At 57.8% G+C, this 56,936-nt stretch carries 53 protein-coding genes and 1 pseudogene (1 of these 54 running past the window's edge); 31 read left to right on the top strand and 23 right to left on the bottom strand.

Going from position 1 to position 56,936, the window contains the following annotated elements; genetic code table 11:
- On the top strand, positions 1–1,145 hold the 3' end of the coding sequence (gene gyrB / locus JFT66_RS27255) for a DNA topoisomerase (ATP-hydrolyzing) subunit B (protein WP_034116589.1). The gene continues 1,273 nt to the left of window position 1, outside the view; the window shows 1,145 of its 2,418 coding nt (coding positions 1,274–2,418); its start codon lies beyond the left edge, outside the window; its stop codon occupies positions 1,143–1,145.
- 102 nt (positions 1,146–1,247) lie between these two features.
- On the opposite strand, the gene JFT66_RS27250 is transcribed toward gyrB, so the two are convergent.
- Positions 1,248–1,970, bottom strand: a complete 723-nt coding sequence (locus JFT66_RS27250; protein WP_034116590.1) for a response regulator transcription factor — start codon at positions 1,968–1,970, stop codon at positions 1,248–1,250.
- 354 nt (positions 1,971–2,324) lie between these two features.
- Between JFT66_RS27250 and JFT66_RS27245 the strand changes: the two genes are divergently transcribed.
- Positions 2,325–4,604 (top strand): CHASE2 domain-containing protein, encoded by a 2,280-nt coding sequence (locus tag JFT66_RS27245; RefSeq protein WP_198860496.1) that lies wholly within the window; start codon positions 2,325–2,327, stop codon positions 4,602–4,604.
- A gap of 181 nt (positions 4,605–4,785) precedes the next feature.
- Here the strand turns inward: JFT66_RS27245 and JFT66_RS27240 are convergent, their stop codons facing one another.
- The 4 genes from JFT66_RS27240 to glyQ all read right to left on the bottom strand — a co-directional run bounded on the left by JFT66_RS27240 (position 4,786) and on the right by glyQ (position 9,182).
- Entirely contained in the window at positions 4,786–5,556 is a 771-nt protein-coding gene (locus JFT66_RS27240; RefSeq protein WP_198860495.1) for a lysophospholipid acyltransferase family protein, read from the bottom strand.
- Between the two features lie 82 nt (positions 5,557–5,638).
- Positions 5,639–6,178 carry a D-glycero-beta-D-manno-heptose 1,7-bisphosphate 7-phosphatase gene (gene gmhB, locus JFT66_RS27235; protein ID WP_198860502.1) on the bottom strand — a complete coding sequence of 180 codons (540 nt, stop codon included), beginning with the start codon at positions 6,176–6,178 and terminating at the stop codon, positions 5,639–5,641.
- A complete protein-coding gene (gene glyS, locus JFT66_RS27230) occupies positions 6,178–8,232 on the bottom strand; it encodes a glycine--tRNA ligase subunit beta (RefSeq protein ID WP_198860494.1) in 2,055 nt (684 codons plus the stop codon). Before glyS ends, gmhB begins: the two co-directional genes overlap by 1 nt.
- A complete protein-coding gene (gene glyQ / locus JFT66_RS27225; RefSeq protein ID WP_003213601.1) occupies positions 8,229–9,182 on the bottom strand; it encodes a glycine--tRNA ligase subunit alpha in 954 nt (317 codons plus the stop codon). Before glyQ ends, glyS begins: the two co-directional genes overlap by 4 nt.
- Positions 9,183–9,263: 81 nt before the next feature.
- Between glyQ and JFT66_RS27220 the strand changes: the two genes are divergently transcribed.
- On the top strand, positions 9,264–9,821 hold the full coding sequence (locus tag JFT66_RS27220) for a DNA-3-methyladenine glycosylase I (protein ID WP_153837287.1): 558 nt from the start codon (positions 9,264–9,266) through the stop codon (positions 9,819–9,821).
- A 40-nt stretch (positions 9,822–9,861) separates the two neighbouring features.
- Positions 9,862–10,749, top strand: a complete 888-nt coding sequence (locus JFT66_RS27215; RefSeq protein WP_014716285.1) for a lysophospholipid acyltransferase — start codon at positions 9,862–9,864, stop codon at positions 10,747–10,749.
- 134 nt (positions 10,750–10,883) lie between these two features.
- Here the strand turns inward: JFT66_RS27215 and JFT66_RS27210 are convergent, their stop codons facing one another.
- From JFT66_RS27210 to def, 5 genes are all read right to left on the bottom strand, one after another.
- Positions 10,884–11,195, bottom strand: coding sequence for a tetratricopeptide repeat protein (locus tag JFT66_RS27210; protein WP_034116595.1), 312 nt, complete (start codon positions 11,193–11,195; stop codon positions 10,884–10,886).
- Positions 11,196–11,214: 19 nt separating this feature from the next.
- The gene (trkA, locus tag JFT66_RS27205) at positions 11,215–12,588 is read right to left on the bottom strand and encodes a Trk system potassium transporter TrkA (RefSeq protein ID WP_034116596.1); all 1,374 of its coding nucleotides are present in this window, start codon (positions 12,586–12,588) and stop codon (positions 11,215–11,217) included.
- A gap of 22 nt (positions 12,589–12,610) precedes the next feature.
- Complete coding sequence (gene rsmB / locus JFT66_RS27200; protein ID WP_198860493.1) at positions 12,611–13,921, bottom strand: 16S rRNA (cytosine(967)-C(5))-methyltransferase RsmB; 1,311 nt, start codon at positions 13,919–13,921, stop codon at positions 12,611–12,613.
- Positions 13,918–14,871 (bottom strand): methionyl-tRNA formyltransferase, encoded by a 954-nt coding sequence (gene fmt, locus JFT66_RS27195; protein WP_034116598.1) that lies wholly within the window; start codon positions 14,869–14,871, stop codon positions 13,918–13,920. The genes rsmB and fmt overlap by 4 nt, the downstream gene beginning before the upstream one ends.
- A gap of 69 nt (positions 14,872–14,940) precedes the next feature.
- Positions 14,941–15,447, bottom strand: coding sequence for a peptide deformylase (gene def / locus JFT66_RS27190; RefSeq protein WP_034116599.1), 507 nt, complete (start codon positions 15,445–15,447; stop codon positions 14,941–14,943).
- Positions 15,448–15,582: 135 nt separating this feature from the next.
- On the opposite strand from def, the gene JFT66_RS27185 reads away from it, so the two are divergent.
- From JFT66_RS27185 to JFT66_RS27175, 3 genes are all read left to right on the top strand, one after another.
- The gene (locus JFT66_RS27185) at positions 15,583–16,359 is read left to right on the top strand and encodes a hypothetical protein (RefSeq protein WP_034116600.1); all 777 of its coding nucleotides are present in this window, start codon (positions 15,583–15,585) and stop codon (positions 16,357–16,359) included.
- A 63-nt stretch (positions 16,360–16,422) separates the two neighbouring features.
- Complete coding sequence (gene dprA, locus JFT66_RS27180; protein ID WP_034116601.1) at positions 16,423–17,526, top strand: DNA-processing protein DprA; 1,104 nt, start codon at positions 16,423–16,425, stop codon at positions 17,524–17,526.
- A 75-nt stretch (positions 17,527–17,601) separates the two neighbouring features.
- Entirely contained in the window at positions 17,602–18,159 is a 558-nt protein-coding gene (locus tag JFT66_RS27175) for an L-threonylcarbamoyladenylate synthase (protein WP_034116602.1), read from the top strand.
- Positions 18,160–18,278: 119 nt separating this feature from the next.
- Here JFT66_RS27175 and JFT66_RS27170 read toward each other — a convergent pair whose 3' ends face one another.
- Positions 18,279–19,256 (bottom strand): NADPH:quinone reductase, encoded by a 978-nt coding sequence (locus JFT66_RS27170; protein ID WP_034116603.1) that lies wholly within the window; start codon positions 19,254–19,256, stop codon positions 18,279–18,281.
- A 160-nt stretch (positions 19,257–19,416) separates the two neighbouring features.
- On the opposite strand from JFT66_RS27170, the gene hemF reads away from it, so the two are divergent.
- Together hemF and aroE are read left to right on the top strand one after the other, a co-directional pair.
- The gene (gene hemF, locus JFT66_RS27165) at positions 19,417–20,349 is read left to right on the top strand and encodes an oxygen-dependent coproporphyrinogen oxidase (protein ID WP_034116604.1); all 933 of its coding nucleotides are present in this window, start codon (positions 19,417–19,419) and stop codon (positions 20,347–20,349) included.
- Positions 20,349–21,167 carry a shikimate dehydrogenase gene (aroE, locus tag JFT66_RS27160; protein WP_034116605.1) on the top strand — a complete coding sequence of 273 codons (819 nt, stop codon included), beginning with the start codon at positions 20,349–20,351 and terminating at the stop codon, positions 21,165–21,167. The genes hemF and aroE overlap by 1 nt, the downstream gene beginning before the upstream one ends.
- Positions 21,168–21,214: 47 nt before the next feature.
- On the opposite strand, the gene JFT66_RS27155 is transcribed toward aroE, so the two are convergent.
- From JFT66_RS27155 to betC, 3 genes are all read right to left on the bottom strand, one after another.
- A complete protein-coding gene (locus JFT66_RS27155) occupies positions 21,215–22,783 on the bottom strand; it encodes a SulP family inorganic anion transporter (protein ID WP_198860492.1) in 1,569 nt (522 codons plus the stop codon).
- Between the two features lie 132 nt (positions 22,784–22,915).
- A complete protein-coding gene (choX, locus tag JFT66_RS27150; RefSeq protein ID WP_153871199.1) occupies positions 22,916–23,830 on the bottom strand; it encodes a choline ABC transporter substrate-binding protein in 915 nt (304 codons plus the stop codon).
- A 17-nt stretch (positions 23,831–23,847) separates the two neighbouring features.
- Complete coding sequence (gene betC / locus JFT66_RS27145) at positions 23,848–25,362, bottom strand: choline-sulfatase (RefSeq protein WP_034116608.1); 1,515 nt, start codon at positions 25,360–25,362, stop codon at positions 23,848–23,850.
- 103 nt (positions 25,363–25,465) lie between these two features.
- On the opposite strand from betC, the gene JFT66_RS27140 reads away from it, so the two are divergent.
- The 6 genes from JFT66_RS27140 to JFT66_RS27115 all read left to right on the top strand — a co-directional run bounded on the left by JFT66_RS27140 (position 25,466) and on the right by JFT66_RS27115 (position 31,147).
- The gene (locus tag JFT66_RS27140; RefSeq protein ID WP_034116609.1) at positions 25,466–26,416 is read left to right on the top strand and encodes a choline sulfate utilization transcriptional regulator; all 951 of its coding nucleotides are present in this window, start codon (positions 25,466–25,468) and stop codon (positions 26,414–26,416) included.
- Positions 26,417–26,446: 30 nt separating this feature from the next.
- Entirely contained in the window at positions 26,447–26,773 is a 327-nt protein-coding gene (locus JFT66_RS27135) for a DOPA 4,5-dioxygenase family protein (protein ID WP_034116610.1), read from the top strand.
- Between the two features lie 176 nt (positions 26,774–26,949).
- On the top strand, positions 26,950–27,909 hold the full coding sequence (locus tag JFT66_RS27130; RefSeq protein WP_034116611.1) for a 2-dehydro-3-deoxygalactonokinase: 960 nt from the start codon (positions 26,950–26,952) through the stop codon (positions 27,907–27,909).
- Position 27,910: 1 nt separating this feature from the next.
- Positions 27,911–28,531, top strand: a complete 621-nt coding sequence (locus tag JFT66_RS27125; RefSeq protein WP_153871194.1) for a 2-dehydro-3-deoxy-6-phosphogalactonate aldolase — start codon at positions 27,911–27,913, stop codon at positions 28,529–28,531.
- 48 nt (positions 28,532–28,579) lie between these two features.
- On the top strand, positions 28,580–29,728 hold the full coding sequence (dgoD, locus tag JFT66_RS27120) for a galactonate dehydratase (protein ID WP_034116613.1): 1,149 nt from the start codon (positions 28,580–28,582) through the stop codon (positions 29,726–29,728).
- A gap of 114 nt (positions 29,729–29,842) precedes the next feature.
- Complete coding sequence (locus JFT66_RS27115) at positions 29,843–31,147, top strand: MFS transporter (RefSeq protein WP_034116614.1); 1,305 nt, start codon at positions 29,843–29,845, stop codon at positions 31,145–31,147.
- A gap of 35 nt (positions 31,148–31,182) precedes the next feature.
- Here the strand turns inward: JFT66_RS27115 and JFT66_RS27110 are convergent, their stop codons facing one another.
- The 3 genes from JFT66_RS27110 to trpB all read right to left on the bottom strand — a co-directional run bounded on the left by JFT66_RS27110 (position 31,183) and on the right by trpB (position 35,073).
- The gene (locus JFT66_RS27110; protein WP_198860491.1) at positions 31,183–32,841 is read right to left on the bottom strand and encodes an FAD-dependent oxidoreductase; all 1,659 of its coding nucleotides are present in this window, start codon (positions 32,839–32,841) and stop codon (positions 31,183–31,185) included.
- 196 nt (positions 32,842–33,037) lie between these two features.
- Positions 33,038–33,847: a tryptophan synthase subunit alpha gene (gene trpA, locus JFT66_RS27105; RefSeq protein WP_034116616.1), complete on the bottom strand. Its 810-nt coding sequence runs from the start codon at positions 33,845–33,847 to the stop codon at positions 33,038–33,040.
- On the bottom strand, positions 33,847–35,073 hold the full coding sequence (gene trpB, locus JFT66_RS27100) for a tryptophan synthase subunit beta (RefSeq protein WP_034116617.1): 1,227 nt from the start codon (positions 35,071–35,073) through the stop codon (positions 33,847–33,849). The genes trpA and trpB overlap by 1 nt, the downstream gene beginning before the upstream one ends.
- 110 nt (positions 35,074–35,183) lie before the next feature.
- Here trpB and JFT66_RS27095 point away from each other — a divergent pair, with 110 nt between their 5' ends.
- Positions 35,184–36,080 carry a LysR family transcriptional regulator gene (locus JFT66_RS27095; RefSeq protein ID WP_198860490.1) on the top strand — a complete coding sequence of 299 codons (897 nt, stop codon included), beginning with the start codon at positions 35,184–35,186 and terminating at the stop codon, positions 36,078–36,080.
- Between the two features lie 8 nt (positions 36,081–36,088).
- Here the strand turns inward: JFT66_RS27095 and JFT66_RS27090 are convergent, their stop codons facing one another.
- A complete protein-coding gene (locus JFT66_RS27090; protein WP_016969656.1) occupies positions 36,089–36,415 on the bottom strand; it encodes a DUF883 family protein in 327 nt (108 codons plus the stop codon).
- A 158-nt stretch (positions 36,416–36,573) separates the two neighbouring features.
- Between JFT66_RS27090 and JFT66_RS27085 the strand changes: the two genes are divergently transcribed.
- Positions 36,574–36,789 (top strand): dodecin, encoded by a 216-nt coding sequence (locus tag JFT66_RS27085; RefSeq protein ID WP_005783406.1) that lies wholly within the window; start codon positions 36,574–36,576, stop codon positions 36,787–36,789.
- Between the two features lie 116 nt (positions 36,790–36,905).
- Positions 36,906–37,127, top strand: coding sequence for a DUF1161 domain-containing protein (locus tag JFT66_RS27080; protein WP_198860489.1), 222 nt, complete (start codon positions 36,906–36,908; stop codon positions 37,125–37,127).
- Positions 37,128–37,185: 58 nt separating this feature from the next.
- Here the strand turns inward: JFT66_RS27080 and JFT66_RS27075 are convergent, their stop codons facing one another.
- Complete coding sequence (locus JFT66_RS27075) at positions 37,186–38,187, bottom strand: LLM class flavin-dependent oxidoreductase (protein WP_198860488.1); 1,002 nt, start codon at positions 38,185–38,187, stop codon at positions 37,186–37,188.
- A gap of 220 nt (positions 38,188–38,407) precedes the next feature.
- Here JFT66_RS27075 and JFT66_RS27070 point away from each other — a divergent pair, with 220 nt between their 5' ends.
- Both JFT66_RS27070 and JFT66_RS27065 read left to right on the top strand, forming a co-directional pair.
- Positions 38,408–38,839: an OsmC family protein gene (locus JFT66_RS27070; RefSeq protein ID WP_003170750.1), complete on the top strand. Its 432-nt coding sequence runs from the start codon at positions 38,408–38,410 to the stop codon at positions 38,837–38,839.
- 146 nt (positions 38,840–38,985) lie between these two features.
- Positions 38,986–39,225: a DUF1161 domain-containing protein gene (locus tag JFT66_RS27065; RefSeq protein WP_003187312.1), complete on the top strand. Its 240-nt coding sequence runs from the start codon at positions 38,986–38,988 to the stop codon at positions 39,223–39,225.
- Between the two features lies 1 nt (position 39,226).
- Here the strand turns inward: JFT66_RS27065 and JFT66_RS27060 are convergent, their stop codons facing one another.
- Positions 39,227–39,649 (bottom strand): PA0061/PA0062 family lipoprotein, encoded by a 423-nt coding sequence (locus JFT66_RS27060; protein WP_153837272.1) that lies wholly within the window; start codon positions 39,647–39,649, stop codon positions 39,227–39,229.
- A gap of 110 nt (positions 39,650–39,759) precedes the next feature.
- On the opposite strand from JFT66_RS27060, the gene JFT66_RS27055 reads away from it, so the two are divergent.
- The gene (locus JFT66_RS27055) at positions 39,760–40,803 is read left to right on the top strand and encodes an aminopeptidase (RefSeq protein WP_198860487.1); all 1,044 of its coding nucleotides are present in this window, start codon (positions 39,760–39,762) and stop codon (positions 40,801–40,803) included.
- A gap of 85 nt (positions 40,804–40,888) precedes the next feature.
- Here the strand turns inward: JFT66_RS27055 and JFT66_RS27050 are convergent, their stop codons facing one another.
- Together JFT66_RS27050 and JFT66_RS27045 are read right to left on the bottom strand one after the other, a co-directional pair.
- Positions 40,889–41,548: an HAD family hydrolase gene (locus JFT66_RS27050; RefSeq protein WP_034116624.1), complete on the bottom strand. Its 660-nt coding sequence runs from the start codon at positions 41,546–41,548 to the stop codon at positions 40,889–40,891.
- Entirely contained in the window at positions 41,545–42,087 is a 543-nt protein-coding gene (locus tag JFT66_RS27045; RefSeq protein ID WP_162524788.1) for a gamma carbonic anhydrase family protein, read from the bottom strand. The genes JFT66_RS27050 and JFT66_RS27045 overlap by 4 nt, the downstream gene beginning before the upstream one ends.
- 102 nt (positions 42,088–42,189) lie before the next feature.
- On the opposite strand from JFT66_RS27045, the gene prlC reads away from it, so the two are divergent.
- Together prlC and JFT66_RS27035 are read left to right on the top strand one after the other, a co-directional pair.
- Positions 42,190–44,241, top strand: coding sequence for an oligopeptidase A (gene prlC / locus JFT66_RS27040; RefSeq protein WP_332875127.1), 2,052 nt, complete (start codon positions 42,190–42,192; stop codon positions 44,239–44,241).
- Positions 44,238–44,513, top strand: a complete 276-nt coding sequence (locus JFT66_RS27035) for a YheV family putative zinc ribbon protein (RefSeq protein ID WP_017528719.1) — start codon at positions 44,238–44,240, stop codon at positions 44,511–44,513. The genes prlC and JFT66_RS27035 overlap by 4 nt, the downstream gene beginning before the upstream one ends.
- 31 nt (positions 44,514–44,544) lie before the next feature.
- Here the strand turns inward: JFT66_RS27035 and JFT66_RS27030 are convergent, their stop codons facing one another.
- The gene (locus JFT66_RS27030) at positions 44,545–45,201 is read right to left on the bottom strand and encodes a dual specificity protein phosphatase family protein (RefSeq protein ID WP_034116627.1); all 657 of its coding nucleotides are present in this window, start codon (positions 45,199–45,201) and stop codon (positions 44,545–44,547) included.
- 276 nt (positions 45,202–45,477) lie between these two features.
- Between JFT66_RS27030 and JFT66_RS27025 the strand changes: the two genes are divergently transcribed.
- The 8 genes and pseudogenes from JFT66_RS27025 (at position 45,478) to JFT66_RS26990 (ending at position 56,804) form a co-directional block, all read left to right on the top strand.
- Positions 45,478–46,230 (top strand): gluconate 2-dehydrogenase subunit 3 family protein, encoded by a 753-nt coding sequence (locus JFT66_RS27025; protein ID WP_034116628.1) that lies wholly within the window; start codon positions 45,478–45,480, stop codon positions 46,228–46,230.
- A 2-nt stretch (positions 46,231–46,232) separates the two neighbouring features.
- Positions 46,233–48,017, top strand: coding sequence for a GMC family oxidoreductase (locus JFT66_RS27020; RefSeq protein ID WP_034116629.1), 1,785 nt, complete (start codon positions 46,233–46,235; stop codon positions 48,015–48,017).
- 12 nt (positions 48,018–48,029) lie between these two features.
- The gene (locus tag JFT66_RS27015) at positions 48,030–49,328 is read left to right on the top strand and encodes a cytochrome c (RefSeq protein WP_198860485.1); all 1,299 of its coding nucleotides are present in this window, start codon (positions 48,030–48,032) and stop codon (positions 49,326–49,328) included.
- Positions 49,329–49,409: 81 nt separating this feature from the next.
- Positions 49,410–49,634 (top strand): annotated as a pseudogene (locus JFT66_RS27010) (PA0069 family radical SAM protein); the annotation flags it as partial.
- A gap of 86 nt (positions 49,635–49,720) precedes the next feature.
- Entirely contained in the window at positions 49,721–52,075 is a 2,355-nt protein-coding gene (locus tag JFT66_RS27005; protein ID WP_198860483.1) for a site-specific integrase, read from the top strand.
- Entirely contained in the window at positions 52,072–54,174 is a 2,103-nt protein-coding gene (locus tag JFT66_RS27000) for a tyrosine-type recombinase/integrase (protein WP_033988177.1), read from the top strand. The genes JFT66_RS27005 and JFT66_RS27000 overlap by 4 nt, the downstream gene beginning before the upstream one ends.
- Positions 54,167–55,111, top strand: a complete 945-nt coding sequence (locus tag JFT66_RS26995) for a hypothetical protein (protein WP_058410472.1) — start codon at positions 54,167–54,169, stop codon at positions 55,109–55,111. The genes JFT66_RS27000 and JFT66_RS26995 overlap by 8 nt, the downstream gene beginning before the upstream one ends.
- Before the next feature lie 412 nt (positions 55,112–55,523).
- A complete protein-coding gene (locus tag JFT66_RS26990) occupies positions 55,524–56,804 on the top strand; it encodes a tyrosine-type recombinase/integrase (RefSeq protein ID WP_169882235.1) in 1,281 nt (426 codons plus the stop codon).
- Positions 56,805–56,936 lie beyond the last annotated feature (132 nt).

The raw sequence follows: 56,936 nt of genomic DNA, 5'->3' as shown, positions 1-56,936 counted from the left end.
AAGGTGACTCTGCTGGCGGTTCCGCCAAGCAGGGTCGTAACCGTCGCACCCAGGCCATCCTGCCGTTGAAGGGTAAGATCCTTAACGTCGAGAAGGCTCGCTTCGACAAGATGATTTCGTCCCAGGAAGTCGGCACCTTGATCACGGCATTGGGCTGCGGTATTGGCCGTGATGAGTACAACATCGACAAGCTGCGCTACCACAACATCATCATCATGACCGATGCTGACGTCGACGGTTCGCACATCCGTACCCTGCTGCTGACCTTCTTCTTCCGTCAGTTGCCTGAGCTGATCGAGCGTGGCTACATTTACATCGCCCAGCCGCCGTTGTACAAAGTGAAAAAAGGCAAGCAAGAGCAATACATCAAAGACGACGACGCCATGGAAGAGTACATGACGCAGTCGGCCCTGGAAGATGCGAGCCTGCACTTGAACGACGAAGCCCCGGGTATCTCCGGTGAGGCGCTGGAGCGCCTGGTTAACGACTTCCGTATGGTGATGAAGACGCTCAAGCGTTTGTCACGCCTGTACCCTCAGGAGCTGACCGAGCACTTCATCTACTTGCCATCGGTGAGCCTGGAGCAGTTGGGTGACCACGCACACATGCAGGATTGGCTGGCCCAATACGAAGTGCGTCTGCGTACCGTCGAGAAGTCCGGCCTGGTATACAAAGCCAGCCTGCGTGAAGACCGTGAACGTAACGTATGGCTGCCAGAGGTCGAACTGATCTCCCACGGCCTGTCGAACTATGTCACCTTCAACCGCGACTTCTTCGGCAGCAACGACTACAAGACTGTAGTCACCCTCGGCGCGCAACTGAGCACCCTGCTGGACGACGGTGCATACATTCAGCGTGGCGAGCGTAAGAAAGCAGTCAAGGAGTTCAAGGAAGCTTTGGACTGGTTGATGGCCGAAAGCACCAAGCGCCATACCATCCAGCGATACAAAGGTCTGGGCGAGATGAACCCGGATCAGTTGTGGGAAACCACCATGGACCCGGCACAGCGTCGCATGCTGCGCGTGACCATCGAAGACGCCATTGGCGCAGACCAGATCTTCAACACCCTGATGGGTGATGCGGTCGAGCCTCGTCGTGACTTCATCGAGAGCAATGCCTTGGCCGTGTCTAACCTGGACTTCTGAACAGGCTCACTGCTAAAACAAAAAGGCCAACGCTAGCGTTGGCCTTTTTTATTGGCTGCTGATTGAGCCTTTTAAAATGCTCCACGTGGAACATCAATGGTTTTAACTCTCTGTGGCAGTCGCCACGCTCTCTAACCGATACCCGTACCCATAGATCGTCAACAGTTGCCAACCACGGTCCGCCGTCAGCCCAAGTTTGTTGCGCAGACGGTAGATGTGCGTATCCAAAGGTCGTGACGAAACCATTTCCTCGTGGCTCCAGAACCGCTCATACAGATACTCGCGAGACAGCGGTCGGGCCAAGTTGGCGAACAGGCAACTGGCCAGACGGTATTCCCGCTCCGTCAGGTTGATGGGTTTGCCTGCGCGGGTGACGGTCAGTTCAGCGTCGTCGAAGGTCAGATCATTGAAGCTCTGCACTTCCTGGGTAGCCGACTTCTGCAGGCCGTGGCGACGCAAAACAGCGCTGACTCGGGCTTTGAGTTCGTTGGGTCGAAAGGGCTTGCTGACGTAATCATCCGCCCCGCTGTTCAACGCTGTGACGATATCGCTCTCGGCATCGCGACTGGTGAGCATGATCACGGCAGGGGGCGATTCCATGTGCTCGCGGGTCCAGCGCAATAATGCAATGCCCGAGATATCCGGCAGTTGCCAGTCAAGTATCAGTAGGTCAAAGGTTTCCCGACGCAATTGGCGCAGCAGGTCTTCACCGCGTTCGAAGAAATGCAGGGACCATGGCTGCTCCGCAGGGCTGGGAATTTGTCGCAGTGTCTGTTCCACCCGTCGCAATTCGGCGGGTTCGTCATCCAGTATTGCGACTCGCATGGGTGGGTCCTTCCTACAAAAAATACGACAGCTTCAATGGGAGGCACATGCTGCGCAAAGGCCGGTCTCTGAATCTGAATAATTATGGACGGATTCTAAGATCCCTGGTTCTCTCGATACGCTGATATCAACTTCAAGAGCCTTTCTTCCTCAGGGAAAGATACCGACTCCCGTCTATAAGGAAAAGGTTCGCTGCCAATAGCCTCGCCGGTACGTGATGCCCATACTCTTATGTGCGGTATGGATTATTACGCTGTCCTGCACAAAGTCCTCCAATGAGACCGAAATAAGCTTCACTGGTTTCAGAACATCGCATGCGCTTCATCGTAACCATCTGGAGAGGGAACTAGTCCTGTGAAACTATGGAGCAAGGCCGAGAAACGCCAACCTACCCAGGCACAGCTTCTGTTTCATGGTTTGGTGCGCGAATGGCTGCTGATCGGCTTGGTATTGCTGCCCTTTACTGTTTACTTATCCTTGAGCTCAGGACTGGCCCTCAATAACCCGCTCTACGATAGCTTGCGCCGGCTGACACCTTTGCCGGTAGATCCACGAATTTTGCTGGTGACCATTGATGCCCCCAGCCTGGAATTACTCGGCCCATGGCCCTGGCCGCGCAGCGTGCATGCCGACCTGATTGAACGCCTGAGCAGCGCCCAGCCAGCAGGCATTTTGTTTGATGTAATCTTCAGTGAGCCCGGCAGTGGTGCCGATGACCAGCGATTGGCCGATGCCGTATGCAAGGCCGGCAATGTGTTGCTGCCTGTCATCGGTGACAGCAGTGTGAGCCCTAGCTCCCCAGAAGAGCCGTTGTCACCACTGCTCAAGTGCGCCAAAGGCGTCGGGCATATCAACGTCGAAGCAGACAAAGACGGTGTCGTACGCAGCATGTATCTGCGTGAAGGCCCTCCCGGCAGGACGCTCCCGCAATTGGCATGGCTGGCATTCACATTGAATGGGCAGGCGCCGATCATGCCTGGGCTGACGCAAGCGCCCAGCAGCGAACGGTGGCACCAGGAACATGAGATTCGTGTACCTTTCACCTCCACAGCTGACCACTTTCCCAGCGTGTCCTACGTCAGCCTACTACGCGGTGAGGTGCCTCCCGAGTTGCTGCGTGGCCGGCTGATTCTAATAGGCGCTATCGCCTATGGAATGGCTGATCGTTTCGTTACACCACTCTCCTCCACCGTTGGCACGACAGCGGGTGTGGAGATCCAGGCGGATGTGCTTAACGGCTTACTGCAGGATCGCAGCATTGTCGACCTGCCCGGTTGGCTGGCAGCGCTGTTGGCAACGTCATTGGTAACGTTGCTGCTGGGCCTTCTGTTATATCGCCCACGCTACGCCCTGTGGATGACATTGGCGGGCATGGTCACGGCGTTGGTGGGGTCATGGGCGCTGTTGCGCCTGGGCCACTGGTGGTCTCCCGCGGCGTGCATGATTGGTCTGTTGCTAAGCTATCTGATCTGGAACTGGCGACGCTTGAGCGTGATCCTTGCCTACTTCGGCTGGGAACTGGCCCGCCTGGATAACGAGCCCAAGGTGCTGCCTGAGCGTCGTCGTGCACCCGCCAGTAAAGGTGACGTACTGCAAGGGCGGATCTTTGCCCTTGAGCAAGCAGTGAGCCGCACGCGGGATACACGGCGCTTTATGGCCGATGGATTGGAGTGTCTGCCCGTCGCGACGCTGATTACCGACCCCCAGGGCAGTATTCTGTTGGCCAATCGCGTGGCCCGTGAAGTATTCGGCAATGATCTGGTCAGCGAAAACCTCGTCGAACAACTCGCCGATTTGGGTTATCCCCCGCTGCACAACGGCGTACGCCCTGCCCTGTCGGCACTGGAGCTGGTCGAGTTCCGCGACATCCACCAACGCAGTTTGCGCATGGAGCTTGCACCTTTGCTTCCGGCCGAAGGTGATTTTGCCCTCGGCTGGCTGTTGAGCCTGACTGACCTGAGCAAGGAGCGCGAAGCCCAGCAGCACCGTGAGACCATGTTGCGTTTCCTTTCCCACGACCTGCGTGCACCGCACTCGGCGATCCTTGCTTTGCTGGATGTGCATAACAGTGAGTCGCCAGTCTTTGCTCAAATCGAACAGCAGGTTCGACGGGCCTTAAGCCTTACCGAATCTTTTGTGCAGTTGGCCAAGGCCGAGGCAGACGGCTACCAGTTCCAACCGACCCTGTTCGCCATGTTGGTGATGGACGCCTTTGATCAAGTGGCAGTGATTGCGCAACTCAAGGGCATCCACCTGGTCCACGATCTGGATGAGGCCGACGAGGCCATGGTTTACGCCGATCAGTCATTGCTCACCCGGGCATTGTTCAATGTGCTGGAAAACGCGATCAAATACTCTTCTTCCGGTACCACCGTCAGGCTGAGGCATGCCAGCGCGCAAGGTTGGTTGGAATGCCGTATCAGCGACCAGGGGCCGGGCATTGCAGCCAAGGATTTGCCGGAGTTGTTCAGCCAATACCGGCGCTTCGATTCCGCCCAGGGCAGTGACGGTCTTGGGCTTGGGCTGACTATGGTTAAAGCCGTGGTTGAACGGCATGGCGGGCGCATCGTTTGTGAAAGTGAGCTGGGTAAAGGTTCGACGTTCATCCTGTTAATACCGCAGTTGGACGACTAAAAAACCTACTTTTCTGCTGTGCATAAAAAACCGGTCACAAGGACCGGTTTTTTAATGAAGAAAAAACTTATGCACGTTTTTCGAGATTTTATGAGCTCTAGAAATATGTAATTAAATCAGCTTCTTATGAAGCAAAAAAGCTGATTCGCCAACAAAGCGTACACAGGTTATCCACAGATGCTCAAACCGCTGGCGTCTCCACCACAGCAGGTTCTGGAGGCAGGGAGCCCATGGCCCGCTGCTGCGCTTCATTCCACGCTGCGGCGCGGTCATTCAGCGCGGCAATGGCACGCGGCCCTTCACCTTCTGCGTACATTGGTTCGCCGATCACTACGGTGATGGTGCCTGGGCGTTTGGCCCAGCCGGTCTTGGGCCAGAACTTGCCGGCATTATGCGCAATCGGCAGCACCGGCAAGTTGGCGTTGACCGCCAGCGCGGTACCGCCCCGTGAGAACTTGCCCACCGTGCCGTAGGGCACCCGCGTACCTTCCGGGAAGATCAGTACCCACACGCCATCCTTGAGCAGCTCGTCACCCTTCTTGGCGACATGCTTGAGCGCCGCCTTGGGGTTATCGCGGTCGATGGCGATCGGCCGGAGCATGGCCATGGCCCAGCCGAAAAATGGCACATACAGCAGCTCGCGCTTGAGCACCTGGCTCAGCGGCGAGAAGTAGGCCGAAAGGAAGAACGTCTCCCAGGTGCTCTGGTGGTTCGAGAGAATCACACAGGGCTGTTCCGGAACGTTTTCAGCGCCCTTGATCTCGAAGCGGATGTTCAGGAATACCTTGCTCAGCCACAACGCGCAGCGGCACCAATAAACGTTGATGAAGCGATAGCGCGCCTTGAAGGGCAGGAACGGTGCAATAAAAAAGCTCAGGGTGCACCAGAGAAACGAACTGGTGCCCAGCAGCAGGTAAAAGAAAAAGGTTCTGATGGCCTGCAAGATCGACATGGCGGCATTTACCGTTGCGGGACACGGCCCGCCTGTTAAAAGCGCACTCCCGAACAATCCTTGGTCAGGAAGTCGAGGGCGGCTAGTTGTTGATAAGTTCTGCGGCAACGGCCGCCAGATCGTCAAAAATCAAGGTGCCTACCGGCAGGTTTTTCGCCTGGGTCTTTTCGCCTTTTCCGGACTTAACCAAAACTGGCTGAGAGTCGACGGCCTTGGCCGCCTCCAGGTCACCGAGGCTGTCCCCGACGAACCATATCCCAGCCAGCGGCACCTTGTAATGTTCTGCAATGATTTTCAACATGCCAGGCTTGGGCTTACGGCAATCGCAGCCCTCATCCGGCCCGTGGGGGCAGTAGACCACTAGCCCCACCTCGCCTCCCTGCTCGGCCACTAACGTGCGCAAACGCGCGTGCATGGCGTCCAGGGTAGCGATGTCGTAATAGCCACGGGCGATGCCGGACTGGTTGGTAGCGATGGCCACCGTCCAGCCGGCTTTGCTCAACTGCGCGATGGCCTCGATCGAGCCGGGCAGCGGGATCCATTCATCCACCGACTTGATGTAAGCGTCGGAGTCGTAATTGATCACCCCGTCCCGATCGAGAATCAGCAGCTTCAACATGATCAGCCCAGTACGGAAATGTCAGCGATATTGATGAACAGGCCACGCAGGCGCGCGAGCATGGCGTAGCGGTTTTTCCGCACGCCGGCATCGTCGGCATTGATCATCACCGCCTCAAAGAACGCGTCCACCGGTTCGCGCAACGACGCCAGGCGCGCCAACGCTTCAGCGTAGTTACGCTCGGCGATCAGCGGCTTGACGGCGTTTTCAGCCTTGGCGATGGCGGAGTTCAGCGAGAACTCCTTGGCATCGGCAAACAGGCTCGGGTCAACTTCGGCATTGCCGAGGTTGTCGGCCTTGCTCAGCAGGTTCGACACGCGCTTGTTCACGGCGGCCAGCGCATCGGCTTCCGGCAGCTTGCGGAACGCTTGTACGGCTTGTACACGCTGGTCGAAGTCCAGCGCCGAACCCGGTTGCAGGGCACGCACCGACAGGTAGACGGAAACGTCCACGCCTTCGTCTTCGTAACGCGCACGCAGGCGGTCGAACACGAACTCCAGCACTTGCTCGGCCAGGCCGGCTTGCTTGACCTTGGCACCGAACTGGCCGACGGCGAACACCACGGCCTGGGTCAGGTCGAGGTCCAGCTTCTTGTCGATCAGGATCCGCAGCACGCCCAAGGCCGCACGGCGCAGGGCATACGGGTCTTTGCTACCGGTTGGCAGCATGCCGATACCGAAGATGCCCACGAGGGTATCCAGCTTGTCGGCGATGGCCACGGCCGCACCGGTCAGGGTGGTCGGCAGTTCTGCACCGGCACCGCGCGGCATGTACTGCTCGTTCAGGGCCAGGGCGACTTCTTCCGGCTCGCCATCGTTGAGGGCGTAGTAGTAACCGGCAACGCCTTGCATCTCAGGGAACTCGCCGACCATCTCGGTAGCCAGGTCGCATTTGGACAGCAAGCCGGCACGTGCGGCCCAGGCCGGGTCGCCGCCAATACGCGGAGCAATGTAGGCCGCCAGTTTGGAAACCCGTACGGCCTTGTCGTAGACACTGCCGAGTTTTTCCTGGAACACCACGTTTTGCAGGCGCAGGTTGAAGTCTTCGAGCTTCTGCTTCTTGTCTTGCTTGAAGAAGAACTCAGCATCGGTCAGGCGCGGGCGAACGACTTTTTCGTTACCGGCGATGATCTGCTGTGGGTCCTTGCTTTCGATGTTGGCCACGGTGATAAAACGCGGCAGCAACTTACCGTCCGCGTCCAGCAGGCAGAAATACTTCTGGTTGTCCTGCATGGTAGTGATCAGCGCTTCTTGCGGCACATCGAGGAAACGCTCTTCGAACGAGCACACCAGCGGCACTGGCCATTCCACCAGGGCGGTCACTTCGTCCAACAGGCTTGGCGGCACGATGGCAGTGCCTTCCTGCAGACGCGCCAGCTCTTCGGTACGTTTGCTGATCAGCTCACGACGCTCATTGGCATCGGCCAGTACGTAAGTGGCGCGCAGGTCGTTGAGGTAGTTGGCCGGCGAGGTGATACGTACGCTTTCTGGATGATGGAAGCGATGACCACGGGAATCACGGCCCGCCTTCTGGGCAAGGATGGTGCAATCGATGACCTGGTCACCGAGCAGCATCACCAGCCATTGGGTCGGGCGCACGAACTCTTCCTTGCGCGCACCCCAGCGCATGCGCTTAGGGATAGGCAAGTCGTTCAGGGAGTCTTCAACGATGGTCGGCAGCAGGCTGGCGGTCGGCTTGCCGGTGATGACCTGGCTGAAACGCAGTTTCGGACCGCTCTGGTCGATCTCGCTCAGCTCGACGCCGCATTTCTTGGCAAAGCCAAGGGCGGCTTGGGTCGGGTTGCCTTCGGCATCGAAAGCCGCCTGGCGCGGTGGGCCGTCCAGGTTGATGCTGCGGTCAGGCTGCTGGGTTTCCAGGGCGGTCAGCAGTACAGCCAGGCGACGCGGCGCGGCGTAGACTTTCTTCGCTTCAAACTTCAGGCCGGCACTCTGCAGGCCTTTTTCGATACCGGCCAGGAACGCATCGGCCAGGGTATTGAGTGCCTTGGGTGGCAGCTCTTCGGTGCCCAGTTCAACCAGGAAATCTTGAGCACTCATTGTGCAGCCTCCAGCTTAGCCAACACTTCATCACGCAAATCCGGGGTTGCCATCGGGAAGCCCAGCTTGGCGCGAGCCAGCAAGTAGGCTTGGGCGACGGAACGCGCCAGGGTGCGTACACGCAGGATGTATTGCTGGCGCGCCGTCACCGAGATAGCACGGCGGGCGTCCAGCAGGTTGAAGGTATGGGACGCCTTCAACACCATTTCATAGCTTGGCAACGGCAGCGGCTGGTCGAGTTCGATCAGGCGCTTGGCTTCGCTTTCGTAGAAGTCGAACAGTTCGAACAGCTTCTCGACGTTGGCGTGTTCGAAGTTGTAGGTGGACTGCTCCACTTCGTTCTGGTGGAACACGTCGCCGTAGGTGACTTTGCCGAACGGGCCGTCAGCCCACACCAGGTCGTAGACCGAGTCCACGCCCTGCAGGTACATGGCCAGGCGTTCGAGACCGTAGGTGATCTCGCCGGTCACCGGGTAGCACTCGATGCCACCAGCTTGCTGGAAGTAGGTGAACTGCGTCACTTCCATGCCATTGAGCCAGACTTCCCAGCCCAGGCCCCAGGCGCCCAGGGTTGGTGACTCCCAGTTGTCTTCGACGAAACGGATGTCGTGCACCAGTGGGTCCAGGCCAACATGTTTCAGCGAGCCCAGGTACAGTTCCTGGAAGTTGTCCGGGTTGGGCTTCAATACCACCTGGAACTGGTAGTAGTGCTGCAGACGGTTCGGGTTTTCGCCGTAGCGGCCGTCAGTCGGGCGACGACTGGGCTGCACATAAGCGGCGTTCCAGGTTTCCGGGCCGATGGCCCGCAGGAATGTAGCGGTGTGGAAAGTGCCGGCGCCTACTTCCATATCGTAGGGCTGAAGTACCACACAACCTTGCTCGGCCCAGTATTGCTGGAGGGCGAGGATCAAGTCTTGGAAGGTACGCACGGCTGGCGTAGGCTGGCTCACGAAATTCACCTGTTACTTGGGCTGCGATTTAAAGAGCGGGAGTATACCCGATTCGGCCCTGCCACCACCCCCTGGAGCCTTATGCCACGCTGCTTTTGGTGTTCTGAAGATCCGCTATACATGGCTTATCACGATCAGGAGTGGGGAACGCCGCTGCGCGATGCGCAGGGTTTGTTCGAGTTGCTTTTGCTCGAAGGGTTCCAGGCGGGCCTGTCCTGGATCACCGTTTTACGTAAACGCGAGCATTATCGAAAGGTCTTGTTCGGCTTCGATGCGCAGCGTCTGGCGCAGTTGAGCGATGACGAAATCGAGGTGCTGATGCTGGATCCGGGCATCGTGCGCAATCGCTTGAAGCTCAACGCTACCCGGCGCAACGCTGCCGCCTGGCTGGCGTTGGAAGATCCGGTGGGGCTGCTCTGGTCGTTCGTCGACGGCGTGCCCAAGGTCAATCACTTCAAGGATCGCAGTGAAGTCCCGGCGATTACCCCCGAGGCCGAAGCCATGAGCAAAGCCTTGAAAAAAGCTGGCTTCACTTTTGTCGGCCCGACCATCTGCTACGCCTTCATGCAGGCTTCGGGCATGGTCATGGACCACACTCAGGACTGCGACCGTTACGCGGACTTGGCCAACGCCGGTTAGAATGCCGGCTTTGCGCACCACACACGATCAGGAGTGACCTGTGGAAAAGTTTAAAGGCGCCTTGCTGGTAGGCGCTCTCCGGTTGTTTGCCCTGCTGCCCTGGCGCGCCGTACAAGCCGTCGGCACGGGCATCGGCTGGATCATGTGGAAAACCCCGAACCGCTCCCGCGACACGGTGCGGATCAATCTGTCCAAATGCTTCCCGGACATGGACCCAGCCGAGCGCGAACGCCTGGTGGGCCGCAGCCTGATGGACATCGGCAAGTCCCTGACCGAAAGCGCCTGCGCGTGGATCTGGCCGGCCCAGCGTTCCATCGACCTGGTACGCGAAGTCGAGGGCCTGGAAGTGCTGCACGAAGCCCTGGCCTCCGGCAAAGGCGTGGTGGGTATCACCAGCCACCTGGGCAACTGGGAAGTGTTGAACCACTTCTATTGCAGCCAGTGCAAACCGATCATTTTCTATCGCCCGCCCAAGCTCAAGGCGGTGGACGAGTTGCTGCGCAAACAGCGCGTGCAACTGGGCAACCGCGTGGCGGCGTCGACCAAGGAAGGCATCCTCAGCGTGATCAAGGAAGTGCGCAAAGGCGGCCAGGTGGGCATTCCTGCCGACCCGGAGCCGGCCGAATCCGCCGGTATCTTCGTACCGTTTTTCGCCACCCAGGCACTCACCAGCAAATTCGTGCCGAACATGCTCGCGGGCCACAAGGCGGTCGGCGTATTCCTGCACGCCCTGCGTCTGCCGGATGGCTCGGGCTACAAGGTGATCCTGGAAGCGGCGCCGGAAGACATGTACAGCACCGACACTGCCACGTCCTGCGCGGCGATGAGCAAGGTGGTGGAGCGTTATGTCGGTGCCTACCCGAGCCAGTACATGTGGAGCATGAAGCGCTTCAAGAAGCGCCCGCCGGGTGAGGCGCGGTGGTACTGATTCACACCTGACTCAAGACCGATATAGAAACAATGTGGGAGGGGGCTTGCTCCCGATAGCGGTGGTTCAGTCAAATATGCATTGGCTGACACACTGCCATCGGGAGCAAGCCCCCTCCCACATTTAGTCCTGTATCAAGCCTGGCGATCGAGTTTCTTCAGGAACACGGTCATCTCTTTTTCGGCCTGCTTGTCGCCGTGGGCCTGGGCCGCTTCAATGCCTTTTTCCCACGCCTGTCGTGCTGAGGCACTGTCACCCTGCGCCTGGTGCGCCTTACCCAACAACTTCCACGCCGCCGAATACTTCGGATCAAACTCGACGCACTTTTGCAGATGCTCCGCCGCCTTGGCGTGGTCCTTCAGGTCCAGATAACCCTTGCCCAAGCCAAAGCGCAGCAGCGAATTATCCACACCCTTGGCGAGCATTTTTTCCAGGGATTCGAGCATGCCGATGTACTCCGTCGTATCAGAAAAAGCTCAATCCCACGTGGAACAGTTTCTCCACATCGCGGATATGTTTTTTATCCACAAGGAACAAAATCACATGGTCACCCGTGGCGATCACCGTGTCGTCATGGGCAATGATCACTTCTTCATCGCGGATGATTGCGCCAATAGTCGTGCCCGGCGGCAGGCCGATATCGCGGATGGCCCTGCCAATCACCTTGCTCGACTTCGAGTCACCGTGGGCAATCGCCTCGATGGCTTCCGCCGCGCCCCGGCGCAGGGAGTGCACGCTGACGATATCGCCACGGCGCACGTGGGCGAGCAAGGTGCCGATAGTCGCCAGCTGCGGGCTGATGGCGATGTCGATGTCGCCGCCCTGGATCAGGTCGACATAGGCCGGGTTGTTGATGATCGTCATCACCTTCTTAGCCCCTAGCCGTTTGGCCAGCAGCGACGACATGATGTTGGCTTCGTCATCGTTGGTCAGGGCCAGGAAGATATCGGCGTCGGCGATGTTCTCTTCCATCAGCAGGTCGCGGTCCGAGGCGCTGCCTTGCAGTACGACGGTGCTGTCGAGGGTGTCGGACAAGTGCCGGCAACGCGCAGGGCTCATCTCGATGATCTTCACTTGGTAGCGGCTTTCGATGGCCTCGGCCAAGCGCTCGCCGATCTGCCCGCCGCCCGCGATCACAATGCGTTTGTAGCTCTCGTCGAGCCTGCGCATTTCGCTCATGACTGCACGAATATTCGCCTTGGCGGCGATGAAAAACACTTCGTCGTCGGCCTCGATCACCGTATCGCCCTGGGGCAGGATCGGCCGATCACGACGGAAAATGGCGGCTACGCGGGTTTCCACATTCGGCATGTGTTCGCGCAGCTGGCGCAGTTGCTGGCCCACCAGCGGCCCGCCGTAGTAAGCCTTCACCGCCACCAACTGCGCCTTGCCTTCAGCGAAGTCGATCACCTGCAAGGCGCCTGGAATCTCGATCAGGCGCTTGATGTAGTGGGTCACCACCTGTTCCGGGCTGATCAACACGTCCACGGGGATGGCGTCGTTATCGAACAGGCCGGCACGGGTCAGGTAGGCCGCTTCGCGCACCCGGGCGATCTTGGTCGGGGTGTGGAACAAGGTGTGGGCCACCTGGCAGGCGACCATGTTGGTCTCGTCGCTGTTGGTTACTGCGACCAGCATGTCGGCATCGTCGGCACCCGCCTGGCGCAGCACCGTCGGAAACGACGCGCGGCCTTGCACCGTACGGATATCCAGGCGGTCGCCCAGGTTGCGCAGGCGCTCGGCATCGGTGTCGACCACGGTGATGTCGTTGGCTTCGCCGGCCAAATGTTCGGCCAGCGTGCCACCGACCTGCCCTGCCCCAAGGATGATGATTTTCATCCGGTCACTCCCTTAAAACCATTCAGCCGCGTGCGGCGGCGATCTTGATCAGTTTGGCGTAGTAGAAGCCATCATGCCCGCCTTCCTGCGCGAGCAGTTGGCGACCGTGGGGCTGCTTGATGCCGGCGGTGGTAGCGAGGTCCAGCTCACGCGCACCGCTGGTGCGGGCGAGGAAGGCTGCAATGACCTCGGTATTTTCAGTCGGCAAGGTGGAGCAGGTGGCGTAAAGCAGGATGCCGCCGACTTCCAGGGTCGGCCACAGCGCGTCGAGCAGTTCGCCCTGCAGCACGGCCAGGGCGGCGATGTCGTCGGGTTGGCGGGTCAGCTTGATGTCCGGGTGCCGACGGATTACGCCGGTGGCCGAGCAGGGGGCGTCCAGCAGGATGCGCTGGAACGGCTTACCGTCCCACCAAGCGGCAGTGTCGCGGCCATCGGCGGCGATCAGTTCGGCGCTCAAGCCCAGTCGTGCGAGGTTTTCCCGTACGCGCACCAGCCGTTTAGCTTCAAGATCCACCGCCACCACGCCGGCCAGGTCTTTTTCGACCTCCAGGATGTGGCACGTCTTACCGCCAGGCGCACAACAGGCGTCGAGTACACGCTGGCCGGGAGCCAGGTCGAGCAAGTCGGCGGCCAATTGCGCGGCCTCGTCCTGCACGCTGATCCAGCCTTCGGCAAAACCCGGCAGGCTACGCACGTCGGCGGCGGCTTCGAGCACGATGCCGTCTGTGCTGTACATGCATGGCGTGGCGTTGATGCCGGCATCGGCCAGTAACCGCAGGTACGCGTCACGGCTGTGGTGACGACGGTTGACCCGCAGGATCATCGGCGGGTGTGCGTTGTTGGCCGCGCAGATCGTTTCCCATTGCTCGGGCCAGAAGGCTTTCAGGGACTTTTGCAGCCAACGCGGGTGGGCGGTACGCACCACCGGATCATGTTCCAGCTCGGCCAGCAGCGCTTCACTCTCGCGCTGGGCACGGCGTAGCACGGCATTGAGCAAGGCCTTGGCCCAGGGCTTTTTCAGTTTGTCGGCGCAACCGACGGTTTCACCGATGGCAGCGTGGGCCGGCACGCGGGTGTAGAGCAACTGATAGAGGCCCACCAGCAACAGGGCCTCGACGTCAGCGTCCGCCGCCTTGAACGGCTTTTGCAGCAGCTTGGCCGCCAGCGCAGACAACCGCGGCTGCCAACGGGCGGTGCCAAAGGCCAGGTCCTGGGTGAAGCCGCGGTCGCGGTCTTCGACTTTATCCAGCTGTGTCGGCAGTGAGCTGTTCAGCGAAGCCTTGCCGTTGAGGACGGCGGCGAGAGCCTTGGCGGCGGCCAGACGTGGGTTCATTGAGCGGCCACCCCAAGGATCGTGCCGGTGGCAAATTTCTCACGACGGCTGTTGAACAAATCGCTGAAGTTAAGTGCTTTGCCGCCAGGCAATTGCAGACGAGTCAGGCACAGCGCCTGTTCACCACAAGCCACCAGCAGGCCGTCTTTACTGGCGCCGATGATTTCGCCGGGGGCGCCTTTGCCGTCGGCCAGAGTCGCGGCAAGTACCTTCAAAGCTTCGCCGTTGAGGCTGCTGTGGCAGATCGGCCACGGGTTGAATGCACGCACCAGGCGTTCCAGCTCGACGGCGGGGCGGCTCCAGTCGATGCGCGCTTCGTCTTTGTTCAGCTTATGAGCGTAGGTGGCCAGGCTGTCGTCCTGGACTTCGTCTTCCAGGGTGCCGGTCGCGAGGCCGGCGATGGCCTGGATCACTGCGGGCGGGCCCAGTTCAGCCAGACGGTCGTGCAGGCTGCCACCGGTATCTTCGGCAGTGATAGGCGTGGTGGCCTTGAGCAGCATCGGGCCGGTGTCCAGGCCCGCTTCCATACGCATCACGGTCACGCCGCTCTCTTTGTCGCCGGCTTCCACGGCGCGCTGGATCGGCGCTGCACCGCGCCAGCGTGGCAACAGCGAAGCATGGCTGTTGATGCAGCCCAGGCGCGGGATATCCAGCACCGCCTGGGGCAGGATCAAGCCGTAGGCCACCACTACCAGCAGGTCCGGTTTCAGCGCGGCCATTTCGGCCTGGGCCTCGGCATTACGCAGGGTCGGCGGTTGCAGCACGGGAATATTGTGCTCAAGCGCCAGTTGCTTGACCGGGCTCGGCATCAGTTTTTGCCCGCGACCGGCCGGGCGATCCGGCTGGGTGTACACCGCGACGATGTCATAAGGGCTGGCAAGCAGCGCCTTGAGGTGTTCAGCGGCGAATTCAGGGGTGCCGGCAAAAACAATGCGCAGTGGCTCGGTCATGGGCGTTCTCGGTTAAAAGCAGTCACAAAAGAAAAAGGCTTGCCGCAGCAAGCCTTTGGAAGAGGGGCATCAAGCTTGCTGGCGATGCTTTTTTTCCAGCTTCTTCTTGATCCGGTCACGCTTGAGCGTGGACAGGTAGTCGACAAACAGTTTGCCGTTGAGGTGGTCGCATTCGTGTTGGATGCACACCGCCAACAGGCCTTCGGCAACCAGTTCGAACGGTTTGCCATCACGGTCCAGGGCCTTGATCTTCACGCGCAGCGGGCGTTCGACGTTCTCGTAGAACTCCGGCACCGACAGGCAGCCTTCCTGGTATTCGCCCATCTCGTCGGTCAGCGGTTCGAACTCGGGGTTGATATACACCCGGGGTTCGCTGCGATCTTCCGACAGGTCCATGACCACGACGCGCAGATGCACGTTGACCTGGGTGGCGGCGAGGCCGATGCCCGGGGCTTCATACATTGTTTCAAACATGTCATCGACCAACTGACGAACCTTGTCGTCCACTACGGCCACCGGCTTGGCGATCGTGCGCAGGCGCGAGTCGGGAAATTCGAGGATGTTCAAAATAGCCATAAGCGTAATTGCTGCACATGTGAGGTAGAGACAAATCGGCGGTGGGATGGACCCACACGGCCGGTGTGAAACGCTCAAAAGCCGCGAAGGCCATGACATTTCACGCGAACGCACATAATAAAGGAGATTCACCCCATGAGGAAATCGCTACTCGTCTTGCTGCTGTGGGCCCCGTTCGCCATGGCGCTGATTCCGAAGCCCAGTGAACGCCTGGATCAGGCGGCGAAACAGGCCATCCAGCACTTTTTACTGCACAACCGTATTGTTGATTCGCCCCAGGATCTGGACCACGCGCCTTACATTGTCGCAGCACAAGGCGGTCGCGTACTGGGCACCAACGGCGACCGCATACATGCCCGCGGTAACCTGGACGCGATCCAGCCCAGCTACGGCATCTTTCGTCGGGGCAAGGTCTACATCGACCCCGACACCCAGGAACTTCTGGGCATCAATGCCGATGACATCGGCACCGCACGCTTTTTACTCGCAGACAATCTCACCACGTTGGCGGTGCAGAGGGTTACCCAGGAAATCCGCCCTGGTGACCGGTTGCTTCGCGCTGAACCGCCTGTCGCGCTGGGCAACCTGGATGCAGCCAAATCAGCATCCTTCATCGAAGGGCACATCATCGACATCCCCAAGGGCATCACTCAGATAGGCGTGCTGGATGCCGTGACCCTGAACAAGGGCCGTCGCAATGGCCTGGTAGAAGGCCAGTTGCTGACGGTGATCAAGGCCGGAGCCACCGTGCGAGACACCGTCACCGGTATGCCGACACAACTTCCCGATGAGCGGGCCGGCACCCTGCTGGTGTTTCGTACTTATGAAAAGCTCAGTTATGCCTTGGTGCTGAGTGCTTCACGCTCATTGGCGGTGCAGGATCGTTTTGAGACTGCTCAACAAGCGCAATAAATAGCCTGCTAAATAAGTTACCAACAGAGTTATCCACAGCTTGTTACGGTCAAGGATGATCAAATGAATCCGATAAACAGTAGTGAATTTTCCCCAGCAGAGCTGGAAGCACGGCTACGCTTGCACAGGCTGCCGGAACTGGGCCCCAAGCGTTTTCATGTGTTGATCGAAGCCTTCGGCTGCGCCTCCAAGGCCATCAGTGCCCCCGCCAGCGCCTGGCGTTCCCTCGGCTTGCCCGCCATCAGTGCCGATGCACGGCGTAGCCCGCAAATCCGTGACGGTGCCAGTGAGGCATTGGCCTGGTTGGCCCAGCCGGCCCAGCATTTGCTGATGTGGGACCAGCCTGAGTATCCCGCACTGCTTGCACAGATCGATGATGCTCCGCCGCTGCTATTCGTCGCGGGTGACCCAGGCATCCTGGAAAAACCTCAGCTGGCCATGGTCGGTAGTCGGCGTGCGTCGCGCCCCGGCATGGACACTGCCGCTGCCTTTTCCCGCAGCCTGGCAAGCGCCGGTTTTGTCATCACCAGCGGTCTCGCATTGGGCATTGACGGGGCGGCACATCAGGCGGCATTGGATGTGGGCGGTCATACAATCGGTGTGCTCGGCACTGGCCTGGAAAATTTTTATCCACAGCGTCATCGCAAGCTCGCGGCGGCGATGATTGCCCAAGGTAGCGCCGTGGTTTCCGAGTTTCCGCTGGATGCCGCGCCCCAGGCTGCCAATTTTCCACGGCGTAATCGGATTATCAGCGGGCTTTCATTAGGCGTTCTGGTGGTGGAAGCCAGTATGGCCAGCGGTTCGCTGATCACTGCACGGCTGGCCGCGGAGCAAGGGCGTGAGGTGTATGCGATCCCGGGGTCCATCCACCATCCCGGGGCGAAGGGCTGTCATCAATTGATCCGTGATGGCGCGGTGCTGGTGGAAACTATTGAGCACATCCTTGAAGGCCTGCGCGGTTGGCAAGCGTTGTCGCGTCCGGCACCGATGCCGGTCACCCATCCACTGGTCGCGCTGCTGCATGCGGCACCACATAGCAGCGAAGCCCTGGCGATTGCCAGCGGTCGACCGTTGTCCCACGTGCTCGCAACCCTTACAGAACTGGAGCTGGAAGGTCAGGTGATCTGCGAAAGCGGCCGCTGGGTTGCACGCAGCCAGCTTTTGTAGCGGCCAGTTTATTGGAGCTAGGTTTTGTAACGAAGATCGGTAAACTGCCCAGAGCTTTAGTCCGGAGAGTAAACAATGGTCAACAGGTGGCGTGTGCTTGAAGCCGCACGGGAAATTCGCGCAGGCGCGGTGATTGCTTATCCGACCGAAGCGGTCTGGGGCCTTGGCTGCGACCCGTGGAATGAAGAAGCGGTGGATCGGCTGCTGGCGATCAAGAACCGGTCGGTGGACAAGGGCCTGATCCTGGTGGCGGACAATATTCGTCAGTTCGACTTTCTGTTTGAAGACTTCCCGGACACCTGGATCGAACGCATGGCCAGTACCTGGCCTGGGCCTAACACCTGGTTGGTACCCCACCAGGACTTGCTGCCGGAATGGGTCACGGGTGTGCATGACACGGTGGCGTTGCGGGTCACCGATCACCCGCTGGTGAGGGATTTGTGCGCGCAGGTCGGGCCGTTGATTTCCACTTCGGCTAACCCTCAGGGGCGCCCGGCGGCACGCACGCGGATTCGCGTTGAGCAGTATTTTCGCGGTCAGCTGGACTTGGTGCTGGGTGGCGCGCTGGGTGGGCGCAAGAACCCGAGCCTGATTCGTGACCTGGCGACGGGAAATGTGGTGCGGCCTTCCTGACACCGCTGCGTGTCCTTCGCGAGCAAGCCCGCTCCCACATTTTGATCTGTGAATACATCCAAATGTGGGAGCGGGCTTGCTCGCGAAGAGGCCCTTCAAGCCTCCACCTGTTTCAAGGCTTATGGCAACAGAATGGTCGACCCCGTCGTCCTGCGCCCCGACAACTCCGTCTGCGCCTTCGCCGCATCCGCCAGTGAAAACCGTTGGTTGATATCAATGCGCACCTTGCCGCTCTTGATCATCGAAAACAGATCATCCGCCATCGCCTGCAAGGCCTGCGGGTTGCTGGCGTAGGTCGCGAGTGTCGGCCGGGTCACATACAGCGAACCCTTGGCTGACAGAATCCCCAAATTCACCCCATCCACCGCGCCCGACGCATTACCGAAACTCACCACCAGCCCGCGCGGTGCCACGCTGTCCAAAGACGTCAGCCAGGTATCCTTGCCGACGCCGTCGTACACTACCGGCACTTTTTTGCCGTCGGTCAATTCCAGTACGCGTTGGGCGACGTTTTCCTTGCTGTAATCGATGGTTTCCCAGGCACCGAGGGATTTGGCCAGGGCGGCCTTTTCCGGGGAGCTGACTGTGCCGATCAACTTCACGCCCAGGGCCTTGGCCCATTGGCAGGCCAGGGAACCCACGCCACCGGCAGCGGCGTGGAACAAGATGGTCTCGCCACCTTTCAATTCGTAGGTCTGGCGAAGTAAGTACTGCACAGTCAGGCCCTTGAGCATGGCACCGGCAGCCTGTTCAAAGCTGATGTCATCCGGCAGGTGCACCAGGTTGGCGGCGGGCAGTACATGCAACTCGCTGTAGGCACCCAGCGGGCCGCTGCCGTAAGCCACGCGGTCGCCGACCTTGAACTGGGTGACTTCACTGCCCACGGCGTCAACCACCCCGGCGCCTTCCGCGCCCAGGCCCGATGGCAAGGCTGGCGGCGCGTAGAGGCCACTGCGGAAATAGGTGTCGATGAAGTTCAGGCCGATGGCCTCGTTACGCACGCGAACCTGCTGTGGGCCAGGCTCCGCTGGCGTGTAGTCCACATACTCAAGCACTTCGGGGCCACCATGGGCACTGAACTGGATACGTTTGGCCATCTGCACTTCTCCTGAGGTTGCATTCGCGTAGCCCCCTATCCCACTCCTAAGCTTGATCCTCGTCAACTGCGGCGCAACGGATTGCAGTGGTATCCTGTGCGCCCATTTGCCGCCGACGCCCAATGGCCTCGCGTAGCTTTGCCCGATTCAAGGTGATGCCATGACTACCCGCACCGAGGCTGTTAAAGCCTACCTGCTTGATCTGCAAGACCGCATTTGCAGCGCCCTGGAAACCTTCGAGACGGACACTCGCTTTATCGAAGACGCCTGGACCCGGCCTGCCGGCGGCGGCGGTCGCACTCGTGTGATCGAAAACGGTTCGGTGATCGAGAAAGGCGGCGTCAACTTTTCCCACGTGTTCGGTAGCGGCCTGCCGCCGTCCGCCAGTGCCCATCGCCCTGAGCTGGCCGGTCGCGGCTTTGAAGCCCTGGGTGTGTCGTTGGTGATCCATCCGCACAACCCGCATATACCGACTTCCCACGCCAACGTACGCTTTTTCATCGCTGAAAAAGACGGCGAAGAACCAGTGTGGTGGTTTGGTGGTGGCTTTGACCTCACGCCGTACTACGGCAACGAAGAAGATTGCGTCCACTGGCACCGCGTGGCCGAGCAGGCCTGTGCGCCGTTTGGCCCGGACGTTTACGCGCGCTACAAGGCCTGGTGCGATAGCTACTTCCACATCAAGCATCGCAATGAACCCCGTGGCATCGGCGGCCTGTTCTTCGATGACTTGAACGAGTGGGGCTTCGACACCTGCTTTGCCTTTATCCGCGCCATCGGCGACGCCTATATCGACGCCTACCTGCCGATTGTGCAGCGTCGCAAGGCTATGGCGTATACCGAGCAACAGCGCGAGTTCCAGGAATTCCGCCGGGGCCGCTACGTCGAGTTCAACCTGGTCTATGACCGTGGCACCCTGTTCGGCCTGCAGTCGGGCGGGCGCACCGAGTCGATCCTGATGTCGCTGCCACCCCAGGTACGTTGGAGCTACGACTGGAAGGCCGAGGCCGGCAGCGAAGAAGCGCGTCTTACTGACTATTTCCTGCAAGACCGCGACTGGCTCGGCATTGTCGCGCCCAAGGCGGCGGTGTGATGGACCATTATGTCGTCTTCGGCAACCCCATCGGCCACAGCAAATCGCCGTTGATCCACCGTATGTTTGCCGAGCAGACCGGCGAACAACTGGACTACAACACGTTGCTCGCGCCGTTGGAGGGTTTCACCAACTGCGCCCGTGAGTTTTTTCAACAGGGCCGTGGCGCCAACGTCACCGTACCGTTCAAGGAAGAAGCCTACCGCCTAGCTAATGCCTTGACCGAACGGGCCAAACGCGCCGGGGCGGTGAACACCCTGAGCAAACACGCTGACGGCACGTTGTTGGGTGACAACACCGACGGCGCCGGCCTGGTGCGCGACCTGACGGTGAATGCCGGGTTGACCCTGCACGGCAAGCGCATCCTGTTGCTGGGTGCCGGTGGCGCGGTGCGCGGTGCACTGGAGCCGTTGCTGGCGCAGCAACCCTCTTCGTTGATCATCGCCAACCGCACGGTGGAAAAGGCCGAGTTGCTTGCTGAGCTGTTCAACGACCTGGGCCCGGTGTCTGCCAGTGGTTTCGACTGGCTGCGTGAGCCGGTGGACGTGATCATCAACGCCACTTCAGCCAGCCTGTCGGGCGATGTACCGCCGATTGCCGGCAGCCTGATCGAACCGGGCAAGACGTTCTGCTACGACATGATGTATGCCAAGGAACCCACTGCGTTCTGCCGCTGGGCTGCGCAACACGGTGCTGCGGTGGCAATGGATGGCCTGGGCATGCTGGTGGAGCAGGCGGCGGAAGCCTTCTTCCTGTGGCGCGGTGTGCGCCCGGATTCGGCGCCGGTGTTGGCTGAACTGCGCCGCCAGTTGGCCTAGCCTCCCACTTCAATGTGTGGGAGCTGCTCCCACAGTTTTGATCATATTCAGTCTTCGAAATGGATGGGGCAGTTGTCGGCCCCTTCCAGTTTTCTTAACTCCTCGACTACCTGCGGCCTGGCTCGACGCAACGTCAGGCTGCGCCCCAACCCCGCCAACCGCCGCGCCTCCTGGTGCAGCATCTCCACTCCGGAGTAGTCGATAAAATTGATCTGCTGCGCCTCGATCACCACCCGCTCGCCCTGCAAGCTTTGCAAGCGCACCTGCAGGTAATGGCTGGCGCCAAAAAAGATCGAGCCGCCTACCCGCAACACGTTTTCTTCACCGTCGCGCCATTGCTGAACCCGCGGCTGCGAGGTGCGCTTGAGGTAGAAGAACAGCGATGCCAGAACCCCGGCATAAATCGCCGTTTGCAGCTCAAGCAGTAAGGTGGCGACACACGTCAGGCTCATCACCACGAATTCGGCGCGGCTGACCCGGAACAACGCTCGAATGCCACGGTGGTCCACCAAGCCCCAGCAAATCAGCAGGATGCTCGCTGCCATGCTCGGGATCGGAATATGCGCGATCAATGTCGCTCCAAACAACGCGAATAAAGCCACCCACAAGGCGGAAAACACCCCCGCCAACGGTGAACAGGCACCCGCCTCGTAACTGAGGCCCGAGCGTGTGAAGGATCCGGCTGACAGGTAGCCGGAGAAAAATCCGCCGACGATGTTGGATAAACCCTGGGCGCGTACTTCCTGGTTGGCGTCGAGCAACTGTTGCGAGCGGGCTGACAGCGAGCGTGCAATCGACAGGCTGGTCACTAAGCCCAACATGCCCACCGCCACGGCGCTGGGCAGCAGGCGCAGGACCATGTCTAGGTCCATCGGCAACGGGCTGAACGGCGGCAATGTGCCAATAAACGAACTGACCAGCGCCACATGCCCGAACATTGCCGGCCATAGCCAGTTCGCCAGGCTGCCCAGGACCAGAGCGATCAACAGGGTCGGCCAGCGAGGTACCAGGTACTTGAGCAGCATGCCTGCCAGCAACGTACCGAGCCCAAGCGCCAAGGACGCATGGTCCCACTCGCCACCCTGGTCGATCAGCGTCAGCAGGCTATTGATAGCCGTCGCCTGGCTCGGTAAATCCAGCCCCAGCAGGTTAGGCAGCTGCCCCAAGGCGATCACCACGGCAGCGCCCAGGGTGAAACCCAACACCACCGAATGCGATACAAAATTCACCAGCGCGCCGAAGCGCAGCAGGCCGAGCAACCACTGGAACACCCCGGCGAGGAAGGTCAGCAACAGGATGAGGGTGATGTAGTCCTGGGAGCCTGGCACGGCCAAAGGGCTGATGCTGGCGTAAAGCACGATGGAAATCGCTGCCGTAGGACCGCAGATCAGGTGCCAGGAAGAGCCCCACAGGCAAGCGATCAATACCGGGATGATTGCGGCGTAGAGCCCGTACTCTGGTGGGAGGCCGGCGATCAGTGCGTAGGCAATCGACTGCGGCAGGGCGAGCACGGCACCGCTGAGGCCGACGATTGCATCCCGGCCTACGCTGGCGCGGGTTTGGCGCGGGAGCCAGCTGAGGAAGGGGAAAAGTGTATGGCGGTTGGGCCGGGGCATGAGTCGCTCGAAATACTGTAGGAGCGAGCTTGCTCGCGAAGAGGGTTAACGATAACGCGGGCTGTCTGAAAAAACGCGGCGTTTTCGAGTTCCTCGCTGGCAAGCCAGCTCCTACAAGGGGGAGTGTGATCTTTACAGTTTGGCTTTTACCGCCGGCAACGCATCCTGGCCATCCACGGTTTTCACGCCATCAAGCCACTTATCCAATACCCCCGGATTAGCCTTGATCCACGCTTTCGCCGCTTCGGCATTGCTGACCTTGTTGTTGGCCACTTGCGCCATGATGCTGTTCTCCATCTCCTGGGTGAAACTCAGGTTGGTCAGCAGTTTTCCGACATTTGGACAGGCTTGTGCGTAACCCTTGCGGGTCAGGGTATACACGCTCCCGGTGTCACCAAAATACTTCTCCCCGCCCTTGAGGTAATGCATTTTCAACTGCACGTTCATCGGGTGTGGGGTCCAGCCGAGGAAGGTAACGAAACGTTGTTTCTTCACCGCTCGCGAAACTTCGGCAAGCATCGCCTGTTCGCTGGACTCGATGAGCTTCCATTGGCCCAGGTCGAAGTCATTCTTCTTGATGATCTCCTGCAACGAGATATTCGCCGGCGCGCCGGAGCCGATGCCGTAGATCTTCTTGTCGAACTTGTCGGCAAACTTGTTCAGGTCGGCAAAGTCATGCACCCCGGCATCCCACACATAATCTGGTACCGCGAGGGTGAACTCGGTGCCCTCGAGGTTCTTCGCCAGCTGGACTACATCGCCGTTGGCCACGAACTTGTCATAGAAACCCTGTTGCGCCGGCATCCAGTTGCCGAGGAACACATCCACCTGGCCATCCTTGAGGCCGCCAAAGGTGATCGGCACTGCCAGGGTATCGACCTTGGGCTTGTAGCCCATGCCTGTCAGCAAAAAGCCGGTAATGGCGTTGGTGGCGGCAATGTCGCTCCAGCCTGGGTCGGCCATTTTTACCGTTTCACAGGTGGCGTCCGCGTAAACATTGGCGCTGGTCAACGCCAGCATGCCCAGCACAACCGTCAACTTTTGCATGGCCTTCCCTCTTTGTTTTATTGGTTTTGGCAGGGTTGTGGATAACGTGCCTTGCGCTCCAGGTCGTCGAGGTCGATATGGTTGCGCATGTACTGCTGACTGGCGTCCACCCGTGGCTGGTGATCCCAGCTCTTCAGCTTGCCTTGGGTCAGTGCCTCAAACACCAGGCGGCGCCGGCGTTGGCTGGCGAGTACCTGCTGGTGGATCGCCGGGATGTCCCATTTGGCCCGCGCTTCACGCAAAAACGCCTCGAACAGCGATCGGTGTTCCGCTGACTGGCTGAGGTTCTCCCGCTCGTGCGGATCGTTGTGCACATCGAAAAGTAGACAAGGGTCGTCTTCGCTGTAGATGAATTTGTAGGCGCCCCGACGAATCATCATCAGCGGGCTGACGGTGCCTTCGGCCATGTACTCGCCGAACACTTCGTCGTGCCCACCCTGCCCTTGCAAGTGCGGGACCAGAGAGCGGCCGTCCAGCGGCAGGCGCGGGTCCAGCTCACCGCCGGCCAGTTCCACCAGGGTCGGCAACAGGTCGGCGGTGGACACGGCTTTGGACACGCGCCCCGGCGCGAACTGCCCCGGCGCACTGATCAACAGCGGTACGCGTGCGGCCATTTCAAACCAGTGCATTTTGTACCAGAGGCCTCGCTCGCCGAGCATGTCACCGTGGTCGCCGGAGAAGATGATGAGGGTATCGTCGGCCAGGCCGGTGTCTTCCAGGGTCTGCAGCAGCTTGCCGACATTGCTGTCGATGTAGCTGCACGCACCAAAGTAGGCGCGCCGTGCGTCGCGGATCTTATCCACAGGCAGCGGTTTGTCCCACAGGTCATAAACCTTGAGCAGCCGCTGGGAGTGCGGGTCGAGGTCGGACTGGGCCGGCGTCGCTGGCATTGGGATGTCGTTGTCGTCGTACAGGTCCCAGAACGGCTTGGGAATGGTGTAGGGGTCGTGGGGATGGGTCATCGACACGGTGAGGCAGAATGGCTGGTTGCCGTCTTCGCGGATATGGTCGAACAGGTATTGTTGGGCCTTGAACACCACCTCTTCGTCGAAATCCAGCTGGTTGGTGCGCACGCACGGGCCGGCTTGCAGCACCGAGGACATGTTGTGGTACCAGGTGGGGCGTACGTCCGGTTCATCCCAGTTCACCGCCCAACCATAGTCGGCGGGGTAGATGTCGCTGGTCAGGCGTTCTTCGTAGCCGTGCAGTTGGTCGGGGCCGCAGAAGTGCATCTTGCCCGACAGCGCGGTGCGGTAACCAAGGCGACGCAGGTAGTGGGCATAGGTCGGTACATCGGCGGGGAAATCGGCGGCGTTGTCGTAGGCGCCGATCTTGCTCGGCAACTGGCCGCTGACCAGGGTGAAGCGCGACGGCGCGCACAACGGGCTGTTGCAATAGGCGGCGTCAAACACCACGCCTTGCGCGGCGAGGCGGCTGAGGTTAGGCAACTTGATCGGGGACGGACCGTAGAACGGCAGCATCGGCGCGGCCATTTGATCGGCCATGATGAAAAGAATGTTCTTGCGCTTCATGGGCTCTCGGCATTCCATAGGCAGTGTTTATGCGAATGAGCATGCGGCCCATGGAAAATGGGGTAAAGCCCACGGCAAGCAATGTCTAGGATAAGTACAGCTTATGTATGAAGCGCTTGGCGACCTCTCTCTCGACCTGCTGCGTGCCTTTGAGGCGGCGGCGCGCCACCGCAGTTTTACCGCTGCCGCGACGGAGCTGGGCACCACCCAACCGGCTGTCAGCCAGCAGATCAAGCGTCTTGAAGAACAACTGGCAATCCGCCTGTTTGACAGAATCTATCGCGGTATCGAGCTGACTGACGCCGGTGCCCTGCTGTTCGAGCACGTGCAAAACGGCTTGCAGAGCATCAACCAAGGCCTCAGTGCTATCTCCCAGCAAGACCAGCATGAAGTGCTGCAAGTGGCCACCGACTTCGCCTTTGCCGCGTATTGGCTGATGCCGCGCCTGCATCGCTTCCACCAGGCCAACCCGCAGGTGGATGTGAGCTTGGTCACCAGCGAGCGCAACCACGCCACCCTGCGCAGCGATATTGATGTGGCGGTGCTGTTCGGCGATGGCCGTTTCAGGCAGGGCGACAGCTTGTGGTTGTTCAATGAGGAAGTGTTCCCGGTGTGCAGCCCGCAATGGCTCAAGAGCCAGGCCGCGCCCTTGACCGTGCAGACCTTGCAAGACTGCCCGCTGCTGCACCTGCGTCAGGAAAACAACAGCCAGTGGTTCGACTGGAGCGGGGTGTTTCGCGAACTGGGTATCACGACGGCACCCACCCCGGGCCAATTGCGTTTCGATAATTACACCCTGCTGATCCAGGCCGCGATTGCCGGCCAGGGTGTTGCCATCGGCTGGCGTCATCTGGTGGATAACCTGCTGGAACAGCACTGGCTGTGCCGACCGATCAGCGACACGGTGATCTCACGCTTCGGCTATTACGTGGTGCAGCCCCAGCGCAAACGTCGGGGGCCGTTGGTCGAGCGTTTTGTCGAGTGGCTGGTGGCGGAACAGGCCAGCAGTGCGCAGTCGTTGACCGGGCTGGCCCTGCCATCGATTGCGGTCTAGGATCGGGGAATATTGGTTCCGGAGTCCCCCATGCAACGTATCAAGGGCTATCACGCCCATGTCTACTTTGACGCCAGCACCATCGACCAGGCGCGCACGCTCTGTGAAGACGCGGTCAAGCTGTTCCCGTTACACATGGGCCGTGTGCATGAGCGGCCCGTAGGTCCGCACCCGGATTGGAGTTGCCAGCTGGCATTCGACCCGGAATACATCGGCGTGGTACTGCCGTGGCTGGCGCTGCATCGTAATGGCCTGGTGGTGTTCCTGCACCCCGAAACCGGCGATGACCTGAAGGATCACACCGATTACGCGATCTGGATGGGCGCGATGCGCGAGCTTGACCTGTCGATTTTTTAACCTTGCTTATCAGTTAAAGCCCTGCCGTTCCCGTTGCAACAATAGGGAGGGCTGTAGGATTCATCTCGTTTTATCTCAATATATGGGATTGATATTTATATATTGAGATATCGCCGAGCGTAGGTTTATATTCGCCCATCTGCTTTTTTCAGCACCCACTTATTTCAGGTGAAGCGATGCAAGCGCAATTGATCGCGCTCGATTGGGGGACCAGCTCCCTTCGTGCTTACAAACTCGGCCCCGCCGGCGCTGTATTGGAACAGCGCTCGTTGGCCTGCGGCATCATGCATTTACCCATCGAACCCCGGGACATCGCCGGCATTTACTGTACGAACGGCTTCGAGTTGGCGTTCGATACCGCTTGCGGCGATTGGCTCGACGCGCAGCCCGGGTTGCCGGTTATCGCTTGCGGTATGGTCGGCAGCGCCCAGGGCTGGAGTGAGGCGGCTTACCGCAACACACCTGTGGATGTCGCCAGCCTCGGCCAGGCGTTGCACTGTGTACGCAGCCTGCGTGGGGTGGATGTGCATATCGTGCCCGGAGTGATCGAGCAGGTCGGCCTGCCCAATGTGATGCGCGGCGAAGAGACCCAGGTGCTCGGCGTACTGCAAGGCCTTGGGACCCAAGTGTTGATTGGGTTGCCCGGCAGCCATTCCAAGTGGGTTGAGGTGATCGAAGGTCGCATTACTCATTTCGACACCTTCATGACCGGTGAACTGTTCGCGGTATTGAGCAAGCACAGCATCCTGGGCCGTACCCAGCAGCCGTGCGACCAGTTCCAGGCCGAGGCTTTCGACCGCGGCGTGCAGGTGGCACTTTCGAAAGACGGCCAGCGTGGCGTGCTGTCGACCCTGTTCAGTGCCCGTACCCTGGGCCTGACCGCCGAACTCTCGCCCGACCAGCAACCTGACTATCTGTCTGGCCTGCTGATCGGCCACGAACTTGCTGGCTTGCCAGACCACGCCAGGCACAAGCCGATCATCCTGGTGGGTGCTGCTCCACTCTGCGCCCGCTATCAACGTGCCCTCGCCTTGTGCGGCTTCGCCCACGTGAGCCTGGCGCAGGAAGCCACCGAGCGCGGCCTGTGGCAACTGGCCGTGGCGGCTGGGCTCACTCAACCTGTAACGGAGGCCTGACATGCTCAAGCAAGCACTCGCGCAAAACGGTTTGATCGCAATCCTGCGCGGCATACGCCCGGACGAAGCCCAGGCCGTCGGCCAGGTGCTGTACGACGCGGGTTTTCGCGTGATCGAAGTCCCGCTCAATTCGCCAGACCCGTACACCAGCATCCGCACCCTGCGCGACAGCCTGCCCGCCGATTGCCTGATTGGCGCCGGCACGGTGTTAACGGCGGAACAGGTCGATCAGGTAAAGACCGCAGGTGGCCAGGTGATCGTCATGCCCCATAGCGATGCCAAGGTACTGCGTGCTGCCAAGGCTGCGGGCCTGTACTTGTCGCCTGGTGTGGCGACGCCCACCGAAGCCTTCGCCGCACTGGCCGAAGGCGCCGACGTATTGAAGCTGTTCCCGGCCGAGCAAATGGGCCCTTCGGTGATCAAGGCATGGCTGGCGGTATTGCCGGCGGGCACCTTGTTGCTGCCGGTGGGCGGCATTACTGCGGACAACATGCAGGTGTTCATTGACGCCGGCGCCAAGGGGTTCGGGTTGGGTTCCGGTTTGTTCAAACCGGGAATGACAGTGGATCAGGTCGCGAGCCGAGCCCAGGCTTATGTAGCCGCCTGGAAAGCCCTGAGCTGAGAACAAGTTCCGCGCCCACAGGCGCTGCATCTATAAGAGAGACAAGAGATGAAAATCACCAAACTGACGACTTTTATCGTCCCGCCGCGCTGGTGCTTCCTCAAGGTCGAAACCGACCAGGGTGTGACTGGCTGGGGTGAGCCCGTGGTTGAGGGCCGCGCTCATACCGTTGCCGCCGCTGTCGAAGAACTGTCCGACTACCTGATCGGCAAAGACCCACGCAATATCGAAGATATCTGGACCGTGCTTTACCGCGGTGGTTTCTACCGTGGCGGTGCCGTGCACATGAGCGCCCTCGCCGGCATCGACCAGGCGCTGTGGGACATCAAGGGCAAGGCCTTGGGCGTCTCGGTCAGCGATCTGCTGGGTGGTCAGGTGCGTGACAAGATCCGTGTGTACTCGTGGATCGGCGGCGACCGCCCAGCCGACACTGCCCGTGCCGCCAAAGATGCCGTGGCCCGTGGCTTCACTGCGGTGAAAATGAACGGCACCGAAGAATTGCAGTTCATCGACAGCTTCGAAAAAGTCGACCTGGCCCTGGCTAACGTCGCTGCCGTGCGCGATGCGGTCGGCCCTAACGTCGGTATCGGCGTCGACTTCCACGGCCGCGTGCACAAGCCCATGGCCAAGGTGCTGATGAAAGAGCTCGACCCGTACAAACTGATGTTCATTGAAGAGCCGGTGCTCAGTGAAAACTACGAGGCGCTGAAAGAACTGGCCCCGTTGACCAGTACGCCGATTGCCCTGGGCGAGCGCCTGTTCTCGCGTTGGGATTTCAAGCGGGTGCTCAGCGAAGGCTATGTGGACATCATCCAGCCGGACGCCTCCCACGCGGGCGGTATTACCGAAACCCGCAAGATCGCCAACATGGCCGAAGCCTACGACGTGGCTCTGGCCCTGCACTGCCCGCTCGGCCCGATCGCCCTGGCGGCGTGCCTGCAACTGGATGCGGTTTGCTACAACGCGTTTATCCAGGAACAGAGCCTGGGTATTCACTACAACGAGAGTAATGACCTGCTCGACTACGTGCGTGACCCGGGCGTATTCGACTATGACCAGGGCTTTGTGAAGATCCCCAATGGCCCGGGCCTGGGCATTGAGATCAACGAGGAATATGTGGTTGAGCGTGCGGCCATCGGTCATCGCTGGCGCAATCCGATCTGGCGCCATGCCGATGGCAGCTTTGCCGAGTGGTGATTCCTGCTTGAAGAAACGCGGTTGAAAATGTGGGAGGGGGCTTGTCCCCTCCCACATTTGATCCGGTTCCTTCAGTAAGCCCAATCCTCAATAAACACAAGAAGAGGCAACCCCATGCACGCTGAACCCCTCCCTGGGCAGGCTTCTTTAGTGACGCCCAGTAGAAAGCGCTACTTCATCATGGTGCTGCTGTTCATTACCGTGGTGATCAACTATCTCGACCGCAGCAACCTGTCGATTGCTGCCCCGGCGCTGACCAGCGACTTGGGTATTGACCCGGTGCAGGTCGGGCTGATTTTCTCGGCGTTCGGCTGGACCTACGCCGCCATGCAAATCCCGGGCGGCTGGCTGGTAGACCGCGTGCCGCCGCGCATTCTTTATACGGTCGCCCTGCTGTTGTGGTCGATTGCCACCGTCATGCTGGGGTTCGCCGCGAGCTTCATCGCGCTGTTTGTGCTGCGCATGGCAGTGGGTGCGCTGGAAGCGCCGGCCTATCCGATCAACAGCCGTGTGGTCACCACCTGGTTTCCCGAGCGCGAGCGCGCGACCGCGATTGGCGTCTACACCTCCGGGCAATTCGTTGGCCTGGCGTTCCTCACGCCGGTACTGGCCTGGCTTCAGCACCATTACGGCTGGCACATGGTATTTGTCGTTACCGGTGGCGTCGGCATCCTGTGGGCGGCGATCTGGTACGCGGTGTATCGCGAGCCGAAGGATTTCAAAGGGGTCAATGCCGCTGAAATCAAGTTGATCCGTGACGGCGGCGGCCTGGTGGACATGCAGGCGCAAACGTCCAAGGCACCCTTCAGTTGGGTCGACCTCGGCATCGTGCTGAGCAAGCGCAAACTCTGGGGCATTTACCTGGGCCAGTTCTGCCTGAACTCCACGCTGTGGTTCTTCCTGACTTGGTTTCCGACCTACCTGGTGAAATATCGCGGCATGGACTTCATCCAGTCAGGCTTGCTGGCATCGTTGCCGTTCCTGGCAGCGTTTGTGGGCGTGCTGTGTTCGGGGGTGTTTTCCGATTGGCTGATTCGCCGTGGTGCCTCGGTGGGCTTTGCGCGCAAGTTGCCGATCATCAGCGGGCTGCTGATTTCCACGGCAATCATCGGTGCCAACTATGTGGACTCGACGGCGTGGGTCATCGCGTTTCTGGCGGTGGCGTTTTTCGGCAATGGCCTGGCATCGATTACCTGGTCGCTGGTGTCGACCTTGGCGCCTGCCCGGTTGCTGGGGCTGACCGGGGGCGTGTTCAACTTCATCGGTAACCTGTCCGCGATCGCGACGCCGATCGTGATTGGCTTTCTGGCCAGTGGTTCGTCGTTTGCGCCAGCGATTACCTACATCGCGGTACTGGCGTTGCTGGGAGCACTTTCCTACATATTGCTTGTAGGTAAAGTCGAGCGGATCGAGCTGTAAAAAAGGGCGGCCTTGGGGCCGCCCTTTTTTCGCGATTACCGCACCGACATTTCGTTATGGAAAATGTTGTGCGGGTCCCAGCGCTGTTTGGTACGCCGCAGGCGCCTTTCGATGTTCTGGTCGGGAAAGAAGATCTTGTACCACTGGGGGTTTTCGCCATTGGCTGGGTTGCCTCCCACGTAGGTCATGTCGAGGTCGGGGTAGTTGATGTAGCAACCTTCGAACTCGTCGTTGACCGGTACTCCCTGATCATTGGCAAACGCGTTGAAGTACAGCCCTCGGATCCAGTCGGCATGAGCTTGGTCCGAGGCAGCGCTGTCGTCACGCCAGTAACATTGTGGTTGCCACTTGAGGTATGACGAGCGCTGTACGGCCGACGACTCCTTGCGTACCAGCCCGCTGGCGGCATTGATCTGGCCGCCGAAGGACTGAATCTGGATAAGGCTTTGTGTCAGGCGGTTATCGGGGTCTGGCCAGGTCAGTGCTTTCCAGATGGCGTCCAGCACTTGAGGGATAAACTCGCCCTTCTGGTAGGCCGATTTATAGCGCCCACGCTGGTTGTCCCCCGATCCATTCAATGTTTGCTGGCACACCAGCCAATCCAGGCGTTGGGCCGCTGCTTGGGCAGATGACACTGAGTTGATGGCGCGCCCGCCGGTGGTACTACGGGGCAGATGGATGACGTGAAACGGCACCAGCGACTCAGTGGCGGGTAGGCCGATGGCCGTGAGCATCTTGTCGACAAAGTCATTGAAGGGCGCCCGGTCTTTGAGCTCCCCGTCCTTGTCTACATAGTGAATTCCCAGGGTCACATTGCCCGTGTGCTGATGGCGCATCTCCAGCTTGGTCGCCAGGCCCCAGGTGTCCGGGTTGCCTTGATTGCTGGCGAACCATGACTGATAGGCCACCAGCAGGTTGTCGAGTGCAGGCTTGGTCAGTACGGACCAGTCCCATTCCAACACCAGCCACAGCACCTCTTTCGGTGCCGGTGGCAGGTCTTTGAAGTAATAGCTGGTGATGATGCCGAACTGCCCGCCGCCCGCACCGCAGCACGCAGCGAACAGGTCCAGTTCGTCCTGGCTGGCGCTGTCCCTGGACACGTGGCGCGGTTCGAGGCCTTTGCCGTGGCTGTCGGGCACCAGGATATCCACACCACTCAGCCAGTCACACACCAGTCCATATTTGCGCGACAGCAGCCCATAGCCACCCCCACAAATGTGCCCGCCCAGGCCCACCGAATAACACGAGCCACCGGGCAGGGTTTTGTTGGCCAATTTGTACAACGTGACATAGGCATCCCAGTTTTGGGCCCCGGCTTCCAGGCGAAAGCTATAGCGTTCAGTTGCGCTGGGCTCCAGCTCGGAACCGAGTTGCCCGTTGGCGCTGTAGACCACTCGGTTCAGCGCACTGATATCCAGAATCGACAGCATCTCATGGGGGTTGTCGGGCATCTTGTTGGCGACAAAACCCTCGTAGCAATGGCCACCGCTACGTACGGTGATGCGCCCATTGGGTTGCGCCAACGCCTGTGCGGCGGCGTCAATGATGTCTTGGGGGCTACGGCAGAGGTAGATCAGGTTGGCGCCATTGGGTGAGGACTGGCCCAGCACGTTGCCTAGCGGCCAGCGCAGGTTGAAGCCTTTTTGCAACGTTGAATGACGGCGATCTGAAGGGGGGACGAGATCAAATGCCATGATGTACTCCTTAAAGAGCCAAGGATGACTTCTGATGCGGCTAACTTAACGACCGAGGGGCAAGGACTGCCGGGCTTGCGAGGGAGGTTAGACGGCAAAGGGCACGAAGTTCGTTAAAGGGAGGGGCGAAATGCCCGCCCCTTTGAGCCTAGCGTATAAATCGAAAGTGTTCAGAGGGTGCGATCTGACCAGGGGATTACTTACGAGCGTTACGCACACCTTCGGACAGCGCCGCGCACAGGCTCAACACCCCATCAATGGCTTGCTGGTCATTCTTGGCGTTGGCGATGTGATCGATCAGCGCCGACCCCACCACCACACCATCGGCCAGACGCGCAATCGCCGCGGCCTGGTCCGGGGTGCGGATGCCAAAGCCGATACTGATCGGCAGGTCGGTATGACGACGCAGGCGGGTGACGGCTTCTTCGACATGTTCGAGGGTGGCGGCACCCGCACCGGTCACACCGGCGACCGACACGTAATACACAAAGCCGGAGCTGCCATTGAGCACGGTGGGTAGGCGTACGTCATCGGTGGTTGGCGTGGTCAGACGGATAAAGTCGATGCCTGCAGCCTGGGCCGGGTCGCACAGCTCACCGTTGTGCTCAGGCGGCATGTCGACCACGATCAGGCCGTCGACGCCGGCTTCCTTGGCATCGGCGATGAACTTCGGTACGCCATATTTGTGGATCGGATTGAAGTAGCCCATCAACACCAGCGGGGTGTCGTTATTGTCTTTGCGGAACTCGCGAACCATTTGCAGGGTTTTGAGCAGGTTCTGCTTGGCTTCCAGCGCGCGGATATTGGCCAATTGAATGGCCGGGCCGTCAGCCATCGGGTCGGTGAAGGGCATGCCCAGTTCGATCACGTCGGCGCCAGCCGCTGGCAAGCCTTTGAGGATGGCCAGCGAGGTGTCATAACCCGGGTCGCCGGCGGTGACGAAGGTCACCAGGGCGGCGCGGTTTTGTTCTTTGAGTTGGTCAAAGCGGGTTTGCAGGCGGCTCATCAGTGTTTCTCCTGCTTAGCGGTTTCCATGTGGTGCATCACGGTCTGCATGTCTTTGTCGCCACGGCCAGAAAGGTTAACCACCATCAGGTGATCTTTGGGCAAAGTCGGTGCGCGCTTGAACACTTCAGCCAGGGCGTGGGCGCTTTCCAGTGCAGGAATAATCCCTTCCAGGCGGCAGCATTTGTGGAAGGCGTCGAGGGCTTCGTCGTCGGTCACCGAGGTGTACTGGACACGGCCGATATCATGCAACCAGGCGTGTTCCGGGCCGATGCCAGGGTAGTCGAGGCCGGCGGAAATCGAGTGGGCGTCGATGATCTGGCCGTCGTCGTCCTGCAGCAGGAAGGTGCGGTTGCCGTGCAGCACACCCGGTACGCCGCCGTTGAGGCTGGCGGCGTGTTTACCGGTTTCGATGCCGTGGCCTGCCGCTTCCACGCCGATGATCTCGACGCTGGTGTCATCCAGGAACGGGTGGAACAGGCCCATGGCGTTGGAGCCACCGCCGATACACGCCACCAGGCTGTCCGGCAGGCGGCCTTCCTGGGCTTGCAGCTGGGTGCGGGTTTCCTTGCCGATCACGGCCTGGAAGTCGCGCACCATTGCCGGGTACGGGTGTGGGCCGGCCACGGTGCCGATCAGGTAGAAGGTGCTGTCGACGTTGGTCACCCAGTCACGCAGCGCTTCGTTCATCGCGTCTTTCAGGGTGCCGGTGCCAGCAACCACCGGGATCACTTCGGCGCCCAGCAACTTCATGCGGAACACGTTGGCCTGCTGGCGCTCGATGTCGGTGGTGCCCATGTAGATCACGCATTGCAGGCCAAAGCGCGCCGCCACGGTGGCAGTGGCCACGCCGTGCATGCCGGCGCCGGTCTCGGCGATGATGCGTTTCTTGCCCATGCGCCGCGCCAGCAGGATCTGGCCGATGCAGTTGTTGATCTTGTGCGCGCCGGTGTGGTTCAGCTCTTCGCGCTTGAGGTAGATCTTGGCGCCGCCGCAGAACTCGGTCAGGCGTTCGGCGAAGTACAGCGGGCTTGGGCGTCCGACGTAATCGCGTTGGAAGTAGGCCAATTCTTCATTGAACGCCGGATCCACCTTGGCGGCTTCGTATTCACGGGCCAGGTCGAGGATCAACGGCATCAGGGTTTCGGCGACGTAGCGGCCACCGAACGCACCAAACAGGCCGTTGGCGTCAGGGCCGTTGCGAAGGTCGGTCTGGGACTGAGTCATGGGACGCTCCAGGAAGGAATGTGTGTGAGAGGCAATGACGGCCACTCTACCCCTCACGCTTTAGCCTGAAAACCGATAAGATCGCCGTAACCTGTCAGGAAAACTCACGCATGAGCCGCGACCTCCCGCCCCTCAATGCCTTGCGCGCATTCGAAGCCACTGCCCGCCTCAACAGCGTCAGCCAGGCTGCGGAGCAACTGCACGTGACCCACGGCGCGGTGAGTCGCCAGTTGAAAGTGCTTGAAGAACACTTGGGTGTGAGCCTGTTCGTCAAGGAGGGGCGTGGCCTTAAACTCACAGATGCGGGCGTGCGGCTGCGGGATACCAGCGCGGAGGCGTTCGAGCGTTTGCGGGACGTGTGCGCTGAGCTCACCCAGAGCAGCGCCGATGCACCTTTCGTGCTGGGGTGTTCGGGCAGTTTGCTGGCGCGTTGGTTTATTCCGCGCCTGGGGCGCTTGAATGCAGATTTGCCCGACTTGCGCCTGCACCTGTCGGCAGGTGAAGGCGATCTGGATCCTCGTCGCCCTGGGTTGGATGCCTTGTTGGTATTTGCCGAGCCACCGTGGCCGGCGGATATGCAGGTGTATGAACTGACCAGCGAGCGTATCGGCCCGGTGCTGAGCCCACGCTTTTCTGGTTATGAACAACTGCGTGAGGCACCGGCATTGGCGTTGATGGGTGAAGCGTTGCTGCACACCACGTCTCGGCCGCAAGCCTGGCCCAGTTGGGCGCGGCAACATGGCATCGAGCCGGGCGCGTTGAAACTCGGCCAGGGGTTTGAGCACTTGTATTATTTGCTGGAGGCGGCCGTTGCAGGGTTGGGGGTGGCGATCGCGCCAGAACCGCTGGTGGCAGAGGACCTGCGTGCGGGTCGCCTGGTGGCGCCGTGGGGTTTCAGTGAAACCCCGGCGCATCTGGCGTTGTGGCTACCCAAGCGCGCCGCAGATGGGCGCGCTGGGCAGTTGGCGCAATGGCTCAAGGCTGAGCTGTTGCGCCAACCGCTATAACCGGTCAATCAGTCACCGCGTTTGCACAGCAGGTAAGCCGCCAGCAGGCCCAGCGCGCCAACGGCGACGCCTGCGGTAGTCCAAGGGTGCTCTTGTGCGTAGTCCCGGGTGGCAGCACCGGTTTCGCGGATTTTGACTTTGCTTTCTTCGTAAGCGTCGCTGATCAGGTGACGAGAGTGCTTGAGGGCGTTCTCGGCATTGCTTTTCAGGGCCTTCAGCGTTTTGCGCGACTCATCGGACGCGTCATCCTTGAGGCTCTCAAGGGATTTGAGCAGGCTCGAAATCTCGGCTTCCATGCTTTCCAGCGACGCTTTGCGTAAAGAAGTGTTGGCCATTTGGACATCTCCTGAAGTGATTGAGTGGCGTGTGTAGATACCGACTGCGGCGGTTTCAGAAAGTGCAGTAATTCTGAACTTTCGCCTCCCAACGGTCGCCAGAAGCAGTAAGAACATTCACTGCTAGTCTTGATTAACGACCCCCTAGGAGAAACGCCATGAGTGATCATCACACCTACAAGAAAGTCGAACTGGTGGGCTCTTCCACCACCAGCATCGAAGACGCAATCAACAATGCCCTGGCTGAAGCCAACAAAAGCATCAAGCATCTGGAATGGTTCGAGGTGACCGAAACCCGCGGGCACATCAAGGACGGCAAGGCTGCGCACTTCCAGGTCACGCTTAAAGTGGGATTCCGAATTGCCAGTAGTTGATCGGGTGAATTGAACTTTGCCCGCTGGCCGATTGCCATAACCTGCGCTACAAACAACGGGTGCCGATGCGATGAGCGTCGGCACGCTCTTTTTGATCAGCGCAAGGAAAGTAACGGATGAAGAAGTTTCTGCTGGCGGTAGGTTTGTTGAGCATTGCGGGTACGGCCCTGGCAGCCAAGGACTGTGAGGAGCTGAAAGGCGAGATCGCAGCGAAAATCGATGCCAAGGGCGTACCGCATTACTCTCTGGAAATCGTAGATAAAGGCGCCGCAGCGGGTGGTGAGGTCGTGGGTACGTGCGGCGGCGACACCAAGGAAATCGTCTACAAGCGCGGTTAATCCCGTGTTGCAGACATAAAAACGACGCACCGGTGCGTCGTTTTTTTTCGCCTGGCATTCAGCCTTTCATCACCTGCGCCAGCAGCTCGTAGGAATGAATCCGGTCGGCGTGCTCGTACAGGTCGCAGGTGAAGATCAGTTCATCGGCGCCGGTCTGCTCGATCAACACCTCCAGCTTGGCGCGGATCTTCGCCGGGCTGCCCACCATGGCTAAACCAAGGAAGCTACCGACTGCGTCTTTTTCATGGGGCAACCACAGGCCGTCCATGGTTTTTACCGGTGGGCGCTGCACCAGGCTCTGGCCGCGCATCAGCGCGAGGATGCGTTGGTACACCGAGGTGGCCAGGTAATCGGCCTGTTCATCGGTATCCGCTGCCACCAGTGGAACGCCGAGCATCACGTAGGGTTTGTCCAACACGGCCGAAGGCTTGAAGTGATTGCGGTACACGCGAATCGCCTCATGCATCAAGCGCGGTGCGAAATGGGAGGCGAAGGCATAGGGCAAACCACGCTCGCCGGCCAATTGTGCACTGAACAGGCTTGAGCCCAGCAGCCACACTGGCACATTGGTGCCGGTGCCCGGTACAGCGATAACCCGTTGGTCGGGCGTACGTGGGCCCAGGTACGCCATCAGCTCGGCCACGTCTTCGGGAAAGTCATCGGCACTGCCGGAGCGTTCACGGCGCAGGGCGCGGGCGGTCATCTGGTCGGAACCGGGGGCGCGGCCCAAGCCCAGGTCGATGCGCCCGGGGTAGAGGCTTTCCAGCGTGCCGAATTGCTCAGCGATCACCAGCGGTGCGTGGTTAGGCAGCATCACCCCGCCGGAACCCACGCGGATGGTCGAGGTACCACCGGCCAGGTAGCCGAGCAGTACCGAGGTGGCCGAACTGGCGATGCCGTCCATATTGTGGTGCTCAGCCACCCAGAAGCGGTGGTAGCCGAACTTTTCCACGTGTTGGGCCAGGTCCAGGGAATTGCGCAGCGATTGTGCCGGACTGCCATTGGCGCGCACGGGCACCAGGTCGAGGGTCGAAAACTTTACGTCGGACAGCGATTTCATAAGCCTGCTTCTCCAATGGGCGCGCACAGGCTTTTGTAGACGAGCCAAAACCTGCCGCTGCATGTGCATGCTCTATGCAATGAGGGCATATACCCGAGATTCAATAGAGTACTCCGAAATTTCCTACTGTATCGCTAGGTTTCTCCGACAAGATGAACTTTGCCGGTGCGTCTATCCTCAGAACCTTACTGACACAAAACCACCGTTCGAGGAGAAAGCTATGAGTATCGTTAAAAAGGCATCCGCGCATTGGGAAGGTGATCTGAAGACTGGCCTGGGTTCCATTTCGACGGAAACCGGCGTGCTACGCGAAGCGCCCTACGGCTTCAAGGCCCGTTTCGAGGGCGGTAAAGGCACCAACCCTGAAGAACTGATCGGCGCGGCTCACGCCGGGTGTTTCTCCATGGCGTTTTCCATGATTCTCGGCGATGCCGGGCTCAAGGCAGACAGCATCGACACCCAGGCCGAAGTGACCCTGGATCAAGTCGATGGCGGCTTTGCGATTACTGCGGTGCACCTGATCCTGAAAGCCAAGATCCCAGGCGCGAGCCAGGCGCAGTTCGATGAGCTGAGCAAAAAGGCCAAGGAAGGGTGCCCGGTTTCCAAGGTATTGAATGCGACCATCACGTTGGATGGCACGCTGGTTAATTAATACTGCACTTCCTGTGTGGGAGGGGGGCTTGCCCTCTTCTCATTTAGTTCTGCGTTAAATCAGAACTCGTGTTTCCCCTATGTGGTCCTATAGCCTATGCAGCCTTAGGTGCACACTCGTGCGCATGCATTCAGGGAGCTACACACATGAAACGTTTTGCCTTGGCGATCATCTGCGGTGTATTGGCCACTTCGGCCGTGGCCGCTCCAAAAGATTGTGAAGAGCTCAGGAAGGAAATTGAAGTGAAGATCCAGGCCAAGGCGATTCCGTCCTACACCCTGGAAATTATCACTGCCGAAGAAGCCAAGAACCATGACGAAGCCATGATTGTCGGTTCTTGCGAAAACGGTACCAAGCGCATCATCTACCAGAAAAACAACGACTGACTCAGATGCAGTTCACGCTGCGCTCCTCGGCCAGCAACTGCCGTGTTGAGTCGTACAGGCGGATGTTGGGCGTGAACGCCAGCGAGCGGCCTTCGAGCACATAGCGCTGGCCTGCCTGGAAATGGTCGTACTGCAGGGTCATGAAGCAGGTTCGATACATCATCTGGCTGAGGCCGCCCAGGCCGCCCCCGGCGGGCACTTCAAAGTCAAAGCGCACCATCAGTTCGTGAGCGCCGGGGGGCATTTGGAAATAGCGCCCGTCGTCGAGGTTTTTCCCATCCAGGCGCTGAGCCATGACCAACTTGGAACCCGGTGTCGGCGTGGTGAAGTCGACCCAGGCCTGCTGCGGGTCAACGGGTGGGATCGGGGTCGAGGCGCAAGCGCTGAGCAACAGGGCGGCGATTGGCAACAGAAACTGACGCATGGCAGGTACTCAACGCGAGGAGAGCTTTGAGTATAAACATGCCGCGCCGTGGAAAAATCCCCTTCAAGCGCGATAGTCTGGCGAACAAATCACCCGGGAGCAGTTGGGGCATGATCAGGCGTTTTCTTCCAGGGTTGATGGTTGTGCTACTCAGCGGCTGCTCCAGCGTCAGTTATTACAGCCAGTTGGCCAGCGGTCAGTGGCAGCTGTTGCGGGCGCGGGAGCCGGTTGCCGAGGTCATCGCAGACCCCTCTCGGCCTCAATTACTGCGCGAGCACCTCGCTCAATCGCAAAAAGCTCGTACCTTTGCCAGCGAGCACCTGCATTTGCCTGACAATCAAAGTTACCGGCTATACGCCGATATCGGCCGGCCCTACGTGGTCTGGAATGTCTTTGCCACGCAGGAATTTTCTCTGTCTCCGGAAAACCACTGCTTTCCCATCGCCGGTTGCGTCGCCTATCGCGGCTACTACAACCAAGGCGCGGCGCGCGGCGAGGCGGCGCTGCTGCGACAACAAGGCCTGGACGTGTCGATTGGTGGCGTCGAGGCCTATTCAACCTTGGGCTGGTTCAACGACCCGATCATGAGTTCGATGATGAGCTGGGGCGATGAGCGCCTCGCTACGCTGATCTTTCATGAGCTGGCGCATCAGCGCTTTTATGTGAAGGACGACACCGAGTTCAACGAGTCTTATGCCAATTTCGTCGAGCAGGAAGGCACCCGCCAATGGCGTGCGGCACGCGGCTTGCCACCTGTCAGTGATGCGGCGTTGAAGCAACGTGATCAATTTATCCGGCTGATTCTCGATACCCGCAAACGCCTGGATGCGTTGTACGCGCAGCCGTTGGCAGTGGACGTGATGCGGCGTGCCAAGGCGGCGCGGTTCGAGCACTTGCGCAATGAATACCGGCAGATGCGTGATAGCCATTGGGGCGGCGACAAGCGTTATGACGCCTGGATCAACCAACCGATGAACAATGCGCGGTTATTGCCATTCGGGCTGTATGACCAATGGGTGCCGGCGTTTGCGGCGTTGTTTGCACAGGAAGGTGGGAATTGGGTGAGGTTTTATGCGGCTGTGGAGAGGTTGGGCGGGTTGCCGGTGGTGCAGCGCAAGGCGGCGTTGAGGCAGTTGGAAGGGGTTGGCCGTTAGGGCCTCATCGGGGGCAAGCCCCCTCCCACATTTTGAGCGGTGTACACAGGCCAACTGTGGGAGGGGCTTGCCCCCGATAGCGGTTTCAAGAACGCTGCAAAAATGCCTGGTGCATCTGTGCCAACGTCTCGAAATGCCAGGTCGGCGCCTCGGCATTCAACTCTTCAAAACTGCCAAACCCATACCCTACCGCTGCCGAATCCAACCCGTTACTGCGTGCGCCGATCAGGTCATGCTTGCGATCACCGATCATCAAAGTGGTGGCCGGGTCCAGCCCTTCCTCACGCATCAAGTGGGCGATCAACTCGACCTTGTTGGTGCGCGTGCCGTCCAGCTCGCTGCCGTAGATCACCTTGAAGTGCTTGGCAAAGTCGAAATGCCGCGCAATCTCACGGGCAAATTCCCACGGTTTGGAGGTAGCCACGTACAACTGGCGCCCTTGGCTGTTCAATTCTTCCAACAATGGCATGACGCCGTCGAATACACGGTTTTCATACAGCCCGGTGACCTTGAAACGCTCGCGATAGAAATTCACTGCTTCCCACGCCTTGGCCTCGTCGAAGCCGTAGAACTGCATGAACGCCTGCAGCAAGGGTGGGCCGATGAAGTGTTCGAGTTTGGTCAGGTCGGGCTCGTCGATGCCCAGTTTGCCAAGGGCATACTGGATCGAACGGGTAATGCCCTCACGCGGGTCGGTGAGCGTGCCGTCCAGGTCGAACAGGACGGTTGGGTAGTTCAGAGTCATTGATCGAATCCTTCAGCCAGGTGCAGGTCCTTGAGCTTCACGTAGTTCGCGGCGCTGTAGGTGAAAAAGGCACGCTCTTTGTCAGTCAGTGCGCGGGCCTGTTTAACCGGGCTGCCCACGTACAAAAACCCACTGTCGAGTTTCTTGCCTGGCGGCACCAGGCTGCCGGCGCCGATAATTACGTCGTCCTCCACCACGGCACCATCCATCACAATGCTGCCCATGCCGATCAGGATGCGGTTACCCACGGTGCAGCCATGCAGCATGACCTTGTGGGCGATGGTCACGTCGTCGCCGATCAGCAGCGGGAAACCCTCGGGATTGAACGGCCCCGCATGGGTAATGTGCAGCACGCAGCCGTCCTGCACGCTGGTGCGCGCACCAATGCGGATGCGGTGCATGTCGCCGCGGATCACGGTCAGCGGCCAAACCGAGCTGTCGGTGCCGATTTCGACATCGCCGATCACCACCGCCGAAATGTCCACAAAAGCCCCGGCGCCCAGGGTTGGCGTATGGTTCTGATAGGTGCGAAGGGTCACGATAGCCTCTCTCTCTTCTGCTGATAGCTGCGGTGGGTGTTGATTGTAATTAAGATGGCCCCATCTTTGTTCTTACATGTTTCTTCAGCCAAGGTGCCAACCGTGAGCGCGAACAACCCTCTTTTGCAGTCCTACGACCTGCCGCCGTTCTCGGCGATCCGTGCCGAGCACGTCCAGCCGGCCATCGAACAGATCCTCGCCGACAACCGTGTGGCTATCGCAGACATCCTGCAAAGCCAGGGTAAAAATCCGACATGGGCCGGTCTGGTCCTCGCCATGGATGAGCTGAATGATCGCCTCGGGGCTGCCTGGAGCCCTGTCAGCCACCTCAATGCCGTGTGCAACAGCGCCGAGCTGCGCGAAGCCTACGAGGCTTGCCTGCCAGCATTGAGTGCCTACTCAACCGAGATGGGCCAGAACCGTGAACTGTTCCAGGCCTTTGAAGCCCTGGCCAACAGCCCCGAAGCTGGCGGTTTCGATGTGGCGCAAAAAACCATTCTGGAACACGCCCTGCGCGACTTCCGTCTGTCGGGCATCGATCTGCCGCCGGAGCAGCAAAAGCGCTATGCCGAAGTGCAGAGCAAGCTTTCCGAGCTGGGCAGCAAGTTCTCCAACCAGTTGCTGGACGCCACCCAGGCGTGGACCAAGCACGTCACCGATGAAGTCACCCTCGCCGGCCTGACCGACTCGGCCAAAGCGCAAATGGCCGCCGCGGCCCAGGCCAAGGGCCTTGATGGCTGGCTGATCACCTTGGAATTCCCAAGCTATTACGCGGTAATGACCTACGCCCAGGACCGCTCCCTGCGTGAAGAGGTTTACGCCGCCTACTGCACCCGTGCGTCGGACCAAGGCCCGAACGCCGGCCAGAACGATAACGGCCCGGTGATGGAACAGATCCTCGACCTGCGTCAGGAACTGGCCCGGTTGTTGGGCTACGCATCGTTCTCCGAACTGAGTCTGGCGACCAAAATGGCCGAGTCCAGCGACCAGGTGCTGAGCTTCCTGCGTGACCTGGCCAAGCGCAGCAAGCCGTTTGCCGCCCAGGATCTGCAACAGCTCAAGGCCTACGCCGCCGAACAAGGCTGCGCCGACCTGCAGAGCTGGGACAGTGGTTTCTACGGCGAAAAACTGCGCGAACAGCGCTACAGCGTGTCCCAGGAAGCCCTGCGTGCCTACTTTCCCATCGACAAGGTGCTGGGCGGTCTGTTTGCCATTGTGCAGCGCCTGTATGGCATCGAGATCGCCGAACAGAAAGGCTTCGACACTTGGCACCCGGATGTTCGCCTGTTTGAAATCAAGGAAAACGGCGAGCACGTCGGGCGCTTCTTCTTCGACCTGTACGCCCGCGCCAACAAGCGCGGCGGTGCCTGGATGGACGGTGCCCGTGACCGCCGCCGCACCGTCGATGGCGTGCTGCAAAGCCCCGTCGCCAACCTGGTGTGCAACTTCACTCCGGCCGACAGCGGCAAGCCTGCGCTGCTGACCCACGATGAAGTCACCACTCTGTTCCACGAATTCGGCCACGGCCTGCATCACCTGCTGACCCGCGTTGAACATGCCGGCGTATCCGGTATCAACGGCGTGGCATGGGATGCGGTGGAACTGCCTAGCCAGTTCATGGAGAACTGGTGCTGGGAGCCCGAAGGCCTGGCACTGATTTCCGGCCACTATGAAACCGGCGAGCCACTGCCCCAGGACCTGCTGGAAAAAATGCTCGCGGCGAAAAACTTCCAGTCCGGCCTGATGATGGTGCGTCAACTGGAGTTCTCGCTGTTCGACTTTGAGCTGCACGCCACCCATGGCGATGGTCGCAGCGTGGCGCAGGTGCTCGAGGGCGTGCGCGACGAAGTCTCGGTCATGCGCCCACCGGCCTACAACCGCTTCCCCAACAGCTTTGCGCACATTTTCGCCGGTGGTTATGCGGCGGGTTACTACAGCTACAAGTGGGCTGAAGTGCTGTCGGCTGACGCGTTCTCCAAGTTCGAAGAAGACGGCGTGCTCAATGCCCAGACGGGCCGAGCGTTCCGTGAAGCGATCCTGGCCCGTGGGGGTTCCCAGGCGCCGATGGTGCTGTTCGTCGACTTCCGCGGACGGGCGCCGTCGATTGACGCACTCCTGCGCCACAGCGGCCTGAGTGAGGACGCGGCAGCATGAGCGAAGGGCCTGTGATTACCAAAAAGCAATTTATCGCCGGGGCGGTCTGCCCGGCGTGCAGCGAGCCGGACAAGTTGAAGATGTGGACCGAAGACAGCGTGCCGCACCGCGAATGTGTGGCCTGCGGCTATACCGATACGCTCAATGATCAGGGGCTTTCGGTGCCCAAGGAATTGGGCACGCGGGTTAATACATCGGCATTGAAAGCGCCGGCTGATCCAAAGGTGCAGGCGGTGCAGTTCTTTCCTAATCCGAAGCTCAAAAAAGACTGAAACCTGACTCACTGTAGGGGCGAACTCGCTCCTACAGTTTTTTCTCTTCCTTGCCCGTCGTGGTCACCCAGTCCTTCATTGAGCACAACGCGAATGCACTGGTGCTGCAATCGCCATTGGCCAAAGCGGCGCGTATTTTGTCGATATCCGCCTTCATCATGTAGCGGACCCCATCCTTGAAGCCGTTACTGCTGCCGAAACCGCCCAGCGTCATCTCGTTCAGTGCGTCTTCCTTGCTCCATCCCTGAATCACCACCCGATACATCGCGGCCATCAGCCCGGTGCGGTCGGCGCCATGCTTGCAGTGCATCAGCACTGGCCCGTCGGCTTCTGCTGCCTGGATCGCCCTAAGCGCCGCCAGCACGTCGGAGTCGTCGACATGGTTGGTGCGATAACTCAACTGCACCTGTTTGATATCAGATGACTTGAGCCACGCCGAATCAGATTCCGGCAGAAAGTTGATTACCGTACCGATCTTGAGTTTTTCCAATACCGGCAGCGCACCCCTGTCCGGTAACGCGCTGCGATAGAGCGTGGGCGTCATTTGATGCAGGTTGTATTGGTCACCCACCGGTTGGGCCCATTCCGGCGAGCGGATCGAGGCAGCGTCATCGGCTTGTGCTTGAAGTGTGTTGAACAGGGTCATGACCGCCAGGCCGATAATGGGCAGTAATCGTGTGTTGAACATGAACTCTGTGACCGCATAAGGAAGTGGCTGATGGGTCGCAGATTCACTTACGCAGGGTCAATGCCGCGTGAGGTCTTCGTCAAAGAATCGTGATTCATCCGATCTGATCCGGTGTTTTTTGTCACTGGATCGAGTCTTCTCAATTCTTAGCCTGCTATCATTTGTAACTATTGTTTGCCAGTGTGTTCTATGTTTTTGGATCCCATTGCTTGGTAAACCTTCACGTTGCTCCCAGAAGCGGCGGATAAACCCGTGACCACATGATGAGGTGTACCCATGTCTGATCAAGATCAAGACAACCCCCGGCGTGACTTTCTACGCAAATCCTTGACCTTGATCCCGGTGGTCACGGTTGCCAGTACCGGCCTTGGCGGTTCGATGCTGATGGCCACGCCGGAGCCGGCCCAGGCGGCGCCGGCCAAACCTGCGGCGAGTGAAAAAGCGTACGAGCCCAGCTACTTCACAGCCGAGGAATGGGCGTTTATCAACGCTGCTGTCGAGCGCTTGATTCCCGCTGATGCCCAGGGCCCAGGCGCCTTGGAGGCTGGCGCGCCGGAATACATCGACCGTCAGATGAACACACCGTATGCCAGCGGCGCCCTGTGGTTCATGCAAGGCCCGTTCAATGCCGATGCGCCGCCAGAGATGGGCTGGCAGAGCAAATTAGTGCCCAAGGAGATCTATCGCTTGGGTATTGCCGCTACGGATGCGTGGTCGAAGGCGTTCAACGGTAAGGTTTTTGCCGCGCAAGACAGCGCTACCCGAGACGATATGCTGCGGCGCCTGGAGGCTGGCGGCAGCGAAGTGACGGCGCATTTCGACGCTGTACCGCCAAAGATGTTCTTTAACCTCCTGCTGCAAAATACCAAGGAAGGCTTCTTCTGCGACCCGATCCACGGCGGCAATAAAGGCATGGTCGGCTGGACCATGATCGGCTTCCCCGGCGCCCGCGCCGACTTTATGGATTGGGTGGAACGCAACGAGCAATACCCCTTCCCGGCTGTTTCCATTCGCGGCGAGAGGGCATAAACGTGGCGACCATCATGAAGAAAGTGGATGCGGTGATTGTGGGCTTCGGCTGGACCGGCGCGATCATGGCCAAGGAGCTGACGGAAGCGGGCCTCAACGTGGTAGCGCTGGAGCGCGGCCCGATGCAGGACACCTATCCGGACGGCAACTATCCCCAGGTCATCGACGAATTGACCTACAGCGTTCGTAAGAAGCTGTTCCAAGACATCTCCAAAGAGACGGTGACCATTCGCCATAGCGTGAATGATGTTGCCCTGCCCAACCGTCAGTTGGGTGCATTTCTGCCGGGTAATGGCGTAGGGGGCGCGGGCCTGCACTGGTCGGGCGTACACTTTCGCGTCGACCCCATCGAACTGCGCATGCGCAGCCATTACGAAGAACGCTACGGCAAGAACTTCATTCCCAAGGACATGACCATCCAGGATTTCGGCGTCAGCTATGAAGAGCTCGAGCCGTTTTTCGACTATGCGGAAAAAGTCTTCGGCACCTCCGGCCAGGCCTGGACCGTCAAAGGCCAGTTGGTAGGCGAAGGCCGCGGTGGCAACCCGTATGCGCCGGATCGCTCCAACCCTTTCCCGTTGGAGGCGCAGAAAAACACTGTCTCCGCACAGCTGTTTCAGAAAGCAGCGACTGAAGTGGGTTACAAGCCTTACAACCTGCCGTCGGCCAACACTTCCGGGCCGTACACCAATCCGTACGGGGCGCAGATGGGCCCGTGCAACTTCTGCGGTTTCTGCAGTGGTTACGTGTGCTACATGTATTCCAAGGCATCACCGAACGTGAACATCCTGCCGGCCTTGCGCCAGGTGCCGAACTTCGAGCTGCGGCCCAACTCCCACGTGCTCAAGGTCAACCTGGACAGCACCCAGAAAAAAGCCACCGGCGTGACCTATATCGACGCCCAGGGCCGCGAATGCGAGCAGCCGGCAGATTTGGTGATCCTCGGCGCGTTCCAATTCCACAACGTGCGCCTGATGCTGCTGTCGGGCATCGGCAAGCCCTACGACCCGATTACCAATGAGGGCGTGGTGGGCAGGAACTTTGCCTACCAGAACATGGGCACCATCAAGGCGTTCTTCGACAAGGACACCCACACCAACAATTTTATCGGTGCGGGCGGCAATGGCGTGGCCATCGACGACTTCAATGCCGACAACTTCGACCATGGCCCTCACGGGTTCGTGGGTGGTTCGCCGATGTGGGTCAACCAGGCGGGCAGCCGGCCGATTGCCGGTACCTCCAACCCACCGGGCACACCGGCCTGGGGCAGCGCCTGGAAGCGTGCCACCGCGGATTACTACACCCATCAGGTGTCGATGGATGCCCACGGTGCCCATCAGTCTTATCGCAGTAACTACCTGGATCTGGATCCGGTTTACCGCGATGCCTACGGCCTGCCGCTGCTGCGCATGACCTTCGACTGGCAAGAAAACGACATCAAGATGAACCGCTTCATGATCGAGAAAATGGGCAAGGTCGCCCAAGCCATGAACCCCAAGGCCATCGCCGTACTGGGCAAGAAGGTCGGTGATCACTTCAACACCGCCTCGTACCAGACCACTCACCTCAACGGTGGCGCGATCATGGGTACCGACCCGAAAACCAGCGCGTTGAACCGCTACCTGCAGTGCTGGGATGTACACAACGTGTTTGTGCCGGGTGCGTCCGCCTTCCCACAAGGTTTGGGCTACAACCCTACAGGCCTGGTGGCAGCGTTGACCTATTGGTCGGCTCGGGCTATCCGCGAGCAATACCTGAAAAACCCCGGCCCACTGGTTCAGGCATAAGGAGCGATGACCATGAAAGCATTCGTTATCGCCTCCCTGGCGCTCTTCAGCAGCTGCTCGGTAAGCGCCGCCGAAACCGACTTGATCAAACAAGGTGAATACCTGGCACGTGCTGGTGACTGCGTGGCCTGCCACACCGCCAAAGGTGGCAAACCCTTCGCCGGCGGCCTGCCGATGGAAACGCCCATCGGTGTGATCTATTCCACCAACATCACCCCGGACAAGACCGGCCTGGGCGACTACAGCTACGAGGATTTCGACAAGGCCGTGCGTCATGGCGTCGCCAAGAACGGTAGTACGCTTTACCCGGCGATGCCCTACCCGTCTTACGCGCGTGTCAGCGACAGCGATATGCAGGCGTTGTATGCGTATTTCATGAAGGGCGTTGAGCCGGTCGCCCAGGAGAACAAGGACAGCGATATACCCTGGCCGTTGAGCATGCGTTGGCCTTTGGCGGCTTGGCGCTGGATGTTCGCACCCGCTGTCGAGGAACATCAGGCGCAAGCCGCTGCTGATCCGGTGATCAGTCGTGGCGCTTATCTGGTTGAAGGTCTGGGCCACTGCGGCGCCTGCCATACGCCTCGCGCCCTGACCATGCAGGAAAAAGCCCTGAGTGCCACAGACGGCAACGCTTTTCTGTCCGGCAGTGCACCGCTGGAAGGCTGGATCGCGAAAAGCCTGCGCGGTGACCACAAGGACGGCCTCGGCAGTTGGAGCGAAGAGCAACTGGTGCAGTTTCTCAAGACCGGTCGCAGTGACCGCAGCGCGGTATTCGGCGGTATGAGCGACGTGGTTGTCCACAGTATGCAGTACATGTCGCAAGACGACCTGACCGCTATCGCTCGTTACCTCAAGAGCCTGCCGGCGGTCGACCCCAAGGACCAGCCTCACCAGTACGACAAGCAGGTAGCCGAGGCGCTCTGGAAAGGTGATGACAGCAAGCCGGGCGCATCGGTGTATATCGACAACTGTGCGGCCTGCCACCGCACCGATGGCCATGGCTATACGCGGGTGTTCCCGGCGCTGGCGGGCAACCCGGTATTGCAGACGGCGGATGCCACGTCGTTGATCAACATTGTGTTGAACGGCGGCACCTTGCCGGCGACCCATGCGGCGCCGTCGACCTTCACCATGCCGGCGTTCGCGTGGCGCCTGTCGGACCAGGAAGTGGCGGATGTGGTCAGTTTCATCCGTGGCAGTTGGGGCAACAAAGGTGCACCGGTTAATGCCAGTGATGTGGCGAACTTGCGCAAAAGTGATATGCGCACCACGTCGGGGGATGACCTGGGGCAGGTGACGCAAAAACACTGATCCTTCGCTGACCGCCAAACGGCACTGGTCAGAACCCCTGCGCCTCGATACTGTATATAAAAACAGTATTGAGGCGTTTTCATGTCTACTCCGCTGCCGCCCCGTGGTCGGGGCACCGCCACCAACCTGCACAATCGGTTCGCACCTACGGTCAGCGTGGCGGAGGACGACGGCTGGTATCAGGAGGTGCCCCAGACTCAAGGCACCGAAGTACGTATCGAAACGACCAAGACCATCATCACCCGCAACAACTCGCCGGACTTGCCCTTTGATCGCTCGATCAACCCTTATCGCGGCTGCGAGCATGTTATCGTCGAAACAAAAATGTATGGCCAGACTGTCTAGTGATGCTTGATATTGCTGGCTAAAGACCCAATCCAATTGGAGGTCAGATGCCACGCAAACCCTTCTCCAAGTCTGCCCTTGAGTCGAGTGAACGACCGCTCCTCCAGCGCAAGCTGCCAGAAAACACCCCCCAAGCAATCCAAAAAAGAAGCACTGCAAGGGGACAAGTGGATGTTTCAGCTCAAGGGTTGCTTGTCCGAAACAAGACCACTGGCACCAAGGACTTCGTCCGTGACTTCACCGATTTTGTCAATGAGTATCCGCACCATAAATTAATTGTTCAGCAGTTACTCATAGGTGCGCAGCTCCATGCCGCAAAAAGATTGATCACGTATCAATCCCATCAAGACATCTATTACTCAATCCAAGAGTTTGTGCTGTTTCTAAATAGCGCTGAGCCGATCAATAAATCAGTCAAAGGTGTTGCTGATGTCGATGGGCAGGTATGCATGAATTTTAGGTCATTTTTAATTCGTTCGTATCCAGGCCGCACCGTAAATAGAAAAAGATACGGTGCATTAAAAAATATATTCATCTCGTTGAAAAATAAATATAAAGGGCAGGGCTGGGTCGGCAAAGAGTTTCAATGGCCACTTGGACCGGCGATGAACGAGCAAGTAACAGAAGGATATAGCAGGGAGATTCATAATAAGCTTGTAGAGGGATGCCTGGTTGATATTAAGTTTATTATGAAGTGGATGGAGAGTTACAAAGGTCTAGTGAAAGACGGGCAACCAATGCTGGAATACGATCTTTCATTAGAAAACTTGATGTTTGATCTAGTTATGAATGAGCAGGCCAAAAGATCCAATGGGTCGATCAAGGCGACACATGTTAAGGGGTTTGAGTGGGTCATACGCATCACTGGAGATGTTAAATATTACATACGGGAAAATGGAATAAGTATAGAGAAGTTTCTGGGCATTTACCGAGCCCGCGCCCATGAACTGGCGGCTAAAGGTCGCCCTGTAGTTGGTACTGAGGTCAGTGAACGGGGGATGGAGTATGGCTGTGATCGAGAAGAATCTGGGCGAATTGCAACTGCAAATGTAGGAAGACTTTATCCTGATTGGCCTATGCAAGTGAGCTTCGAGGAAGCTGGACATCTCTTTTCCTCTGAGTGGAGTAAAAACACCGCTCACGGAACAAACAAAAAATATTCTACGCTGGAAAAAAGATTACGGTCGGCCTTGATGTATATGAGGGTCGGGCCAGAGCACCTACCCTATGAAGTAGGTCAAATGGCATACTTCAGCAGAGTAGCTTTCACAATGGGAACTATATTCCCATTCTTTCTCTTCGTGATGTTGCAGACGGGCTGGAACTTTGAGGTTGTGGTATCGATAAGCGATAACCTAGACGACCACATTGAGGAGGACCTTCTGGATGATGACTATGTGATTATTTATGGGTACAAGGGACGGTCCGACAAAAGCCAAATGCATAGATCAAACAAGCGAGATAAGTTTGGCGCGTATCAGGTCTTGCGCTTTGTTGCCGCTGAAGTAACCAAGCATTTGTCGTCGCCTCATTATTTAAAGGGTAAATTATTCCAGTGTGTCATTTCGAAGAATCTTTGGAATAAGTTTGGTCGCTTATGCGCGCCCGTAACCACTACGAATTTTGGGCACGCTTCAACGGAGTTTCTACTTCGCCACGGCATAAAATTGGATACGGATACCAAGTCCCCCAGAATTGAAACGAAACGTCTTCGAACTACCTATGAAACTCGACGGAGAGAACAGGGTTTAGATATTGACGAGGTTTCGGCAATGATGGGGCATTCGAATCTCGATACCACAGTAAATCATTATGATAGTGACTGGGGGGCGGCAGAAATATTAAATGGTCGTCTAAGGAAGATTCAGAGAAAACATGAAGAAGATTTTAGAAGTTACTCAGCAAATCTTCTTACAGATGTGTCTTTGGTTGAGCTGCGTGAAGCCACTCTACGTTGCGGTAGCAAAGAAGAACTAAGGTCAGTTGTTGCACCATTAGTCGGTAGGCTGAATTCTTCTGAAGATGCGGTAATACAGTTGCTTTCTCCGGAAGGTCAGACATTCATTGCAAGTTGTCTAAACTCAAGGCGACCAGATTGGCCAGGCGCTGAAAGTTTTCTTAGGACGGATACGCCGTGCAACTACTTCAATCGTTGTCCGTTATGCTCACAGTGTGTGATCTTCAAAGAAGCATTACCTTTTATTGCAAGAAGAATTTCCGACCTTGACGGTCTGAGGGAGCGGTTAAATCCCTTAGAATGGGAGAAAAGCTATCGGGCTGAGTATTTAGGGTGGAAGGGGGTTATAGAGGGCTGGGGGGACCCGATTGAGATTGCGGAGGCAATAGATCAATCGAAACATCACTGCTATGCACTGCCATTGACAATGATAGGGCTCTCATGACAACTCCAACACGTGACCAATTAAAAGCAGTTTTAGAAGAAATAAGAAGTGGACTGGGTTATTACGAGGAAGAGTCAGAGCCTATCTCTGCTGAAGAAGATGATGAGGCTCTGAGTGGCGACTCTTCACTTGGGCTCATTTTCGATAATGTAAATATACTCAATCTTTCAAAAATAGATAAGAGCGAGTGGAGTTATATTAGGGTAAGTCCTAGAAGCTCTTTCGGCGATCCGGTTTGGGATTTTGGGGATTACCCCTCACCCTATGGATACCCCATACGAATCAATTTTGATTATGATAATATGTATGGTGTGAATGTTTGTGGCGTAGGGCACGAACATTGGGTGAATATTGCTAGGGCGCTGCTATTTTACCGTGTACCGCATTTCGGAATTCATGGTCGTGTTAATGCTTATACATCTCTAGAGACAGATAAAACTAAAGTATTAAGACTTGTCGGGTTGTTTCATGCCGAGGGTCTATATTTAGGTTCTGATAATTCACCAGATTATAGGACGGTGAATGATTTGGCCAAGTCGAGTGTGGAGCACTATATAGAGTCGCTTCCCACCTCTGGAATTAAGTGGGAGTTCTGTTACTTAATGTCCTTCTGGCAGGGCATGTCATCGATGGGTATGCTTCCGCCAGAGTACTCACTATACGATTCATACGTAACTAAAGATCTTGTCGCCAAATATAGAAGAGAATACGACGAGTCCTCTCGACCTTTCGAACCAATTCCGCTCGATGACTATGCAGAAATATTTAAATACTGCGTGGGATTTGTTGAAAACTATAGCGCTGATGTCCTATGGTTGTATAAAAACTTTGCACCAACGATAGTAGGCGCTTTTGAGACTCCCGAAAAGCTTGCCGCGATTAATTTTGGTGTTTCAACGGCGTCCGTTGAGGGGGTTGAAAGATTTAGGGATTATAAGCCAAAGTTGCTAGATAACGGTATGCCCTGGTGGGGAATAGTAATCAAAGAAAGAACGCATGAGAATGATGAGGGGCAGTATTTAAATCAAGCAGCTGTAATTAGCGTCGTTGTAGCTCTGATAGATGCGTGTATCGTACTTCTTCTTTGTCTGACTGGCATGCGTCGATCAGAGGTCATTGGACTTAAGGTGGATTGTCTTTCATTTAAGGCTGATGGATATTGGCTTACTTATACTGTTTTCAAAACTTCGATTTCTTCACAGGGCGATATTAAAACAATACCTATTCCGAAAATTGCTGCGGACGCAATTGAAGTCGTAGTAGAAATGGGACGTGATGCTCGTGCTTATGGTAAGCACGACTATCTGTTTGCCAAGATACCAAAGTTCAGTTTTGGAAACATTCCGCAGACCACTGGGATTGAGCGATCTTGCAATCGAGTGGCAGGCAACCTAGGTATTCAATATAGAGTACACCCACATCGTTTTCGGAAGTCTCTAGCCCTTTATATAATTCATCAAGACTCGCGTAATCTAGAAATTATTAAACGCCTTTTTTCTCACCGTAGCTTAAAAATGACGCTAAAGTACATCCTTTCTTTACCTGGCGTGAACGATGAAGTCAAAGCTACCTTGATTGAGGAAAATACGGAGATTCTTGTCGAAGTTTTGCAAGGAGTCATTTCTGGTCAAATTGGGGGCATTGGCGGGAAAAGGTTGGCCAAGACTGCTAATTCTTCTCCAATACTCAGGGCTAAATTGCAAAACGCGGGGAAAGAAAGCTTAAGTCAGTATGTCGCATCTTTGCTTGATGAAGGTGTGAAGCTTTTGCATAGAACGAATCTTGCAATCTGTTTGCGAACGCCAGGACTTACCAGCGAGTCACCTTGTGATGCTAAGAATGATAGCCCTGGGTCGAGGCTTCATCCAAATTTGTTTGCGTGTGACCCATATAATTGTAGATATGCTGCATTTGTCGAGGCTAATGTTCCATCATTAAAGAATGAGATAATTTTCCACGATAATATGATTAAGCATAGGTACTGTGGAGCGACTCAGAAGGAGTATTCGCAGAAACGAATCGCTGAAGCTTTTAAGAGGCTTCACGAGGTTGTAGGGGATGAGGCACATAATTTCCTTAAGCAGGTAGCGAATGGCTAAGCAAGAACTGCTCAACCGGGTATATGGGACTATTTCAGCGCTCCACAGAGGCGGCCGAAAAAAAATATCCGTGATGGAGGTTGCTAAATTATCTGGTGTCGCTCGGGCAACAATCAATCAAAAGCATGATCCTGACTGGGTGAAGGTCAGGGAAGTCATAAAAAGAACAGTTCATTCGGGGGGGGATGTAGAGGATTCAAGTGTGGTTTTCGAACAACCACTCAAAAACTCTCAAGAAATACATCATCGACTGAAAGAGTTGGAGGAGCAGTTATCCCTACTAAGGGAGAGAGCTAACACCACATATAATCAGTTGATCGAGAGGGTGCAATATTACTTTGCGTTGGCTAGTGAAAAGCCAGCTAAGCAAGTTGAGAAGGCTAAGGTCCTTCAAGAGCTAACTCATCAGAAGAATCAGAACGCAATTTTGCGTGCAGATCTCAAGGCGGCTCTTGCTGAATCATTAACTCCTGCGGTATCAGGAATTATTACTTCAAAAATTATTTTGGAAGTGCCTAATGCAGTATCAGAATCTGAGGCCATTCTGAATTTTTTGGAGAAACTGGACTCGTTATCTAATCAAAATCGATCTTCACTTGTTACCACAGTCTACATAATGTTCGGTCTTCCAATGTGCGGCAAGTCATCTTGGATTGAAAACCACAAGCCATCTACTCCAGGTGTATCCTTATATGTTAGTGGAGCAAGTGATACAGTTTCAATTCGGAGTTTGTTAATTTCTAGAATTAGGAAGGAATTTAACGTGCCTGTGCACTGTGTTCGATTTAGTATAGGCCTTGATGTCTGTATCTCTAGGGCCGAAAAACAGTTCAATGGTGCGGCTCTTGAATTGAATATTTTATCCATTAAAGGTGCGGCTGCGCGGCTCGAAGAAATACAATTCAGCGAAAATTTCGACTCAATCATTTTGGCATGAAATCAGTGAATGGTCTGAAGCGTTTCCAATCGTTTGTTGAAGAGCGACGTCGCTTGGGAGACTGGGCGGAATACGGTTCAGCAGATATGACTAGGCTTTCAAGAGTAAAGCTTGTTGAAGCATGTGGGATTAAGCGGAGCTTAATTTATCAAAATTCACAGGTAGTAGCTCTGCTTCGTGACCTAGAATCCGAATTAAGAGCACATGGTGTTCTATATGCGCGCAGTGCGGATACTAATTGTGTTCCCCAGAATGGTTCAACTCATGACGAGGAATTTGAGCTACGGTTAGTTGATTTATCTGCTTCGCTTTGTCAGTTTAATCAGTATTTAAGTGATGTTTCTAAGTCACTTCTGATGTACCCCTTATCGAGGCCAAAATAATTGTGTGTATCCTTCATTTTGGAAACGGTTTGGCCAGCCACTCTGGCTATATGCGAGCGCGCGTAGGAATTTATTTTGATGATAATCACAACGTCCTTGAAGCACCGACCATGTGGGCGATGGCTGTCTCGAAGATACGTTCAAGGAGTGATGAAACGACAAGAAACTATGCGAATATCCTGAGAAGGTTTTTGCAGTGGTTGGACGATAGCCCAATCGAAGGGGGTGAAGTTGTATTTGGTGCGCAGAACTGGCAGTTGGTGGATGAGGATGTTTTTGATGCCTTCCTTGTTCACATAGCATCTCCAACGGATGCGCTTCCTGATGGTCCGTCTCACAAAACCATGTATCACATTGCGGCAAGGGTCTGGAGCTTCTATCAGTGGGCCGAAAGGCAGGGCTATAAACACTATTTGGATATCAGTAGGACTGATATCCGATACATGCTGAAAGACCAGAAACTCCTGGCCCATATCAACCCAGGGGTTAAAGTTACTACCTTGGGATTTAATCTGCCCAGTGGTAGACCAGCAATGCATCAACGAGAAATGCAGAAATTTGTAAGGCAAACTGATTATGAAATAGCTCTCGGTGTGATGAATGATCCTGTTTATCAAATTATCGCAGCGATCATACGAATTACCGGGCTTAGACCGATTGATCTTTTTCAATTGCCCTACCGAGGGAAAAATGAAAATTATGGATTCATTCCTTATGATGAGGGTGAGTACCCAGAAGGGTTAGATAATGGAGCTATCTATTATTATTTTAGGTCCAAGGGAAAATGGCGTTCCATAGACTTTCCAGGGAAGCTGTGGAGAGTTATTTGCGAGTATTATTTACCCTTAAGGCGGCAACGAGCGAAGCTATATGAGGCTAAGCATGGCATTCCACCAAGGAATAGCGACTTGTTTCTTTCCGCTCGTGGTGATGTTGTTACTCATGGAATGCTTGGTTATAACTTTAGCAAGGTGGTTTCTGCAGCGAAGAACTCCGAGAGCGCTACTGATTTTAAAGCCATACGATTCAATGCACGAATGCTCAGGCACACCTGTGCGACATATTTTGTTTATGAGGCGTTGAAAGCCCAGAATAGACTTGGAAGGAGTTTTGTTTACGATGCAGCGCTCGATGAAGATCTCAGGAAAATGCTGGGCCACACTAATGTTAGAACTACACTTGAATACTATGTTCATCTAGTCAACCGATATGTGCACGACAATCTTCTGACTGATCTTCATCGCTCACGCGTTGATGCTGGTTTGTCCGCTATTTTAGACCGACATAATTACTCTGAGATTGTGGTATAGAACAGGCACTAGGGATGGTCTGAAGTAGCCATGTATTTCCCCGGCATACCACCTAGCGCAACTTTTAAACTCGCCAAATGATCAAAAAACAATCAATTCGACGAGTATTTCTTACGTTTTCGCCACCCGGAC

This window comes from Pseudomonas sp. MF6755 (assembly GCF_016405635.1).
Lineage (GTDB): Bacteria > Pseudomonadota > Gammaproteobacteria > Pseudomonadales > Pseudomonadaceae > Aquipseudomonas > Aquipseudomonas haemolytica.
The sequence above is the reverse complement of the archived record's forward strand: the minus strand, read 5'-3'. Positions and strand labels throughout refer to the sequence as shown.

Coding starts and splice junctions, on each gene's coding strand:
- JFT66_RS27250 (WP_034116590.1), bottom strand. CDS start 1,970: ATGCGAGTCGCAATACTGGATGACGAACCCGCCGAATTGCGACGGGTG.
- JFT66_RS27240 (WP_198860495.1), bottom strand. CDS start 5,556: ATGTCGATCTTGCAGGCCATCAGAACCTTTTTCTTTTACCTGCTGCTG.
- glyS (WP_198860494.1), bottom strand. CDS start 8,232: ATGAGTGCTCAAGATTTCCTGGTTGAACTGGGCACCGAAGAGCTGCCA.
- JFT66_RS27220 (WP_153837287.1), top strand. CDS start 9,264: ATGCCACGCTGCTTTTGGTGTTCTGAAGATCCGCTATACATGGCTTAT.
- JFT66_RS27210 (WP_034116595.1), bottom strand. CDS start 11,195: ATGCTCGAATCCCTGGAAAAAATGCTCGCCAAGGGTGTGGATAATTCG.
- trkA (WP_034116596.1), bottom strand. CDS start 12,588: ATGAAAATCATCATCCTTGGGGCAGGGCAGGTCGGTGGCACGCTGGCC.
- rsmB (WP_198860493.1), bottom strand. CDS start 13,921: ATGAACCCACGTCTGGCCGCCGCCAAGGCTCTCGCCGCCGTCCTCAAC.
- fmt (WP_034116598.1), bottom strand. CDS start 14,871: ATGACCGAGCCACTGCGCATTGTTTTTGCCGGCACCCCTGAATTCGCC.
- def (WP_034116599.1), bottom strand. CDS start 15,447: ATGGCTATTTTGAACATCCTCGAATTTCCCGACTCGCGCCTGCGCACG.
- JFT66_RS27185 (WP_034116600.1), top strand. CDS start 15,583: ATGAGGAAATCGCTACTCGTCTTGCTGCTGTGGGCCCCGTTCGCCATG.
- dprA (WP_034116601.1), top strand. CDS start 16,423: ATGAATCCGATAAACAGTAGTGAATTTTCCCCAGCAGAGCTGGAAGCA.
- JFT66_RS27175 (WP_034116602.1), top strand. CDS start 17,602: ATGGTCAACAGGTGGCGTGTGCTTGAAGCCGCACGGGAAATTCGCGCA.
- JFT66_RS27170 (WP_034116603.1), bottom strand. CDS start 19,256: ATGGCCAAACGTATCCAGTTCAGTGCCCATGGTGGCCCCGAAGTGCTT.
- hemF (WP_034116604.1), top strand. CDS start 19,417: ATGACTACCCGCACCGAGGCTGTTAAAGCCTACCTGCTTGATCTGCAA.
- aroE (WP_034116605.1), top strand. CDS start 20,349: ATGGACCATTATGTCGTCTTCGGCAACCCCATCGGCCACAGCAAATCG.
- JFT66_RS27155 (WP_198860492.1), bottom strand. CDS start 22,783: ATGCCCCGGCCCAACCGCCATACACTTTTCCCCTTCCTCAGCTGGCTC.
- choX (WP_153871199.1), bottom strand. CDS start 23,830: ATGCAAAAGTTGACGGTTGTGCTGGGCATGCTGGCGTTGACCAGCGCC.
- betC (WP_034116608.1), bottom strand. CDS start 25,362: ATGAAGCGCAAGAACATTCTTTTCATCATGGCCGATCAAATGGCCGCG.
- JFT66_RS27140 (WP_034116609.1), top strand. CDS start 25,466: ATGTATGAAGCGCTTGGCGACCTCTCTCTCGACCTGCTGCGTGCCTTT.
- JFT66_RS27135 (WP_034116610.1), top strand. CDS start 26,447: ATGCAACGTATCAAGGGCTATCACGCCCATGTCTACTTTGACGCCAGC.
- JFT66_RS27130 (WP_034116611.1), top strand. CDS start 26,950: ATGCAAGCGCAATTGATCGCGCTCGATTGGGGGACCAGCTCCCTTCGT.
- JFT66_RS27125 (WP_153871194.1), top strand. CDS start 27,911: ATGCTCAAGCAAGCACTCGCGCAAAACGGTTTGATCGCAATCCTGCGC.
- dgoD (WP_034116613.1), top strand. CDS start 28,580: ATGAAAATCACCAAACTGACGACTTTTATCGTCCCGCCGCGCTGGTGC.
- JFT66_RS27115 (WP_034116614.1), top strand. CDS start 29,843: ATGCACGCTGAACCCCTCCCTGGGCAGGCTTCTTTAGTGACGCCCAGT.
- JFT66_RS27110 (WP_198860491.1), bottom strand. CDS start 32,841: ATGGCATTTGATCTCGTCCCCCCTTCAGATCGCCGTCATTCAACGTTG.
- trpA (WP_034116616.1), bottom strand. CDS start 33,847: ATGAGCCGCCTGCAAACCCGCTTTGACCAACTCAAAGAACAAAACCGC.
- trpB (WP_034116617.1), bottom strand. CDS start 35,073: ATGACTCAGTCCCAGACCGACCTTCGCAACGGCCCTGACGCCAACGGC.
- JFT66_RS27095 (WP_198860490.1), top strand. CDS start 35,184: ATGAGCCGCGACCTCCCGCCCCTCAATGCCTTGCGCGCATTCGAAGCC.
- JFT66_RS27090 (WP_016969656.1), bottom strand. CDS start 36,415: ATGGCCAACACTTCTTTACGCAAAGCGTCGCTGGAAAGCATGGAAGCC.
- JFT66_RS27085 (WP_005783406.1), top strand. CDS start 36,574: ATGAGTGATCATCACACCTACAAGAAAGTCGAACTGGTGGGCTCTTCC.
- JFT66_RS27080 (WP_198860489.1), top strand. CDS start 36,906: ATGAAGAAGTTTCTGCTGGCGGTAGGTTTGTTGAGCATTGCGGGTACG.
- JFT66_RS27075 (WP_198860488.1), bottom strand. CDS start 38,187: ATGAAATCGCTGTCCGACGTAAAGTTTTCGACCCTCGACCTGGTGCCC.
- JFT66_RS27070 (WP_003170750.1), top strand. CDS start 38,408: ATGAGTATCGTTAAAAAGGCATCCGCGCATTGGGAAGGTGATCTGAAG.
- JFT66_RS27065 (WP_003187312.1), top strand. CDS start 38,986: ATGAAACGTTTTGCCTTGGCGATCATCTGCGGTGTATTGGCCACTTCG.
- JFT66_RS27060 (WP_153837272.1), bottom strand. CDS start 39,649: ATGCGTCAGTTTCTGTTGCCAATCGCCGCCCTGTTGCTCAGCGCTTGC.
- JFT66_RS27055 (WP_198860487.1), top strand. CDS start 39,760: ATGATCAGGCGTTTTCTTCCAGGGTTGATGGTTGTGCTACTCAGCGGC.
- JFT66_RS27050 (WP_034116624.1), bottom strand. CDS start 41,548: ATGACTCTGAACTACCCAACCGTCCTGTTCGACCTGGACGGCACGCTC.
- JFT66_RS27035 (WP_017528719.1), top strand. CDS start 44,238: ATGAGCGAAGGGCCTGTGATTACCAAAAAGCAATTTATCGCCGGGGCG.
- JFT66_RS27030 (WP_034116627.1), bottom strand. CDS start 45,201: ATGTTCAACACACGATTACTGCCCATTATCGGCCTGGCGGTCATGACC.
- JFT66_RS27025 (WP_034116628.1), top strand. CDS start 45,478: ATGTCTGATCAAGATCAAGACAACCCCCGGCGTGACTTTCTACGCAAA.
- JFT66_RS27015 (WP_198860485.1), top strand. CDS start 48,030: ATGAAAGCATTCGTTATCGCCTCCCTGGCGCTCTTCAGCAGCTGCTCG.
- JFT66_RS27005 (WP_198860483.1), top strand. CDS start 49,721: ATGCCACGCAAACCCTTCTCCAAGTCTGCCCTTGAGTCGAGTGAACGA.
- JFT66_RS27000 (WP_033988177.1), top strand. CDS start 52,072: ATGACAACTCCAACACGTGACCAATTAAAAGCAGTTTTAGAAGAAATA.
- JFT66_RS26995 (WP_058410472.1), top strand. CDS start 54,167: ATGGCTAAGCAAGAACTGCTCAACCGGGTATATGGGACTATTTCAGCG.